At 73.4% G+C, this 55,628-nt stretch carries 53 protein-coding genes, 2 tRNA genes and 1 riboswitch (2 of these 56 cut by a window edge); of the genes, 31 read left to right on the top strand and 24 right to left on the bottom strand.

Annotation, left to right across the window (positions count from 1 at the left end; all coding sequences use genetic code 11):
- Positions 1–1,297: the 5' portion of an MFS transporter gene (locus MQV74_RS16640; RefSeq protein ID WP_242718472.1), read on the bottom strand. It extends 113 nt beyond the left edge of the window; the window shows 1,297 of its 1,410 coding nt (coding positions 1–1,297); it begins with the start codon at positions 1,295–1,297; its stop codon lies beyond the left edge, outside the window.
- Positions 1,298–1,447: 150 nt separating this feature from the next.
- Between MQV74_RS16640 and MQV74_RS16635 the strand changes: the two genes are divergently transcribed.
- The 5 genes from MQV74_RS16635 (at position 1,448) to MQV74_RS16615 (ending at position 6,014) form a co-directional block, all read left to right on the top strand.
- Entirely contained in the window at positions 1,448–1,978 is a 531-nt protein-coding gene (locus MQV74_RS16635) for a winged helix-turn-helix transcriptional regulator (protein WP_242718470.1), read from the top strand.
- 49 nt (positions 1,979–2,027) lie between these two features.
- The gene (locus MQV74_RS16630) at positions 2,028–2,351 is read left to right on the top strand and encodes a DUF6412 domain-containing protein (protein ID WP_242718468.1); all 324 of its coding nucleotides are present in this window, start codon (positions 2,028–2,030) and stop codon (positions 2,349–2,351) included.
- A 111-nt stretch (positions 2,352–2,462) separates the two neighbouring features.
- On the top strand, positions 2,463–3,230 hold the full coding sequence (locus MQV74_RS16625; RefSeq protein WP_242718466.1) for a YidC/Oxa1 family membrane protein insertase: 768 nt from the start codon (positions 2,463–2,465) through the stop codon (positions 3,228–3,230).
- Positions 3,231–3,364: 134 nt separating this feature from the next.
- Complete coding sequence (locus MQV74_RS16620) at positions 3,365–4,222, top strand: fumarylacetoacetate hydrolase family protein (protein WP_242718464.1); 858 nt, start codon at positions 3,365–3,367, stop codon at positions 4,220–4,222.
- A 151-nt stretch (positions 4,223–4,373) separates the two neighbouring features.
- Positions 4,374–6,014, top strand: coding sequence for a choice-of-anchor A family protein (locus tag MQV74_RS16615; RefSeq protein ID WP_242718462.1), 1,641 nt, complete (start codon positions 4,374–4,376; stop codon positions 6,012–6,014).
- An 18-nt stretch (positions 6,015–6,032) separates the two neighbouring features.
- Here MQV74_RS16615 and MQV74_RS16610 read toward each other — a convergent pair whose 3' ends face one another.
- Both MQV74_RS16610 and MQV74_RS16605 read right to left on the bottom strand, forming a co-directional pair.
- The gene (locus MQV74_RS16610; protein WP_242718460.1) at positions 6,033–6,518 is read right to left on the bottom strand and encodes a heme-degrading domain-containing protein; all 486 of its coding nucleotides are present in this window, start codon (positions 6,516–6,518) and stop codon (positions 6,033–6,035) included.
- The gene (locus MQV74_RS16605) at positions 6,515–7,600 is read right to left on the bottom strand and encodes a Gfo/Idh/MocA family oxidoreductase (protein WP_242718458.1); all 1,086 of its coding nucleotides are present in this window, start codon (positions 7,598–7,600) and stop codon (positions 6,515–6,517) included. Before MQV74_RS16605 ends, MQV74_RS16610 begins: the two co-directional genes overlap by 4 nt.
- Positions 7,601–7,656: 56 nt before the next feature.
- On the opposite strand from MQV74_RS16605, the gene MQV74_RS16600 reads away from it, so the two are divergent.
- The 13 genes from MQV74_RS16600 to MQV74_RS16540 all read left to right on the top strand — a co-directional run bounded on the left by MQV74_RS16600 (position 7,657) and on the right by MQV74_RS16540 (position 20,492).
- A complete protein-coding gene (locus MQV74_RS16600) occupies positions 7,657–8,787 on the top strand; it encodes an ROK family transcriptional regulator (protein WP_242718456.1) in 1,131 nt (376 codons plus the stop codon).
- Positions 8,788–8,976: 189 nt separating this feature from the next.
- Positions 8,977–9,684, top strand: coding sequence for a hypothetical protein (locus MQV74_RS16595; protein ID WP_242718454.1), 708 nt, complete (start codon positions 8,977–8,979; stop codon positions 9,682–9,684).
- Positions 9,685–10,043: 359 nt separating this feature from the next.
- On the top strand, positions 10,044–10,832 hold the full coding sequence (locus tag MQV74_RS16590; protein ID WP_242718452.1) for a GntR family transcriptional regulator: 789 nt from the start codon (positions 10,044–10,046) through the stop codon (positions 10,830–10,832).
- 160 nt (positions 10,833–10,992) lie between these two features.
- On the top strand, positions 10,993–12,114 hold the full coding sequence (locus MQV74_RS16585; RefSeq protein ID WP_242718450.1) for a TIGR03364 family FAD-dependent oxidoreductase: 1,122 nt from the start codon (positions 10,993–10,995) through the stop codon (positions 12,112–12,114).
- Positions 12,108–12,812, top strand: coding sequence for a phosphonatase-like hydrolase (locus MQV74_RS16580; protein WP_242718448.1), 705 nt, complete (start codon positions 12,108–12,110; stop codon positions 12,810–12,812). The genes MQV74_RS16585 and MQV74_RS16580 overlap by 7 nt, the downstream gene beginning before the upstream one ends.
- Positions 12,809–13,864: an ABC transporter ATP-binding protein gene (locus tag MQV74_RS16575; protein ID WP_242718445.1), complete on the top strand. Its 1,056-nt coding sequence runs from the start codon at positions 12,809–12,811 to the stop codon at positions 13,862–13,864. The genes MQV74_RS16580 and MQV74_RS16575 overlap by 4 nt, the downstream gene beginning before the upstream one ends.
- On the top strand, positions 13,857–14,819 hold the full coding sequence (locus MQV74_RS16570) for a 2-aminoethylphosphonate ABC transporter permease subunit (protein ID WP_242718443.1): 963 nt from the start codon (positions 13,857–13,859) through the stop codon (positions 14,817–14,819). Before MQV74_RS16575 ends, MQV74_RS16570 begins: the two co-directional genes overlap by 8 nt.
- Positions 14,806–15,603, top strand: a complete 798-nt coding sequence (locus MQV74_RS16565; RefSeq protein ID WP_242718441.1) for an ABC transporter permease — start codon at positions 14,806–14,808, stop codon at positions 15,601–15,603. Before MQV74_RS16570 ends, MQV74_RS16565 begins: the two co-directional genes overlap by 14 nt.
- Before the next feature lie 56 nt (positions 15,604–15,659).
- Positions 15,660–16,730, top strand: a complete 1,071-nt coding sequence (locus MQV74_RS16560; protein WP_242718439.1) for a 2-aminoethylphosphonate ABC transporter substrate-binding protein — start codon at positions 15,660–15,662, stop codon at positions 16,728–16,730.
- Positions 16,731–16,819: 89 nt separating this feature from the next.
- A complete protein-coding gene (locus MQV74_RS16555) occupies positions 16,820–18,316 on the top strand; it encodes an alkaline phosphatase family protein (protein WP_242718437.1) in 1,497 nt (498 codons plus the stop codon).
- A gap of 83 nt (positions 18,317–18,399) precedes the next feature.
- The gene (locus MQV74_RS16550; RefSeq protein WP_242718435.1) at positions 18,400–19,179 is read left to right on the top strand and encodes an HAD-IIA family hydrolase; all 780 of its coding nucleotides are present in this window, start codon (positions 18,400–18,402) and stop codon (positions 19,177–19,179) included.
- A 90-nt stretch (positions 19,180–19,269) separates the two neighbouring features.
- Positions 19,270–19,809, top strand: a complete 540-nt coding sequence (locus MQV74_RS16545; protein WP_242718433.1) for a hypothetical protein — start codon at positions 19,270–19,272, stop codon at positions 19,807–19,809.
- 2 nt (positions 19,810–19,811) lie between these two features.
- On the top strand, positions 19,812–20,492 hold the full coding sequence (locus MQV74_RS16540) for a class F sortase (protein WP_242718431.1): 681 nt from the start codon (positions 19,812–19,814) through the stop codon (positions 20,490–20,492).
- A gap of 119 nt (positions 20,493–20,611) precedes the next feature.
- On the opposite strand, the gene MQV74_RS16535 is transcribed toward MQV74_RS16540, so the two are convergent.
- The 3 genes from MQV74_RS16535 to MQV74_RS16525 form a co-directional block, all read right to left on the bottom strand.
- Complete coding sequence (locus MQV74_RS16535; RefSeq protein ID WP_242718429.1) at positions 20,612–21,442, bottom strand: CbtA family protein; 831 nt, start codon at positions 21,440–21,442, stop codon at positions 20,612–20,614.
- A 17-nt stretch (positions 21,443–21,459) separates the two neighbouring features.
- Positions 21,460–21,687 (bottom strand): CbtB domain-containing protein, encoded by a 228-nt coding sequence (locus MQV74_RS16530; RefSeq protein ID WP_138959905.1) that lies wholly within the window; start codon positions 21,685–21,687, stop codon positions 21,460–21,462.
- A 55-nt stretch (positions 21,688–21,742) separates the two neighbouring features.
- A riboswitch (cobalamin riboswitch) is annotated at positions 21,743–21,815 on the bottom strand.
- Positions 21,816–22,274: 459 nt separating this feature from the next.
- The gene (locus MQV74_RS16525) at positions 22,275–23,096 is read right to left on the bottom strand and encodes an ANTAR domain-containing protein (protein WP_242718427.1); all 822 of its coding nucleotides are present in this window, start codon (positions 23,094–23,096) and stop codon (positions 22,275–22,277) included.
- A gap of 159 nt (positions 23,097–23,255) precedes the next feature.
- Here MQV74_RS16525 and MQV74_RS16520 point away from each other — a divergent pair, with 159 nt between their 5' ends.
- Complete coding sequence (locus MQV74_RS16520; RefSeq protein ID WP_242718425.1) at positions 23,256–24,290, top strand: glycoside hydrolase family 6 protein; 1,035 nt, start codon at positions 23,256–23,258, stop codon at positions 24,288–24,290.
- A 36-nt stretch (positions 24,291–24,326) separates the two neighbouring features.
- Here the strand turns inward: MQV74_RS16520 and MQV74_RS16515 are convergent, their stop codons facing one another.
- From MQV74_RS16515 to MQV74_RS16500, 4 genes are all read right to left on the bottom strand, one after another.
- A complete protein-coding gene (locus MQV74_RS16515) occupies positions 24,327–26,264 on the bottom strand; it encodes a kelch motif-containing protein (protein ID WP_242718423.1) in 1,938 nt (645 codons plus the stop codon).
- Positions 26,261–28,249 carry a glycosyltransferase family 2 protein gene (locus MQV74_RS16510; protein ID WP_242718421.1) on the bottom strand — a complete coding sequence of 663 codons (1,989 nt, stop codon included), beginning with the start codon at positions 28,247–28,249 and terminating at the stop codon, positions 26,261–26,263. The genes MQV74_RS16515 and MQV74_RS16510 overlap by 4 nt, the downstream gene beginning before the upstream one ends.
- Positions 28,250–28,581: 332 nt before the next feature.
- Positions 28,582–29,295, bottom strand: a complete 714-nt coding sequence (locus MQV74_RS16505; protein WP_138959901.1) for a FadR/GntR family transcriptional regulator — start codon at positions 29,293–29,295, stop codon at positions 28,582–28,584.
- A 64-nt stretch (positions 29,296–29,359) separates the two neighbouring features.
- Positions 29,360–29,433: transfer RNA gene (locus MQV74_RS16500), tRNA-Lys, on the bottom strand.
- Between the two features lie 254 nt (positions 29,434–29,687).
- Here MQV74_RS16500 and MQV74_RS16495 point away from each other — a divergent pair.
- The 7 genes from MQV74_RS16495 to MQV74_RS16465 all read left to right on the top strand — a co-directional run bounded on the left by MQV74_RS16495 (position 29,688) and on the right by MQV74_RS16465 (position 36,071).
- Entirely contained in the window at positions 29,688–31,016 is a 1,329-nt protein-coding gene (locus MQV74_RS16495; RefSeq protein WP_242718419.1) for a peptidoglycan-binding protein, read from the top strand.
- A gap of 49 nt (positions 31,017–31,065) precedes the next feature.
- Entirely contained in the window at positions 31,066–32,262 is a 1,197-nt protein-coding gene (locus MQV74_RS16490) for an SPFH domain-containing protein (RefSeq protein ID WP_242718417.1), read from the top strand.
- 356 nt (positions 32,263–32,618) lie between these two features.
- Positions 32,619–33,218 (top strand): lytic polysaccharide monooxygenase auxiliary activity family 9 protein, encoded by a 600-nt coding sequence (locus tag MQV74_RS16485; protein WP_242718415.1) that lies wholly within the window; start codon positions 32,619–32,621, stop codon positions 33,216–33,218.
- Between the two features lie 118 nt (positions 33,219–33,336).
- Positions 33,337–33,861 carry a DUF3592 domain-containing protein gene (locus MQV74_RS16480; RefSeq protein ID WP_242718413.1) on the top strand — a complete coding sequence of 175 codons (525 nt, stop codon included), beginning with the start codon at positions 33,337–33,339 and terminating at the stop codon, positions 33,859–33,861.
- Positions 33,862–33,883: 22 nt separating this feature from the next.
- Entirely contained in the window at positions 33,884–35,134 is a 1,251-nt protein-coding gene (locus tag MQV74_RS16475; protein WP_242718411.1) for a sensor histidine kinase, read from the top strand.
- The gene (locus tag MQV74_RS16470) at positions 35,101–35,766 is read left to right on the top strand and encodes a response regulator transcription factor (RefSeq protein ID WP_242718409.1); all 666 of its coding nucleotides are present in this window, start codon (positions 35,101–35,103) and stop codon (positions 35,764–35,766) included. The genes MQV74_RS16475 and MQV74_RS16470 overlap by 34 nt, the downstream gene beginning before the upstream one ends.
- A 14-nt stretch (positions 35,767–35,780) precedes the next feature.
- A complete protein-coding gene (locus MQV74_RS16465; protein ID WP_242718407.1) occupies positions 35,781–36,071 on the top strand; it encodes a hypothetical protein in 291 nt (96 codons plus the stop codon).
- Here MQV74_RS16465 and MQV74_RS16460 read toward each other — a convergent pair.
- The 11 genes from MQV74_RS16460 to ehuB form a co-directional block, all read right to left on the bottom strand.
- Positions 36,011–38,227: an MMPL family transporter gene (locus tag MQV74_RS16460; RefSeq protein WP_242718405.1), complete on the bottom strand. Its 2,217-nt coding sequence runs from the start codon at positions 38,225–38,227 to the stop codon at positions 36,011–36,013. The two genes, MQV74_RS16465 and MQV74_RS16460, sit on opposite strands and share 61 nt — an antisense overlap.
- A 169-nt stretch (positions 38,228–38,396) precedes the next feature.
- Positions 38,397–39,092, bottom strand: coding sequence for a response regulator (locus tag MQV74_RS16455; protein ID WP_242718403.1), 696 nt, complete (start codon positions 39,090–39,092; stop codon positions 38,397–38,399).
- Positions 39,025–40,290: a sensor histidine kinase gene (locus MQV74_RS16450; protein WP_242718401.1), complete on the bottom strand. Its 1,266-nt coding sequence runs from the start codon at positions 40,288–40,290 to the stop codon at positions 39,025–39,027. Before MQV74_RS16450 ends, MQV74_RS16455 begins: the two co-directional genes overlap by 68 nt.
- A gap of 108 nt (positions 40,291–40,398) precedes the next feature.
- On the bottom strand, positions 40,399–41,229 hold the full coding sequence (locus MQV74_RS16445; RefSeq protein WP_242718399.1) for an endo alpha-1,4 polygalactosaminidase: 831 nt from the start codon (positions 41,227–41,229) through the stop codon (positions 40,399–40,401).
- Between the two features lie 121 nt (positions 41,230–41,350).
- Complete coding sequence (locus MQV74_RS16440; protein WP_242718397.1) at positions 41,351–42,085, bottom strand: thioesterase II family protein; 735 nt, start codon at positions 42,083–42,085, stop codon at positions 41,351–41,353.
- 116 nt (positions 42,086–42,201) lie between these two features.
- Positions 42,202–42,275, bottom strand: a tRNA-Lys gene (locus tag MQV74_RS16435).
- Positions 42,276–42,360: 85 nt separating this feature from the next.
- On the bottom strand, positions 42,361–43,119 hold the full coding sequence (locus MQV74_RS16430; protein ID WP_242718395.1) for an IclR family transcriptional regulator: 759 nt from the start codon (positions 43,117–43,119) through the stop codon (positions 42,361–42,363).
- Between the two features lie 188 nt (positions 43,120–43,307).
- The gene (ehuA, locus tag MQV74_RS16425; protein WP_242718393.1) at positions 43,308–44,123 is read right to left on the bottom strand and encodes an ectoine/hydroxyectoine ABC transporter ATP-binding protein EhuA; all 816 of its coding nucleotides are present in this window, start codon (positions 44,121–44,123) and stop codon (positions 43,308–43,310) included.
- Positions 44,113–44,778: an ectoine/hydroxyectoine ABC transporter permease subunit EhuD gene (gene ehuD, locus MQV74_RS16420; RefSeq protein WP_242718391.1), complete on the bottom strand. Its 666-nt coding sequence runs from the start codon at positions 44,776–44,778 to the stop codon at positions 44,113–44,115. The genes ehuA and ehuD overlap by 11 nt, the downstream gene beginning before the upstream one ends.
- Positions 44,775–45,605, bottom strand: coding sequence for an ectoine/hydroxyectoine ABC transporter permease subunit EhuC (ehuC, locus tag MQV74_RS16415; RefSeq protein ID WP_242718389.1), 831 nt, complete (start codon positions 45,603–45,605; stop codon positions 44,775–44,777). Before ehuC ends, ehuD begins: the two co-directional genes overlap by 4 nt.
- Positions 45,602–46,534, bottom strand: a complete 933-nt coding sequence (ehuB, locus tag MQV74_RS16410) for an ectoine/hydroxyectoine ABC transporter substrate-binding protein EhuB (protein WP_374120628.1) — start codon at positions 46,532–46,534, stop codon at positions 45,602–45,604. Before ehuB ends, ehuC begins: the two co-directional genes overlap by 4 nt.
- A 121-nt stretch (positions 46,535–46,655) precedes the next feature.
- Between ehuB and MQV74_RS16405 the strand changes: the two genes are divergently transcribed.
- A complete protein-coding gene (locus tag MQV74_RS16405) occupies positions 46,656–47,165 on the top strand; it encodes a DUF3830 family protein (protein ID WP_242718387.1) in 510 nt (169 codons plus the stop codon).
- Here the strand turns inward: MQV74_RS16405 and MQV74_RS16400 are convergent.
- Both MQV74_RS16400 and MQV74_RS16395 read right to left on the bottom strand, forming a co-directional pair.
- Positions 47,162–48,568, bottom strand: coding sequence for an amidase (locus MQV74_RS16400; protein ID WP_242718385.1), 1,407 nt, complete (start codon positions 48,566–48,568; stop codon positions 47,162–47,164). The two genes, MQV74_RS16405 and MQV74_RS16400, sit on opposite strands and share 4 nt — an antisense overlap.
- 84 nt (positions 48,569–48,652) lie before the next feature.
- Positions 48,653–49,639 carry a D-2-hydroxyacid dehydrogenase gene (locus MQV74_RS16395; protein WP_242718383.1) on the bottom strand — a complete coding sequence of 329 codons (987 nt, stop codon included), beginning with the start codon at positions 49,637–49,639 and terminating at the stop codon, positions 48,653–48,655.
- Positions 49,640–50,070: 431 nt separating this feature from the next.
- Here MQV74_RS16395 and MQV74_RS16390 point away from each other — a divergent pair, with 431 nt between their 5' ends.
- The 3 genes from MQV74_RS16390 (at position 50,071) to MQV74_RS16380 (ending at position 53,063) form a co-directional block, all read left to right on the top strand.
- Positions 50,071–50,985 (top strand): maleate cis-trans isomerase family protein, encoded by a 915-nt coding sequence (locus MQV74_RS16390; protein WP_242718381.1) that lies wholly within the window; start codon positions 50,071–50,073, stop codon positions 50,983–50,985.
- Complete coding sequence (locus tag MQV74_RS16385) at positions 50,982–51,722, top strand: maleate cis-trans isomerase family protein (protein ID WP_242718379.1); 741 nt, start codon at positions 50,982–50,984, stop codon at positions 51,720–51,722. Before MQV74_RS16390 ends, MQV74_RS16385 begins: the two co-directional genes overlap by 4 nt.
- A gap of 240 nt (positions 51,723–51,962) precedes the next feature.
- Positions 51,963–53,063: an LLM class flavin-dependent oxidoreductase gene (locus MQV74_RS16380; RefSeq protein ID WP_242728750.1), complete on the top strand. Its 1,101-nt coding sequence runs from the start codon at positions 51,963–51,965 to the stop codon at positions 53,061–53,063.
- A gap of 165 nt (positions 53,064–53,228) precedes the next feature.
- Here the strand turns inward: MQV74_RS16380 and MQV74_RS16375 are convergent, their stop codons facing one another.
- The gene (locus MQV74_RS16375; protein WP_242718377.1) at positions 53,229–55,082 is read right to left on the bottom strand and encodes a putative bifunctional diguanylate cyclase/phosphodiesterase; all 1,854 of its coding nucleotides are present in this window, start codon (positions 55,080–55,082) and stop codon (positions 53,229–53,231) included.
- 337 nt (positions 55,083–55,419) lie between these two features.
- On the opposite strand from MQV74_RS16375, the gene MQV74_RS16370 reads away from it, so the two are divergent.
- Positions 55,420–55,628, top strand: partial view of a M6 family metalloprotease domain-containing protein gene (locus MQV74_RS16370; protein WP_242718375.1) — the 5' portion only. Its footprint extends 1,066 nt past the window's final position; only the first 209 of its 1,275 coding nucleotides appear in the window; it begins with the start codon at positions 55,420–55,422; its stop codon lies off the right edge, out of view.

Here is a 55,628-nt window from a genome sequence, read left to right as displayed (position 1 = left end):
CCGAGGCCGTGGCCACGGCGATCATCAGGGCGACGCCCGCGGCGGAGCCGAGGTAGCGGGCGGTGTTGCCCGCGCCCGAGCCCATCGCGGCGCGCCCGGGCGGCACCGACTCGACGGCGAGCAGCGGCAGGGCGGCGTTCAGCAGGCCGCTGCCCGCCCCGGAGAGCAGCAGGCCGGGCAGCAGGCGCGGCCAGGAGCCCGCGGCGGCCGCGCCCAGCATGGTCAGGGCGGCGACGGCGTGCAGCAGGAACCCGGCGGCGAGCTGGGCCCGTGCGGGGACCCGGCCCGCGAGCCGCCTGACCTGGAGGGCGACCAGGAAGCCGGTCCCGGCCCAGAGCATGAACAGCCAGCCCGTGCCCATCGCGGACAGGCCCATGGTGTGCTGGAGGACCGTCGGCAGATAGCTGAACAGGGCGATCACCGAGAGCCCCGTGAAGAGCCCGCCCGCCGACGAGGCGAGGAACAGCGGGCGGCGCAGCAGGCCGAGGTCCAGCATCGGCGTCGCCGCACGGCGTTCCACGTACGTGAACGCGGTGAGCAGCGCGGCGGCGGTGAGCAGCAGGGCGCCGACGGGCAGCCGCAGCCAGCCGTCGCGGCCCAGGGTGAGCGCGGCGAGCAGGGCGACGAGGGCCAGGCCGAAGGTCAGGGCGCCCGCGAGGTCGGGGCGGCCCGCGCGCGGCGCGCGGGACTCGGTCAGGGCGCGCGGGCCGAGGGCGCCGACGGCGAGGGTGGCCACGGCCAGGACGGCGTACGGCAGGCGCCAGTCGGTGAGCGTGGCGAGGGCGCCGGAGACGACCGGCGAGAGGGCGATGCCGCCGCTGACGAACGCGCCCCAGACGCCGGTCGCCCGGATCCGGCCCGGACCGGCCGGGTAGGCCTGCGCGATCAGGCCGAGGCTGGCCGCCAGGACGGCGGCGCTCGCCGCGCCCTGGACCACGCGGGCCAGCGTGAACATCCAGGTGGAGGTGGCGAGGCCGCCGAGGGCCGTGGTGACGCCGAGCGCGTACGTCCCGTACAGGAAGATCCGGCGCCGGCCGTAGTCGTCGGCGAGGCTGCCCGCGACGAGGAGCAGGGCGGCGAGCCCGAGCGGGGTGCCGTTCAGGAGCCAGGCCTGCGCGGACAGGGAGGTGCCGAGGGCCGCGGCGGTGTCGGAGAGCGTGACCATCGGGGCCGTGTACGTCATCAGGGCCATGAAGGTCGCGGCGCTGGTCAGGGCCAGGGTCCGCGCGGGGGACGCCGTGCGGACGGGGGCGGTGGCGGGGGACGCGGTGGGCGCCGCGGTGGCTGTGCGTGGCATGGGTGAGTGCCCTTCGGGAGGTGCGTGGTGGGGCGCACGCGTCGACGGGTCATGCAAGTTCATTCATTGAACCTGTGGTGCGTGACGACCGTAGCAGGAGTAAGTTCAATGAATGAACCTCGGGTCGGTAAAAGGACTACAGTGGGGGCCATGGCTCTCGGCAAGGACTACGCGGCGCAGGAGTGCTCCATCGCCCGCGCCCTGGAGGTCGTCGGCGAGCGCTGGACGCTGCTCGTCGTGCGCGACGCGCTCTACGGCGTCCGCCGCTACAACGACTTCCTCGTCCACCTCGGCATCCCGCGCGCGGTCCTCGCCGCCCGGCTCCAGACGCTCACCGACGCGGGCGTCCTGGAGAAGCGGCCGTGCGCGGGGGCGCCCCGGCGGCACGAGTACGTCGTGACCGAGCGGGGCCGCGCCCTGTGGCCGACGCTGCGCGCGCTGAGCGCATGGGGTCGCGGGGGCCTCGGCGACACCGAGCCGCTGCGTACCTTCCGGCACGCGGCGTGCGGTACGGAACTGGGGCCGTCGGGGGAGTGCCCGGCCTGCGGGCTGCTCGTGCCGGTCGGTGACGTGGAGATGCTGCCCGGCCCCGGACTCGATCCGGAACCAGGTGATCCGGTCAGCCGGGCACTGCTCGCCCCCCGACGTCTGCTTCAGCCCGTCGTCACGGATCCTGTATAAACAGCAGCAGACACATGCGTACGCACAAGGGTTCGGGGAGGAGGCGGCCTTGATCAAGGAACTGGTCAGGAGCTGGGGCGGCGCCCTGCGGCCCGCCGTCCTGCTGTTCGTCCTGCTCGTCGAGACCGTCCTCGCCGACACCGGCAGCCTCGTGGGCGCCGTCGCCTTCGCCGCGACCGCCGCCGCGGGCTCCGCGCTCGCCCTGTGCTCCCTGCTCGCCGCGCGCTCCGCGCCCGCCGTGCCGCGCACCCGCGTGCGCACCGCCATCCGCGACCGCGAGCGGCGCACCGCCTTCCTGCCCCAGCGCGACCCCGACGCCCGGGGCCGCACGCGCCCGCGAGCGCCCGGCCGTCCCCTCCTGACGGCCGCGTAGGGAACCCCGGCTCCCCCTCACGGAACCTCCCGGAACTCCCGGACCCCGCGCGGATCGTCCTGCCGACACGCACCTCACCCCGGCACGACGAGACCCCCGGAGGGCTCACCCATGTCTTTCATCGCCGACCTGGTCGCACGCCTCGCCGACCTGCTCGAACCGCTCTTCCACGGCTCCGCCATGGCCGCGGCCATCGTCCTGGTCACCGCCTGCGTACGCCTCCTGATCCACCCGCTGTCCCGGGCCGCGGCCCGCGGCCAGAAGGCGCGCGCCAAGCTCAACCCGCAGATCGCCGCGCTCCGCGAGAAGCACGGCAAGAACCCGGAGAAGCTCCAGAAGGCGGTCCTCGAACTGCACCGCAAGGAGCAGGTCTCCCCGCTCGCGGGCTGTCTGCCCGGCCTCTTCCAGCTGCCCGCGTTCTTCCTGCTCTACCACCTGTTCTCCAACTCGAAGATCGGCGGCGAGGCCAACGAACTCCTCGGCCACGAGCTGCTCGCGGCCCCGCTCGGCGGGCGCTGGGCCGACGCCCTCGGCGACGGCGGCCCGTTCGGGGCGGCAGGGCTCGTCTACCTCGCCCTGTTCGCGCTCGTCGCGGCCGTCGCGACCTTCAACTTCCGGCGTACGAAGCGGCAGCTGGCCGGGTCGCCGCTGCCGGGCGGTGCCTCCGGCGGCGGGCAGGCGCCCGGCGCGGAGGCCATGGCGGCGATGTCGAAGTTCATGCCGTTCCTGTCCTTCTTCACGCTCGTGACGGTCGCCGTCGTACCGCTGGCCGCCGCGCTGTACGTCGTGACCAGCTCGACGTGGGCCGCCGTGGAGCGCGCGGTCCTGTACCGCGACATGCCGCAGGGCGCCGCCGGGGCCGCTGCCCCGGCGATGTGACCCCCGGACCCCGTGGACGGTCCAGTACGTGAACGGGGTCTTGCGGGCCGGACGGTGAGCTTGGAGGATCGACCGAACCTCCGGTGGTGCCGCACCTCCATCGGCCGGGCCGAGCTCGACCAAGGGAGACAGAGATGAAGCTGCTGCGAGTCGGTACGGCGGGCGCCGAGCGCCCGGCGCTGCTCGACGCCGGGGGCACCCTGCGTGATCTGTCCGGCGTCGTCACCGACATCGACGGCGCGCTGCTCGCCGACGCCGCCGCGCTCGCCCGCGTGCGCGCCGCCGCCGAGGCGGGCGGCCTGCCCGCGCTCGACGCGGCCGGGCTGCGCGTCGGGCCGCCGCTCGCGCGGATCGGCAAGGTCGTCTGCATCGGGCTCAACTACCACGACCACGCCGCCGAGGCGGGCGCCGAGCCGCCCGCCGAGCCCGTCGTCTTCCTGAAGGCGGCGGACACGGTGGTCGGGCCGAACGACACGGTGCTCGTGCCGCGCGGCTCGGTGAAGACGGACTGGGAGGTCGAGCTGGCGATCGTCATCGGACGGACCGCGCGTTACCTGGACTCGTACGAGGAGGCGCTCGCGCACGTCGCGGGCTACGCGGTGGCGCACGACGTGTCCGAGCGCGAGTTCCAGATCGAGCGCGGCGGGACCTGGGACAAGGGCAAGAACTGCGAGACCTTCAACCCGCTCGGGCCGTGGCTCGTGACGGCGGACGAGGTGCCGGACCCGCAGGCCCTGTCCCTGCGGCTGTGGGTCAACGGCGAGCTGATGCAGGACGGCACGACGGCCCAGCAGATCTTCCCGGTGGCGGAGGTGGTCCGCTACGTCAGCCGGTTCATGACGCTGTACCCGGGCGACGTGATCAACACCGGGACGCCCGCCGGGGTCGCCCTCGGCCGCCCCGAGCCCAAGCCCTATCTGCGGGCGGGGGACGTGGTGGAGCTGGAGATCGACGGGCTCGGGCGGCAGCGGCAGGAGCTCAAGGACGCCTGACGCCGGGGCGGCCCCGCCCGCCCCTCGCCCCCCCCACATGGTCCGCCCCTGGTCGGCCTAATGGGGGCTGTGCCGAGCGTGTCTCCCGCCATGAATGTCCGTAATACGCATATTTCCAGGTATGCGAAGAAAAAGCTCAGCATATCTAGCGGTGGCTGTCGCGGTCGCGGCGGCCACGGTCGTCGGCGGCCTGGCCGGGCAGGGCGTCGCCGACCCCCTGCCCGGCGGCCTCGGCCCCTGCCTGGGCGACGCCTGCCCGGGCACGTACCCCGAGGTCAACAACGGACCCGTGGCGGGCCGCGACGAGAACATCAACGTCTTCGTCGGCGAGGACATGCTCGTCCGCGAGGCGGCGGCGGAGGCCGAGGGCAAGGTCGTCGTGCTCGGCGACTTCGACATGAACAAGCGGGCCGGGGCCTCGCAGATCTACAACGTGGGCGTCGCCGGTGTCGGCTCGCGCGTGCCGCCGCCCAACGGCTCGGACTTCCTCACCGCGGGCGGCGACCTGACCGTCGCCACGGGCCAGCGGCTGCTCGCCGAGGAGGGCAGCGTCTCCGGACGCGTCGTGTACGAGGGCACGGCCAGCGGCACGGTCGCCCCGCCCGCGGTGCAGGAGGCCGGGGCGGCCGACAAGTACGCGACGCTGCCCGCCCAGCTCACGGAGGCGAGCCAGTGCTACGCGTACGACCAGGGCTCGCCCCGCACGGCCACGGGCACGGCCGTCAACAACGGCAGCGAGACGACCTTCACCGGTGACGGCACGTCCGCGATCCAGGTCTTCAACGTGGACTTCGACCTGGTCAGCCGCACCGGCGGCGACCAGGGCATCGTGTTCGCGAACATTCCCGCCGGCGCCACGGTGCTCGTGAACCTCACCGGTGACGTGCGCACCATCCGCACCTACATGGGCACCCTCCCCGACGGCCTGCGCGAGCGGCTGCTCTGGAACTTCCCGGACGCGTCCAACGTGCAGTTCGCGGGCAGCGGCCAGTTCCAGGGGAGCGTGCTCGTCGGGTCGCCGGGCAGCATGACGACGGTGACGCTGCCGGGCATGAACGGCCGCTTCTTCACGGTGGGCTCGATGACCCACACCTCGGGGGCGGGCGGCGGGCAGGAGTTCCACAACTACCCGTTCAACGGGGACCTGCCGACGTGCACCACGCCGTCCCCGTCGCCTTCGCCGTCGGAGAGCGAGAGCCCGTCTCCCTCGCCGTCGCCGTCGGACAGTGATGGCCCCTCACCGTCGCCGTCTCCCTCGGACAGTGACGGCCCCTCGCCGTCGCCTTCGCCGTCCGACAGTGACGGTCCGTCCCCGTCGCCGTCCCCGTCCGACAGTGACGGCCCCTCGCCTTCTCCGTCGCCGTCGGACAGTGATGGTCCGTCGCCGTCGCCGTCTCCCTCGGACAGCGACGGTCCGTCGCCGTCGCCATCGCCGTCGGACAGTGACGGTCCTTCCCCGTCCCCGTCGCCGTCCGACAGCGATGGTCCGTCGCCGTCGCCGTCTCCCTCGGACAGTGATGGCCCCTCACCGTCGCCGTCCCCGTCGGACAGTGACGGCCCCTCGCCTTCTCCGTCTCCCTCGGACAGTGACGGCCCGTCCCCGTCGCCGTCCCCGACGGACTCGCCCACGCATCCGACCCCGCATCCGACGAAGAGCCCTGACGAGATGGCGCACACGGGTGCCTCGTCCGGGGAGCTCGCGCTGGTCGGCGGGATCGCCGCGGCGCTGCTCGCGGCGGGTGTCACGGTCGTGGTGACGGTACGCCGCCGCCGCGCCGGAGAGTTCGAGTGACGGACCCTCACCCGGGCGTCAGGACGCGATGAACCGCTCCAGGGCCTCCACCACCAGGGCGTGATCCGCGACCTGGGGGAGGCCTGAGACGGTCACCGCGCCGACGACGCCCACGCCCTCGACCCCGATCGGGAACGCGCCACCATGTGCCGCGTACCGGTCGGGGTCGAGGCGCGAGGAGTCCTCGAACGTCGTGCCTTTGGCCCGGAACCGGCTGCCCACCAGGTACGACGAGCAGCCGTACCGCTCGACGACGCGGCGCTTGCGGTCGATCCAGGCGTCGTTGTCCGGCGAGGAGCCGGGCAGCGCCGCGTGGAAGAGCTGCTGGCCGCCGCGCCGGATGTCGATCGCCACGGGCGCCGCGCGCTCGCGCGCGAGCTCCACCAGGAGGCAGCCGAGCGCCCAGGCGTCCTCGTGGGTGAAGCGGGGCAGCACGAGTCGGCGCTCCTGCTCCTCGATCTCCTCTACGGAGGGGGCCTTCGGCCCGGTCGGCCGCGTCGTCACAGCGTCACCGCCACGCCCTCGTGGGCCGAGCGGCGCGCGGCCTCCAGGACGTCGAGGGCCGCGGCGGCCTCGTGCGCGGTGACCGGGTTGTCGCCCTCGCCGCGCAGGGCCGCGGCCACGGCCGCGTAGTACGCGGGGTAGTCGCCGGGCAGCGTGGGCTCGGGGCGGCCGCCGCCGGTCAGCGGGGACTCGCCGGAGCCGACCCGGCCCCACATGCACTCGGGCTCCGCGCCCCAGGGCCCGTCGGCCGCGTCGTCGCCGGGGCGCCTGCCCTCGCGCAGGGCGGCCTCCTGGGGGTCCAGGCCGTACTTCACATAGCCCGCGGCCGAGCCGAGGACGCGGAAGCGCGGGCCGAGCTGGGCCGCGGTCGCGCTCACGTACAGGTGCGAGCGGACGCCGCCAGTGTGCGTGATCGCGATGAAGGTGTCGTCGTCGGCCCGCGCGCCGGGGCGGCGGACGTCCGCCTCCGCGTACACGCGCACCGCCGGGCCGAAGAGCACCAGGGCCTGGTCGACGACGTGGCTCCCCAGGTCGTACAGGAGCCCGCCGATCTCCTCGGGGTCGCCGGACTCGCGCCAGCCGCCCTTGGGCTGCGGGCGCCAGCGCTCGAAGCGGGACTCGAAGCGCCAGACGTCGCCCAGCTCGCCGGCCGCGAGCAGCTTGCGCAGCGTACGGAAGTCGTTGTCCCAGCGGCGGTTCTGGAAGACGGACAGGAGCAGGCCGCGCTCGTCGGCGAGCGCCGCGAGGTCCCGGGCGTCGGCCGCGGTGCCCGCGAGCGGCTTGTCCACGACGACCGGCAGGCCCGCCTTGAGCGCCGCGGTCGCGAGCGGTACGTGCGTCTTGTTCGGCGACGCGATCACGACGAGGTCGAGCTCGTCGGCGCGATCCAGAAGCTCGTCCGCGTCCGCGGCCGTCCGGCTGCCGTACGCCGTGGTCGCTTCGGCCTGCCGCTCGGGGTTCGACGTGACGACCGTGTCGAGTGCGAGGCCGTCGGTGGCGGCGATCAGCGGGGCGTGGAAGACGGAGCCCGCGAGGCCGTACCCGATGAGGCCGACGCGGAGGTCGTTCTTGCCTTCAGTCATGAGCTCCACTTTGGCAACGCTGTTGCCAAAGTGCAAGCGACGGCGACAATGGAGGGGTGAACAGGGCTGACTCCGGTACGACCGGTCCGACGGGAGCGAATCTGCGGGCGCTGCGCGGGCACAACGCGGCGGTCGTGCTCGAACTGCTGCGGGGCGCCGGCGGCGAGGGCGTCAGCCGCCTTGAGCTCGCGGCGCGGGCGGGGCTCACGCCGCAGGCCGTCAGCAAGATCGTCGCGCGCCTGCGGGGGGAGGGCCTTGTCGCCGACGCGGGGCGGCGGGCCTCCACCGGCGGGAAGCCTGCGACGGCGCTGCGGCTCGTGCCCGGGGCGGGGGGTGCGGTGGGCGTGCATCTGGAGCGGGACGCGCTGGTCGCCGTCCTTGTGGACCTGGCCGGGGCGGTGGTGGCCGAGCGGCGGGCGGGGGTGGACTTCGCGGCGGGGGCCGACGCCGTGGTGGACCTGGTCGCCCGGGAGGTGCGGGCGCTGGTCGCGGGGGCGCCGTCCGGTGTGCTGGGCGTGGGGGTGGCTCTGCCGGGGCCGCTCGACCACGTGCGGGGGGTGTTGCACCGGGTCACCGGGTTCCCCGGGTGGGACGGGTATCCCCTGCGGGAGGTGCTCGCGGAGCGGCTCGGGCTCGCCGTGGTGGTGGACAAGGACACGAACGCCGCCGCGCTGGGGATCGCCCTGGCCGGGGGCGCGGAGTCGTTCGCGTATCTGCACTTGGGGACGGGGCTCGGCGCGGGCCTCGTCCTCGGGGGCGGTCTCTACCGGGGCGCGCGCACCGGGGCGGGGGAGTTCGGGCACCAGGTGGTGCTGCTCGACGGGCCCGTGTGCGAGTGCGGTGACCGGGGGTGCCTGGAGGCGCTGTGCCTCGCGGCCGTGGCGCGGGGCGACCTCGGCGGGGCGGCCCGGCTGCTCGGTGTCGGCGCGGGCAATCTGGTCTCGCTCCTCGACATCGACCTCGTGCTGCTCGGCGGGCGGACCGTGGCGGGGGCCGAGGACCTGTTCGTCCGGGGGGTCGGCGAGGCCGTGGCCGCGCGTTCCCGGCGCGAGGGCGCACGCGCGCGCGTGGGCGTCGCGAGCGCGCCGGGCGGCGAGCGCGGCGTGGCGGAGGGGGCGGCGCAGTTGGTGCTCGCCCCGCTGTTCGGCCGGGCGGAGGTGGCCCTGCCCGCGCGGCGGCCCGGCTGAGGCGCGGTGGGATCGGCTGTTCGAGGGGAATTCCGGGGGCGGTCGGCCGCAAGGAGTGGCGACGGCGGGGCGGCGCGGGGCGGCCGTGGCAGGGTCGGCCACGGCCTGTTGCCTCCCGGCGGGGCAACGGGGCACGTCCCGGCGCGAGTTCGACGCGCCCCGCCCGCCCGCGCTCAGCAAAGGTCCCGCATGCGACTCCGCTGCCGCCTGGCCGCAGGCGTCACCGCCGTGGCCGCCGCCCTGGTGCCCGCCGCGGCCGAGGCCGTCGCCCCGCGCCCCGGGCACCGCGCCGCCTGCTCCGCCCCGGCCTCCGCCGACTTCCCCGTCCGCGCCCGCATGGGGAAGGGGCCGGACGTCTACTACGCGGGCGGTGGCTACGGGCGCTGGTCCCTCAGGCTCGTGAACACCACGGGCGGCAGCTGCGAGCGCATCCACCCCGTCGTCGTACTCGTCGACCGGAAGGGGAAGCTGCGGCCGGGGCAGGCGCAGCTGGAGTTCCGCGCCGGGGGCCGCTGGCGGGCGGTCACGTTCGAGGGGGCGGGGCGGGGGGAGAACGTCGGGGTCCTCGACGACGGGGCCCGAGGGTTCACCGTTCGGCCCGGTGAGCCGGTGAGCGTGCCCTTGCGGCTCGCGTTCACGTCCGACGCCGCGTCGGACCGCGTCGTGGCGAGCGCCGCCGTCGTGCAGCGGCGGGGCGGGGACGGGGACTGGGTGGGGGAGTCCGACGACTATCCGTTCCAGGTGGTGGGCGACGGCGGCGCCCGGCCGTCACCCGCCGAACTCGCGAGGACCGGCCCGAGCGCCCTCCTCGCCCTGAGCGCCACCGCCGCCGCCCTCCTCCTGACCGGCGCAACCCTCATGGCAGCCGCCCGCCGCCTCCCGACCAGACCCCGCTGAACGACCAGCGCCCCGAAGGGGCGCGGGGAACGGCGCGCCCGGCCACGGCGATCTCGCAGGCGGTTGACGGCCTGTGGTGGGGCAGCGCCCCGAAGGGGCGCGGGGAACGGCGCGCCCGGCCACGGCGATCTCGCAGGCGGTTGACGGCCTGTGGTGGGGCAGCGCCCCGAAGGGGCGCGGGGAACGGCGCGCCCAGCCACGGCGATCCCGCAGACGACCAACGCCCCATCGTGGCAACCCCGGGGGGGCCGGGAGCCGGGGGCCGGGGGCCCGGGGGCCAGCCCCAGTACGGGGCCCGGGGCCAACCAGGCCCCGGCCGTCCAGCCTGGCCGCACGGCCGCACGTGCGACGATCGCCCCGTGGACCACCAGGACAACCCCCCAGCCGCCCCGCCCGCCCACCTGCGCGACCAGGTGCCCGGCGGGCCGGTTCGCTCGGGCATTCCCGAGCACGGCCGCATCCCCAAGTACTACGCGGTCAAGGCGCGGATCGCGGAGCTGATCGAGGAGTTGGGCGTGGGGCGGGCGCTGCCCACGGAGCGGGACCTCGCGGAGCGGTACGAGGTGGCGCGCGAGACCGTGCGGCAGGCGCTGCGCGAGCTGCTGCTCGAAGGCAGGCTGCGTCGGCAGGGGCGCGGCACGGTCGTCGCGGGGCCCAAGCTGGAGCAGCCCCTCTCCCTCGCCAGCTACACCGAGGGCGTGCGCAGACAGGGCCGCACCCCGGGCCGCACCCTCATCTCCCTGGACCGCTTCCCCTGCCCGGCCGCCCTCGCCGCCGACATCGGGGCCGCGCCGGACGAACCGGTCTGGCACATGGAGCGCGTACTGCTCGCCGACGACGAGCGGGTCGGCCTGGAGAGCACGTACGTCGCGGTGGCGCGGGTGCCGCGGCTCGACGCGGACTTCGACCCCGACTCGTCCTTCTACGCGTATCTGCGCGACGAACTCGGCATCGCGTTCGGGGACGCCGACGAGCGCATCGAGACGGTGCTCGCGACGCCGCGCGAGGCGCTGCTCGTCGGGACGCCGCCCGCGCTGCCGATGCTGCTCCTGCACCGGCTGTCGCGGGACACGGAGGGCGGCCCGCTGGAGCGGGTGCGGACCCTGTACCGGGGAGACCGCTTCTCGTTCACGACGCACCTCGGCTGAACCCGCGACGCAATCGGGGCCAACTACCCCTTTCCGGGCTGTAGTTGGCCCCGATTGATTACGGAACGATAACGGGTCTAGTCCAAGCTTGCTCGGCAGTTCACCCTTTGGTTGCCGCCCGGCCCTCGCCGGGCCACCCGCCGAAAGGAACGTTGCCGTCGTGAGAGTCATCGTCGTAGGAGCAGGCGTGGTCGGAACCATGCACGCCTGGCACGCAGTGGAGCGCGGCCACGAGGTCGTACAGATCGAGCGCGAGAGCGAGGCCCGGGGCGCTTCCTTGCGCAACTTCGGGCAGATATGGGTGAGCGGCCGCGCGGGCGGCGAGGAGCTGGAGACGGCTCTGCGCGCCCGCGAGCTGTGGGAGGGGATCGGCGCCCGCGTCCCGGGCATCGGCTTCCGCGCCAACGGCTCGCTGACCCTCGTGCGCACCGAGCGGGAGCGCGCCGTCGCCGAGGCCGCGCTCGCCCGCCCCGACGCCGCCGCCCGCGGCTACAAGCTGTTCGCCCCCGACGAGGCCCGCGCGCTCAACCCGGCGCTGCGCGGCGACTTCGCCGCCGCCCTGTGGTGCGAGCGGGACGCCGCCGTCGAGCCGCGCACCGCACAGCTGCGGCTGCGCGAGGAGCTCCTGAAGTCCCCGCGCTACACCTTCCTGCCCGGACGCGAGGTCCGCGACGTCGTCGGCCCCGGCGCGGTGCGCGACGACCACGGCGACGTGCACACCGGAGACGCCGTCGTGCTGTGCACCGGCGCCTGGCTCGGCGGCCTCGTGCGCGAGCTGGCGCCGGACCTGCCGGTGCGCCGCGTACGGCTCCAGATGATGCAGACCGACCCGCTGGGCGAGCCGCTCACCACGTCCGTCGCCGACGCCGACAGCTTCCGCTACTACCCGGCGTACCGCTCCCCGGAGCTCGACGCCCTCAACGCCGGGCAGGAGCAGCCCCCGACGGCCGCCGCGCACAAGATGCAGCTCCTCATGGTGCAGCGCGCCGACGGCGGCCTGACCATCGGCGACACCCACGAGTACGAGCACCCCTTCGCCTTCGACACCGTCGAGGACCCCTACGACCACCTCACCGAGGTCGTCGAGGGCTTCCTCGGGCGCCCCCTCCCCAAGGTCCGGCGGCGCTGGGCGGGGGTGTACGCGCAGTGCGTCGACACCAGCAGGGTCGTGCACCGCGAGCGCGTGGGCGACGGGGTGTGGCTGGTCACCGGGCCCGGCGGGCGCGGCATGACCTGCTCGCCCGCGATCGCCGAGCAGACCGCCGACGAACTGGGATGGTGAGGGAATTGACCACGCACATCAAGCTGGCCGTACTCGACATGGCCGGGACCACCGTCGCCGACGGCGGCCTGGTCGAGCGGGCCTTCGCGGCGGCCGCGGGGGAGCTGGGCGTCGAGCCGGGCTCCGCCGACCACGCGGCGAAGCTCGACTACGTCCGCGCCACCATGGGCGAGTCCAAGATCTCCGTCTTCCGGCACCTGTTCGGCGCCGAGGACCTGGCCCAGCGGGCCAACACGGCCTTCGAGAAGGCGTACGGAGAGCTGGTCGACGACGGTCTCATCGCCCCCGTCGACGGGGCCCGCGAAGCCGTCGAGGAGCTCAAGGCCGACGGTCTCACCGTGGTCTTGACCACGGGCTTCGCCCGCGTCACCCAGGACGCGATCCTGGCCGCCCTCGGCTGGCGCGACCTGGTGGACCTCACCCTGTGCCCCGCCGACGCGGGCGGGCGCGGGCGCCCCTACCCGGACATGGTGCTCGCCGCGTTCCTGCGCACCGGCGCCGCCGACTCGGTGCGCGAGGTGGCCGTCGCCGGGGACACCGCGTACGACATGCGCAGCGGCACCCGCGCCGGGGCCGGGATCGTCGCGGGCGTCCGCACCGGCGCCCACGACGAGGCGGCCCTGCGCGGCGCCGGGGCCACGCACGTGCTGCCCTCGGTCGTGGAACTGCCGGCGCTGATCCGGGACTTCGGGTCATGAGCAGCGGCATACGGTTCGACTCGGTGTCGGTCGCCTACGGCGGCAACGTCGTCCTCGACTCGCTCGACCTGACCGTCGGGCCCGGCGAGGTCATGGCGCTGCTCGGGCCCTCCGGGTCCGGCAAGACCACCGCCCTGCGGGCCGTCGCCGGGTTCGTGACGCCCGCCGCCGGGCGGGTGTTCATCGGCGACCGCGACGTGACGGGCCTGCCGCCGCACCGGCGCGGCATCGGCATGGTCGTCCAGCAGTACGCGCTGTTCCCGCACATGCGGGTCGAGGAGAACGTGGCGTTCGGCCTCCGGGCGCAGAAGGCCACCAAGGCGGAGATCCCGGCGCGCGTCGCCGACGCCCTGGAGCTGGTCGGGATGGCCGCGTACGCCAAGCGGTACCCGCGCGAACTGTCCGGCGGCCAGCAGCAGCGCGTCGCCATCGCCCGCGCCCTCGCCATCCGGCCCGGAGTGCTCCTCCTCGACGAGCCGCTGTCCGCGCTCGACGCGCAGCTGCGCTCCGGCATGCTCGCCGAACTCGCCCGGCTGCACCGGGAACTGCCGGACGTCTCCATCCTGTACGTCACCCACGACCAGGTCGAGGCGCTCACCCTCGCCGACCGGATCGCCGTCATGGACCGGGCCCGGCTGCGGGACGTGGGCACACCGCAGGAGCTGTACCGGCGCCCGCGCACCGAGTTCACGGCCTCCTTCGTGGGCAACGCGAACCTCCTGCCGGTGTCCGTGGGCGAGGGCGCGGTGTCCCTCGGCACGGCCGAGGTGAAGGTCGCCACGGACGGCGTCGCGGCCGGGGCCACGGCCACGCTGTGCGTGCGGCCGCACCTGATGGGCCTCGGGCCCGGGCCCAACGCGCTCACCGGCAGCGTCACGGAGGTGCAGTGGCGGGGGGCCACGCACCGGCTGTACGTCGACGTGGGCGGGCACGCGGTGAAGGCCGACGTGCGCGAGCTGCGGGTGCCCCCCGGGCTGGGGGAGCAGGTCACGCTGCACTTCGCGCCCGAGGACGCGGTGCTGCTTGCCGCAGGGGTGAACGGCGATGGGTGACCTCACGCCGGGCCTCGTCAAAAGCGGGGCGGCACCTCCCGCGGTGCCCACCCCTCCCCAAGCTCTCGGCTCCGCTCAAGCAGGGGATGCCCCACTCGCCCTGCGGAACGACTGCCCACAGGGCAAACAGCGCCGTATCCCGTCGTTCGTCTGGGCGTTGCCGCCCATCGCCCTGCTCGGGGCCGTCTTCCTCTATCCGCTCGCCCTCGTCGTGCAGCAGTCCGTGCGGCCGGATACGGGGGGTACGTCCCTCCAGCCGTATGCCGACGTGTTCGCCTCCGCGTCCTTCCGGGACGCCTTGGGCACCACCGTGTGGCTGGCCGTGGGGGCGACCGTCGGGTGTCTGGTGCTCGGGTTCGTGCTCGCGCTCGTCATCGCGTTCGTACCGTTCCCCGGCGGGAAGGCCGTCGCCAAGTTCATCGACGTCTTCCTGTCCTTCCCGTCCTTCCTCATCACCCTCGCGCTGCTCTTCATCTACGGCACCAAGGGCATGGCCAACGGGCTGTGGACGGACGCGACCGGGAGCGGCGGCGACGGGCCCTTCCAGTTCCTGACCACGCCGTGGGGCGTGCTGCTCGCCGAGATCACGTACTTCACGCCGTTCGTGATGCGGCCGCTGCTCGCCGCCTTCTCGCAGCTCGACACCGCGCAGCTGGAGGTGGCCTCCAGCCTCGGCGCGCGGCCCGCGCGGATCGTGCGGAAGGTGATCCTGCCGGAGGCGCTGCCCGCGCTCGCGGCGGGCGGCAGCCTCGTCCTGGTGATGTGCCTGAACGAGTTCGGGATCGTCCTGTTCACCGGGGCGAAGGGCGTCACGACCCTGCCGACCCTCGTCTACGGCAAGGCGATGCTGGAGTCCGACTACCCGGCCGCCTGCGTCGTCGCCGTCGTCAACATCGCGATCTCCGTGGGCCTCTACGGCCTGTACCGGGTGGTGAGCCGTCGTGCTGGTGCATAGCCGCAAGGGCAAGTGGGCGCTGTGGGCGGTGTTCGCCGTCCTCTTCCTGCCGGTGTTCGCGCTGCCGCTCGCCGTCATCGTCGCGGCCTCGTTCGCGGGCCACTGGTCGGGGGCGTTCCCGTCCGCGTTCACCACCGAGCACTACGCGGCGGCGACCCGGGGCGAGTCCTTGGAGGCCCTCACCACCAGCCTGCTCACCGCGCTCGGCGCGAGCGTCGCCGCGCTCGCCGCGGGCACCTGGGCGGCGCTCGCGGCGGCCCGGCTGCGCAAGCCCGGCAAGAGGGTCGTCGACGCGCTGTTCATGCTGCCCGTCGCCGTGCCGTCCGTCGTCGTCGGGCTCGCCGTGCTCGTCGCCTTCAGCAAGCCGCCGGTGATCCTCAACGGCACGTCCACGATCGTCGTCCTCGCGCACGCGATCCTCGTCACGGCGTTCGCCTACCAGTCGATGTCGGCCGCCGTCGTGCGTCTCGACCCGGCGTACGAGCAGGCCGCGGCGTCCCTGGGCGCCCGGCCCGCGTACGTCCTGTGGCGGGTGCGGCTGCCGCTGCTCCTGCCGTCCCTGACGGCCGCCGCGGGCCTGTGCTTCGCCCTGTCCATGGGCGAGCTCAGCGCCACGATGATGCTCTACCCGCCGGACTGGACGCCCCTGCCCGTACGCGTCTACGCGGCCACCGACCGGGGCGCCGCCTTCACCGGGGCGGCCCTCGCCGTGGTCCTCATGGGCGCCACCCTGCTCGTCCTCTTCGCGGTGTCCCGCGTCCGCACCCGCGCCTCCTACCGCTGACCCGCCCGAACCCTCACCCGAGCCCGAGCCCGCCTCTCCAAGGAGCACGACACGTCATGCGTACCGTCACCCCCGTCCGCGCGATCGCCGCCCTCGGCGGCTGCGCCCTGCTCGCCACCACCCTCACCGCCTGCGGCGGCGACTCCGCCGCCTCCGACGCCAAGGTCGTCACCGTCTACAGCGCCGACGGCCTCAAGGGCGAGAACGGCGACGGCTGGTACGACCAGGTCTTCAAGGACTTCGAGAACAAGACCGGCATCGAGGTCAAGTACGTCGAGGGCGGCTCCGGCGAGATGGTGCAGCGCGCCGTCCGGGAGAAGTCCAACACCCAGGCCGACGTCCTCGTCACCCTGCCCCCGTTCATCCAGCAGGCCGACGACAAGGGCCTGTTGCAGGCGTACTCCCCCGAGGGCGCCGAGCAGGTCGACGGCGCGAACAAGGCGTCCGACGGCAAGTGGACCACCGTCGTGAACAACTACTTCGGCTTCGTCTACAACAAGAAGGAGCTGACGGGCTCCAAGACGCCGAGGACCTGGGACGAGCTGACCGACGGCGCGTACAAGAACAAGATCCAGTACTCCACGCCGGGCGTCGCGGGCGACGGCACCGCCGTGCTCATCAAGGCCATGCACGACTTCGGCGGCAAGGAGCCCGCCATGAAGTACCTGGGCAAGCTCCAGTCCAACAACGTCGGCCCGTCCGCCTCCACCGGCAAGCTCGCGCCGAAGGTCGACAAGGGCGAGCTGCTCGTCGCCAACGGCGACGTCCAGATGAACTACGCCCAGTCCAAGGACATGCCCCACCTCGGCATCTGGTTCCCGGCCAAGAAGGGTGCGAAGCCCACCACCTTCGCGCTGCCGTACGCCGCGGGCCTCGTCACCAAGGCCCCGCACAGCGCCAACGCCAAGAAGTTCCTCGACTACCTCCTCAGCCGCACCGCCCAGCGGCAGGTCAGCGAGATCGGCGGCGGCTTCGCGGCCCGCAAGGACGTCAAGGCCACCGACACCAACGCCATCGCCCTGGAGAAACTCCTGAACGGCGTGGAGGTCTTCGAGCCGGACTGGGCAGACATCTCCGAGAACCTCACGTCGTACGTCGAGGACTGGAAGTCCGCCACCGGCAGCTGACCCCCACCACCTCCCCCTCCTTCCTCCAACGCCCCTGTGCCACCAGGGGCGTTGGTGTGTCCTGCCCTTCCCGCTCCCTTGGAGGAATCGTGTCCCACGGCATCCGCCGCCGCTCGCTCCTCGTCTCCGCCGCCGCCCTCGCCGCCGCCGCGGGGCCCCTGTCGGGCCTCGCCCGCGCGGCCGCAGCCCGCACCCCCAAGGTCCTGGTGATCGGCCTCGACGGCACGCTCCTGGGCCGCGTCAAGGACGCCGAGGCGCCCCGCCTGAAGTCCCTGATGGCCCGCGGCCTCACCGCCCCGAGCAGCATCTACGCCAACCCGCTCGCACCCACCATGTCGGGGCCCGGCTGGTCCACGCTGCTCACCGGCGTCTGGCCCGACAAGCACAAGGTCGTGGGCAACGACTTCGCGGGCCACGACCTCGCCCGCTACCCCGACTTCATGACGCGCGCCGAGGCCGCGAAGCCCGCCCTGCGCACCTACGCCGTGTCCTCCTGGGCGCCCCTCACCGACACGGTCTTCTCGCCGAAGGTCGACACGCGCGTCTCGACGCCGTCCGACGAGTACGACGAGGGCACCACGAAGCGCGCCGTCGCCGCCCTCGCGGACAAGGACCCCGACGCCGTCTTCGTCCAGCTCGACAACATCGACCACGCCGGGCACAGCAGCGGCGCGGCGAGCCGCGCTTACCTCGACGCCATCCACGGCGCCGACGCCCAGGTCGGCCGCATCCTCGACGCCGTGGCCGCCCGCCCGTCGTACGGGGACGAGGACTGGCTGGTCATGGTCACCGCCGACCACGGCCACACCGACGCGGGCGGCCACGGCGGCTCCAGCAGGGCCGAGCGCCAGACCTTCCTCATCGCCGTCGGGGACGGGCTCACCGCCGGTTCCGTACGGCACGACGTGCGCATGCCCGACCTCGCCGTCAGCGCCCTCGCCCACCTCGGCGTGCCCGTCGACCCCGCCTGGGGCCTCGACGGCCGCCCGGTGCAGCAGCCGCGCCCCGACGCCTTCGACACGCTGCGCGACCGTCTGAAGCCGTCGGTGGACGAGACCGGCATCGGCTCCGGCGTCCTCGGCTTCACCCACACCCCGCCCGACGGCTGGAGCGTCGACAACACGAGGATGGGCGGCGGGGGCGTCACCGAGTGGCGCGGCTGGGCCTTCACCACGGACGAGTTCTGGACGCAGACCCAGCGCGACCAGCAGCGCGAACTCAACCTCAGGGCCCGGAACGTGTTCGCCGTGGCCGACGGCGACGAGTGGTCCGACAAGCCCGTCACCGGCACCTTCGACTCCACCCTGATCAGCCCCGCGTACGAGGTCACCGGCGGCGCCCCGGCGACCCTCACGTACACGACGTACTACCGTCACGAGGCCCCGCAGCAGGGCCAGGTGCTCGTCTCCTACGACGGCGGCGCCCCCGCCGTCGTGAAGACGTACGCCGCCGACACCCCGTCCACCGTCGAGACCGTGCGGCTCCAGGTCCCGGCCGGGGCCCGGACGGCGCAGGTCCGCTTCCGCTACACCGGCGGCAACAACTGGTACTGGGTGATCGACGGGGTCGGGATCAAGCCTTCCTGATTAGGCTTGGGGCGTCGGCACAGCGTCGTTCCGACGCCCCACCCGCCACCTTGGTTTCACGCAGACCCGCAGGAGTGCACCCCATGGCAGAGCGCAAGCCCATCGAATCGTGGCTCACCGACATGGACGGGGTGCTCATCCACGAGGGCGTGCCGATCCCCGGCGCCGACTCCTTCATCAAGAAGCTCCGCGACTCCGGCAAGCCGTTCCTCGTGCTCACCAACAACTCCATCTACACCGCCCGCGACCTCCAGGCCCGGCTGACCCGCATGGGCCTGGAAGTGCCCGTCGAGAACATCTGGACCTCGGCCCTCGCCACGGCGAAGTTCCTCGACGACCAGCGGCCCGGCGGCACGGCGTACGTGATCGGCGAGGCGGGCCTGACGACCGCCCTGCACGACATCGGCTACGTCCTGACCGACCACGACCCGGACTACGTGGTCCTCGGCGAGACCCGCACCTACTCCTTCGAGGCCATGACCAAGGCCGTGCGGCTCATCAACGACGGCGCGCGCTTCATCTGCACCAACCCGGACGAGACCGGCCCCTCCACGGAGGGCCCGCTGCCCGCCACCGGCGCCGTGGCCGCGCTGATCACCAAGGCGACCGGCAAGAAGCCGTACTTCGCGGGGAAGCCGAACCCCCTGATGATGCGGACCGGTCTGAACGCCATCGGGGCGCACTCGGAGACGAGCGCGATGATCGGCGACCGCATGGACACGGACGTCCTCGCCGGCCTCGAGGCGGGGATGGAGACCTTCCTGGTGCTCACCGGGCTCACCTCCCGGGCCGACATCGACCAGTACCCGTTCCGGCCCTCCAAGGTCGTGGACTCCATCGCCGATCTCGTCGACCGGGTGTGAGGCACGGCGGCGGCGCCGGGGCACAAACGGGTGTGCTGAACGTGCGGTGACGCCGTGCGCGCGTGAATCTGCTGGTACAGGAGGTTCACGATGCGTATATGTTCGCTCGCCGTGCGTGGCGCGGGAGGGCTCGTCCTCGCGGGCGCCCTGGCGGCCGTGCCGTCACCGGCAGCCGCGCACGCGCAGGACCAGGTCAGGGCCCAGGTCACCCCCGCCGGCGCGGAGCCGGGCGGGCAGGTCGAGGTACGGGTCTCGGGGTGCCGGGGGACGACCGGCGCCGCGGGGTCCGGGGCGTTCGCGAAGGACGCCGCGCTGACCGGGAGCGACGGGAAGTCCCTCACCGGCTCCGCCCGCATCAGGGCCGGGATCTCGGGCACGTACGAGATCACCGTGACCTGTGACGGGCACCCGCACCAGGGCGTCGGCACCGTCCGGGTCGGCGGCGCCCAGGCCACCCCGCAGGCCCCCGTGCGGGCCGGTGGCGGCGGCACCGCCGACCTTCAGCCCGTGGCCGCGGTCGCCGAGGAGGCCGGGCCCGGCACCCGGCACGCCGTCGTCGGCCTGGTGCTCGCGGGGGCCGCCGCCGTCGCCGTGGCCCTGCGCAGCGTCCGCCGGCGCCGCTCCGACTGACCGTGTCCGGGTCCGGGCCCGAAGGCGCCGACGCCCCGCACGGCACGAGCCGTCTCGTCCTGGGCGTGGCGTGGGCCGTGCTGCTCGTGGCCCTGTGGCTGTGGGGCAACGAGATCACCGATGTGCGCGGCGGCCTCTCCGACCCGACCACCGGCGACGTCGCTGCCGTCGGGCGTCCCCCCGGCCTCGAACTGCCCGGCCCGCACGAGCCGCTGGCGGACGCGCGGCCGCAGCGCGTGGACGTGCCCTCGCTCGGCGTCCGGGCCCCGGTGGTGGCGCGCGGCCTGGACGCGGTGGGCGCGATCGACCCGCCGCCGTACGGGCAGCCGGGCGTGGTCGGCTGGTACGGCGGCGGGGTGCGGCCGGGGGCCGCCGGGGCCGCGCTCCTCGTCGGGCACGTGGACACGGAGAGCAGGCCCGCCGTCTTCTACCACCTCAGCGCCGTGCGGCCCGGCGAGAAGGTGCGGGTGGTGCGGGACGACGGGGCGGTCGCCGAGTTCACGGTCGACGACGTCCAGGTCATCGGCCGCGACGACTTCGACGCGAAGACGGCCTACGGCCCCCGCCGTGAGGGCCGGGCCGAGCTGCGCCTGATCACCTGCGGCGGCACCTTCGACCGCGCGAGCCGTACGTACTCGGCGAACGTGGTGGTCTCCGCGTACCTCACGGGGGTGGGCCCCTGAGCGCTTCGCTGGAATCGCCGCGATGGGCCGTCGATCGCCTGCGGGCCCGTCGCGGCTGGTCGCGCGGTTCCCCGCGCCCCTTCGGGGCGCTGCCGAACCGCACCACACTTCCCCAGGGCCTAAGCCGCCTGCGCCCCGGTTCTGGGGCGCAGGGCCCGCAGGCCGATGCCGCCGAACACGGCGGCGAAGACCACCCACATCAGCACGTGCGACGCGAGCGACAGCATGCGGAAGTCCCACAGGAGCGTGGGGCTCACGGGCGTCGGGTCCGGGTTGTCCGGCAGCGCCCAGAGCAGCGCGAGGACGGCGGCCGCCGTGCCCGCCGCCGCGAGCTGCCGCACCGGCAGGGCCCTGGCGGCCAGGCGCACGTACACCTGCCAGACCAGGAACATGCCGAGCACGCTGATCACGACGGCCGCGACCCACATCGCCTGCCGGTCGCCCACCGTGCCGGAGTCGCCGACGCCCGGCGGCATCGCCGGATAGCGCAGGGCGGGGAAGAGGGAGATCGCGCAGAACGCGGCCGCGCAGAAGGCCAGCGCGCGCGGCCAGGGGTGGGAACGCGGATCGCGCCGGTGCACGAGCGCGTACGCGACGGCGAAGAGCACGCCGATCGCGAGGCCCGCCACCACCAGGGCGATGACCAGGCCCGCGTGCTGCGTGGAGCGGGAGAACAGCTCCTCGTGGTGCTGCACGGCCGCGCCGGCGTCGTGCTGCTCGTGCGCCTGCGAGCGGGCCTCCTCCGCGCGGATCGCCCGGTCCATCAGGGGTTCGGCGAGCAGCAGCGAGAAGAGCCCGGCGGCGAGCCCGCCCAGGCTGCCGGCCGCGAGACCGCGGCCGAGCAGCGCGAGGACGGGGGACGAGGCCGCTGGGGAGGCGGTGGAGCGAGCCGGACTGCGGGGAGCGGTGAGGGAGTTCGGGGACGGGGGAGTCTCTGGGGACGCGGTCATGGTGCGAGCGGCCCCGATCAGTGGCAGGGGGCACCGAAGAGGTGCCTGCCGTCGTGCGCGAACTCGTGGAGGTAGTCGCCGGTCGCCGAGATCAGCGAGCCGTTGTCCATGAAGACGGCGTACAGGGTGATGAGCGCGAGGATCACGGCGCCCGCGGCGATCAGCCAGTCGCGGGTCTCGATGGTCGCGGACTGTATCGCGGCGGTGTCGGTCTGTGGTGCGGTGTGTGCAGCGGAAGCGGACATACCGTGGTTCTCCTTACTGGGGTTTCCACGCCCCATGGCAGGAGGACGACGGGTTCAGTTCCTGACTTCCCCACGTGTCGCGCGGGGTCACAGTGGCGGGACCGTCCCGGAGTCGCACCGGGTTCCTGGCAACCGTCGCCTCGATGTATGGACTTGTCGCCGGGAGAGTCGCAGGTGGTCATGGACACTGTCAACCAGTCACCGCGCCCCCGAAGGGGCCGCGCGCGGGCGGCGTGCGCCCCGGAGCGGGCACAACCTGGCCCGGTCAACGACCCGCTCCCCCCGGGAGTCGCCGACCGGGCCGGTCCTCGACCGCGCGCGCTCGAGCTGCGGGAGGAACCCGGCGTCGGCGCGGGAGGCTTCGGATGGTCCAGCGGTCGTGAGGCGTGCGGAACGCCCGGGAGGGCGCGGACGCCGTGCGTCGCGCCGCGCTCGGAACGCTCCACTCCGGCCGGGGGCTTGGGCCGTCACCACGACTCTAGAGCGGAAGTCGGCCCCGGCCTAGGGGAGTTTGACGCCAACTCACCTTTTGCCACGGCTTGACGAACGCCGCAGGTGGCACGGCCCGGAGACCGCGCCGGAACCGGCTACGGGGGCGGCGCGTGGCCGTCCCGCAGGCTCGTGTCGTCGAGGTCCCCCTGGATCACCATCCCGGCGACCGTGTCCATGATGAGGCGCTCCCTGCGCGCGTATCGCCGCATCGCGCCGAAGGCGGCGTCGGTCCCGGTCTGCCAGCGCTCGGCCAGTATCCCCTTGGCCTGCTCGATCCGGATGCGGCTGCTGAGCGCCGCCTGGAGCTGCCGGGAGAGATCGCGGTACTCGGCGTAGGCGCGCTGGTTGTGCAGACCGGCGGCCGCAGCATCGGCGAGCGCCTCCGCGAGCCCCAACGCGCTGCTCCGTCCGCTCTCCTGGGGTGCGGCGACCCGGCCCCCGTCGGCCTCCGGCGCACCCGGCACGCCGTGCGGCCACCACTCCGCCGCGAAGACGTTGAGCACGCCGAAGACGCGCCCCCGGGCCCGCAGCGCCACCGCGAACGCGAGGCCGACGCCCTGGGCGCGGGCCCGTGCCGAGAACTCCGGCCAGCGGGCCACCGCGTCCCGCGACGCGAGCCGGACCGGCCCCACCGGCTTGCCGGTGCCGAAGCAGTCGATGCAGGGGCCGCCCAGGTGCTGGGCCTCAAGGAGTCCGCGGGCGAGTTCCTCGCCGCGGTGGCTCACGGCGATCCGCACCGTGTCCTCGGCGTTCGTGTACATCACGCCTGCGGCGAGCGTGTCCAGGAGCTCCGTGCAGAGCTGGCTGACGCGGCGCAGATGGCGGTCCACGTCGAAGTCGTCGGCGACCGTGCCCACGGTCTCGACGAGGGCGCGCGCCAGTCTGAGCTCCGGGATGCGGTCCGGCATGGCCTGCATGGCCTCTCCTCTTCGCCTCCCCCCAACTCGATCGCCTACCCCGCTTCGAAGGGCTGTAACAGCTCTCCTACAGGTGCCCGGGCGGGCTCTCCCGGCCTCGTGACGGACACGTAGTTATGTCAGGATTGGGCACCGGACCGTGCACCCGAGGGGGACTGGATGTACCGCAAGAACACAGGTCGCGGGCGGGGTCTCGCGGCCAGGGGGGTGCCGGCCGCGGTGGTGCTCACGGGGGCCGCGCTGCTGCTTACGGGGTGCTCATCCGACGGCGACGGGGACGGCGCGGAGGCGACCCGTCCGGTCAAGCAACAGCCCAAGGACACCGACCCGTTCTGGGTCAACCCCGACGGGACCGCCGCGCGGCAGGTCGCCACGTACGAGAAGGACGGCGACAAGGACGAGGCGGGGCTCATCCGGAAGATCGCCGAGCAGCCCGTGGGCGAGTGGATCGGCCCGGAGAAGCCCGAGGACGAGGCGCGCGGCTTCACCGAGGCGGCCGAGAAGGCCGACCGCGACGCGCTCCTGGTCCTCTACAACATCCCGCACCGCGACTGCGGCCAGTTCTCCAAGGGCGGCGCCGCCGACGGCAACGCGTACCGGGCGTGGATCGACGGCGTGGCCAAGGGCATCGGCGACCGCGGCGCCACGGTCGTCCTGGAGCCGGACGCGGTCCTGCACATGGTCGACAAGTGCACGCCCGAGCAGTTCCACGAGGAGCGCTACGACCTCCTCAAGGGCGCCATCGCCAAGCTGAAGTCCCTGAAGAACACCAAGGTCTACCTGGACGCGGGCAACGCGGGCTGGTCGCACCCGGACGGTCTGTACGAGCCGCTGAAGCGCTCCGGCGTCGAGCAGGCCGACGGCTTCGCGGTGAACGTCTCCAACTTCCAGACCACCGAGGCGAGCAAGGCCTACGGCAAGACCCTGTCCGCCAAGGTCGGTGACAAGCCCTTCGTCATCGACACGAGCCGCAATGGGCGCGGGCCCTACACCGGCAAGGGCAAGGACCCCTGGTGCAACCCCCCGGGCCGGGGCCTGGGGGAGGCCCCCACCACCAAGACGGGCGACCCGTCGGTCGACGCGTACCTCTGGGTCAAGCGGCCCGGCGAGTCCGACGGAACCTGCCGTGGTGGCCCCCAGGCAGGCCAGTGGTGGCCCGAGTACGCACTCGGGCTCGCCAAGAACGCCTCTTGAGGGGGCGCGGGGAAGTTCCCCGCGCCCCTTACGGGGCTAGGGAACGTGCACCCACTGGGCCTTGCTGGGGATGCCCTTGGCATTCGTCACGAAGAGCATGTACCAGCCCGACTCCACCAGGCTGCGGTTCTTGGGCACGGTGACCGTGACCTTGCCGTCGGACTTCTTCAGGCCGAGGGCGATCGACGTCTGGTCGATGTCCGTGACGTGGGTGGTGGCCGACGGCCGGATCAGCCGGGCGGACCTGACGGCCGAGGCGTCCCGCACGGGGAACGTGCCGGAGGCGCCCCGCTTCAGGGTCTTGGGGCCCGAACCGAGCGCGGGCTGGTCGCCGTTGTACAGGTACGGCGGGGTGTAGATCTCCACCCGCTGCTCGAACGTGCCCGGCTTCGTGTTGGCCTTGTCGTCGTACAGCGAGTCCGAGCCGAAGAACATCACGCGGCCGTCGGGCAGCAGGATCGAGCCGGAGTGGTAGTTGCGGCCCACGAGCGGGTCGGCGACCTTGTCGAAGGTGTTCTTGCGCGGGTCGTAGAGCCGGGCCTCGTGGATGTTGGAGGCGCCGCGGCCGCGGTAGTCCTCGGAGCCGCCGGAGACCAGGACGGAGTCGTCGGGCAGGATCGACGCCTGCGGGTAGCGGGTGCCCCTGCCCAGCTCGGGGCCGTCCACGAAGCGCGGGTCGCGCTTCTTCAGGTCGACGATGCGGGTCTTCTTGGAGGCCTCGGTGGACTCGCCGACGCCACCGCCGCCGACGACCATGTAGCGCTGGTCCTGCGCGGGCGGCAGCTCGACCGTGTTGGAGGTCTCCAGGAGGTCCGGGTCGCTCATGCCCGGGATCTTCTTGAAGTCGTTGCTCTCCAGGTCCCAGACGCCCGGGACGCGGCCGACGTCCGCGGGGCCGTAGCCCGCGTTCGAACCGGAGTAGAAGAGCTTGCCGTTGGCCAGCTGGAAGATCGCCGGGTAGGTCGGGAACTGGCGGACCTTCTTCGTGTACGTCCACTTCTTGGTCTTCGGGTCGTACACCTCGTTCTTGCCAGGAACGAGCTGGCCGATCTCGTCGAGGCCGGAGAGGGAGAGCACCTTGCCGTCGGTGAGCGTGGTCAGCGTGGGGTACCAGCGGGCCTCGTTCATCGGGTCGACCTTGATGTACTTCTCGGCGACCGGGTCGAACTCGAAGGTGTCCTTGATGCCCTGGAAGTCCTTCTTGTCGAGGGCGAGCTTCTGTGCGATCCCGTACGTGTTGCGGGCGTCGGCGCCGCTGAGGCCCTGCACCCGGTAGTTGTCCTGCGTGCCGGTCTCGTGCTTGGCGCCGCTCGCCTGCGCCTCCACGTAGATGCGGCCGAGGCCCGGGTCGTTGCGCAGGAACGCGCCGGTCTGCTTGTCGAAGACCTTCTTCGCGCGCTCGACGACGACGGGGTCCTTCGACACGAAGGTCTTGCCGTTCTTCTTGCCCGTGAACTTGGTGCCCGCGGGCAGCGTGATCGGCCTGTCCGGGTTCTCGTTGTGCACGATCATCAGGCCGCCGGCCTTGGTGACGTCACCCTTGAGCTTCTCGTACCGCTTGGTGCCGCCCGCGATGAGCAACTTGCCGTCGGCGAGCTGGGTGTGGCCGGTGCAGAACAGATCCGTGGGCGTCGGGATCTTCTTGATGGTGTTCTTCTCGGGGTCCCAGAGCCGGGTGTCGAACTTCTTCTCGTCGAAGTTCTTCTGGTTGTTGCCCGAGCCCGCCACCATCAGGATCTTGCCGGTGTGCAGGAGCGACGCGTGGATCGTGTTCTGCCGGTACTCCTCGGGGAACTCGACGACCTTCCAGTGGCCGTTCGCCGCCTTGTACTCGGGCTTGTTGATCTTGTAGTTGTGGTACTTCTCGGAGCCCACGCGCCACAGCCAGGGGCCGTTCATACCGGCCAGCGCCAGCACCACCGCGGTGCCTATCGCTATCCGGCGGGCGCGCCGGCGGCTGGAGGGGTCTCTCATGTGTCGTGGCTCCCGAGGGCGATGTGCATGGTGTCGTCATTCGGACCGGCCGGGGCGTTCGCGGCCCAGCTGGGCTTCTGCTGCGGCGCGTGCGGGGCCGGGTGCGCGTGCGGGGGCGCGCTGTGCGGCGCGAACTGCCGGGCGGGCAGCGTCTGCTGCTCGGGCCCCTGGGGGCCGCCGTCCGCCGCGGGCGCCGGCGGCTTCTTCCGCTCCTGCCGCATGCCGTGCCGCCAGGCGAAGATCGGCGCGGCGGTGACGAGCAGGGCGAAGGTGGCCCAGATGATCATCGCCGGGTGCGCGTGGTCGTACACGTACGCCGCCGCGATGGAACCGCCGAAGACCAGGATGAAGAACAGGTGGATCCGGAACGTGCCGAACAGCGTGTCCGGGCTCGCCGAGTCGCCCTTGGGCGTGACCACGAAGCTGCTCTTGCGGCGCAGCGCGGCGTCCATGAGGGAGCGCGCGTAGATCGGGGCCGAGAGGGCCGACATCACCATGCCCGCGACGCCGCCGGAGCCCTCGGGCTCGTGCGGCGAGACGTTGTGGCGGCGGTTCCAGATGTACAGGCCGATCTGGAGCGCGGACGCGTTGCCGTACAGCATGAGCCAGATGGTCGGGTCGATGTTGACGCCGGAGGCGCCGAGGCCGAGGAACAGGGCGCAGCTCAGGGCCGCGAGGATCCAGTTCAGGGCGGACATCGGGTAGAAGATGACCATCATCGTGTAGTTGAAGAGACGGCCCGGCGGCAGCGAGAACGGCGCCTTCCAGAACTGCTTGAGGATCGTCTCGTACGTGCCGCGCGACCAGCGGAGCTGCTGGGTGAAGAAGTCCGTCCAGGCGCTCGGGCCCTCGCCGACGGCGAGCACGTCCGGGGTGTAGACGGACTTCCACTTCTTCCCGGTGACCGGGTTCTTGTGGCGGTGGATCTCGAAGCCCGTCGCCATGTCCTCGGTGATCGAGTCGTACAGGCCGCCGATCTGCTTGAGGGCCTTGATCCGCACCGCGTTGGAGGTGCCGACGAACATGGGCGAGCCGTAGGCGTTGCCCGCGCGCTGGATGAGGGCGTGGAAGAGGAACTGCTGGGACTCGGCCGCCTTGGTGACGAACGTGTCGTAATTGCCGTAGACCTGCGGGCCGATGACGAAGCCGACGTCCGGGTCGCGGAAGAAACCGAGCATCCGCTCCAGGTAGTTGGGCATCGGGACGTGGTCGGTGTCCACGGAGGCGAAGTAGTCGTAGGCGTCTCCGTGCGCGTCCAGCCAGGCGTTGTAGTTGCCGTGCTTGGTCTTGGCGCGGTGCGGGCCCTTGGCCTGGTTCCACTTCGCGACGCCCTTGCGGGAGAAGTGGTGCACGCCCAGACGCGCGCAGACCTCCTTCACCTCCGGGTCGTCGCCCTCGTCGAGCAGCCAGATGTGGAGGACGCCGCGGTGGCGCAATCTCACCGCCGCTTCGAGGGTTTTGGTGACCATCTCGATCGGCTCCTTGCCGGGCACGAACGAGGTGAGGAAGGCGACGCGGGTGCCGGTCTCGGGCACGACGGGGATCGGGTCGCGGGCGACCAGCGTGGCGTGCGCGTTGGACAGGACGTTCATGCAGCGGAAGAACTCGATCAGGCCGATCGAGACGAGCATGACGACGTCGAGCACGGGCAGGAAGTCATACGCGGGGTAGTTGCGCTCCGTCCAGTGCTCGGGCTGGAGCAGCCAGGCGAGCAGGACGAGGGAGAGCAGCGGCGCCGCGCCGAGCATGAGGGCCGCGCGTATCCGGTGCGGCTCCTGGGAGAGCAGGGAGCGGTACTGGACCTTGTACGGCTTGGCCGGGTCCGGCTGGGTGAGGGGCCCCGCGAGGCGGCTGTAGTGCTCGTAGTCGTAGCGCGGCAGTGACTTCTTGATGCGTCGCAGGCCGCCCGTCCGGTGCGAGAGCACGCGCAGCTGGGTGGTCTGGGACGGGTCGCCCTGCCGCTCGCCCGGTGGCGTCGACGTCATGAGTCATCCCCCCGCACGCGGCTGTCCGCGTGGTCGTCGGTCCTTTCGCCCGCGGCGGTCCCCCTCGACCTGCGCGAGCGCATCAAGTGGTAGGCCACCCCTCGCCCAAGACAGCGAAACGTGGCCTTCCGGTTGCATGATGCCCCCCTCGGCATCCGTTCATGAACGCGGGGACCCCCTGTCCCGGTGTTCATGAGGACTCTCGTCGCACGGGCGGCGTCCGAGTCCCCAACTGCCCCGCTTCGCGCGCCCCGTGAGAGCCGTGGCTCCGGTGAGCCTTCCGTCAGGGTTCTATGCGCCCTTGCGTGATCGCAAGAGTGAAAGCAAGGAGTTTACCGGTCATATGTGGGGCTGGAGGCCACTGTTGAGGCGGGGGCGCTCAAGCGGGTGCGAATGTTGCCGAAGTGTTCGCGTATGGCCCGTTCCGCGCGCAGGACGTCCGAGGAGCGGACCGCGTCGAGGATCTCGCGGTGCTGGCGGCAGGTGATCTTCGGATCCCTCGGCACGTCGACGAGGTCGGTGCGGACCTTGTGGAAGGCGTCCCAGAACGCCTCCAGGACCTCGCCGAGGAGCCGGTTGCCGAGGCAGCGGTAGAGCGTGGCGTGGAAGGCGCGGTCGGTCTCGGCGCGGACCTCGCCGTCGGGCCCGGCGGCCTCGGCGTCCATGCGGTCCACGAGCGCGTCGAGCTCGGCCAGGTCGGCGGGCGGCAGGGAGCCCGCGAGGCGCGCGATCAGCCCGGTCTCGACGGCCTCGCGCAGCTCCAGGAGCTGGAGCAGGCTGTCCTCGCCGCGGTAGTGCCCGGCGACGGTGCGGAAGGTGAGGCCCTCGATCATCGGGGCCATCGACATCGGCCCGACGTAGGTGCCGAAGCCGTGCCGGATCTCGACGATGCCCATGGCCTGGAGCGCCTTGAGCGCCTCGCGCACGGAGTTCCGGCTGACGCCGAGGCGCTCCATCAGCTCCGGCTCGGTCGGCAGCACGGAGCCGGAGGGCAGCCGCTGGTCGATGATGAGTTTCTTGATCCGCTCCTGGATGTCCCGCGCCATGGCGCAACCGTAGCGGCAGAACGACGAAAGCCCTCCGTCGGAGACGGAGGGCTTTCGCTGTCTGTGCGCCGCCAGGGACTCGAACCCCGGACCCGCTGATTAAGAGTCAGCTGCTCTAACCAACTGAGCTAGCGGCGCCTGCTGACAGAGATAACTCTACCGGACGTCGAGGGGTGCTCTTGACCATCGGGGTGCCGTCGGCATCTCCGGGCGGCGGGGTGGCCGGGGCCGCTCGGTATTCCGGAGGGGCGGCGCCGGGCGGACCCTCCATCATTCGGACCGTCAACATGCGATATCCCCGGACAGTTGGAAAACTGACGGATATGCAGATGCGCGGACAATCCTGGCCGGGGGCCCTCCCCGGACACCCCGGCGGATGTGAGGGGAATCGCATGGAGGCCGCTCCAGCATTCGAGGAATTCAGGCCCGCGAGCGACTGCGCCTGCCCCGGCTGCGTGTACTGGCGGCGCTCCGGAACGCACGCGCTGCCGCCGGGGCGCGGCGGTCACCCGGGTGCGCACGGCGCCCGGCGGGCCCTGGTCCTCGCTGCGGCGGCGGGCTCCGTGCTCGGCCCTGGCCAGGCGCTGCCCGCGGTCGCAGCCCCGGGGCAGGAGTCGTTTCCGCAGGTGGGAGCGGGTGTGGCGGCCCCGAAGGGGGACGACCCCGGGACCCCGCAGGGCAGGCAGAGCCCGCTGCACGGGACGAGCGCGCACGGCGCCCGGCTGCGCACCACCACCCGGGCCGAGATCATCGCCAGGGCCAGGCAGTGGGTGAGCGCGCGGGTCCCGTACAACCTGCGGAGTTTCTGGGCGGACGGCTACCGGCAGGACTGCTCGGGCTTTGTCTCGATGGCCTGGGACCTCGGCGGAAACGAATGGACGGGCACGCTCGACCAGTACGGGACGCGTATCTCCAAGGCGGCCCTCGCGCCGGGGGACATTCTCCTGTTCCACAATCCGGCGAACCCGGAGAGGGGCTCGCACGTGACGATTTTCGGCGGCTGGACGGACTCCACGCGCACCTCCTATCTCGCCTATGAACAGGCGCGGCCGTACACCCGGAAGAAGGCCACGCCCTACGCGTACTGGAAGGACGCGGACCGCTACCGGGCCTACCGGTACAAGGGCCTGCGGGCGCCGGGGCCCGCGGGTGCCGCCCCGGCGGTCTCCACGCGCTACCCCGGCGCGCGCTCCTTCGGCCCCGGCGCGCACAACGCGTACGTCACCCGGCTCGGGCGGCTCCTCGTCGCCCGGGGCGGCGCCCCCTTCTACCGGTCGGGGCCGGGGCCCCGCTGGGGCGACGCCGACCGCAGGGCGACCCGGGCGTTCCAGCTGGCACAGGGCTGGACGGGCCCGGACGCGGACGGCATCCCGGGGCCGCTGACGTGGTCGTACCTGGTCACCGGCAAGGGTCGGGACATTCCGGGCGGCCGTGGCGCCGGGGGCGGGCAGGGCGCCCCCGGGGCTCCTGGCGCTCCCGCCGTCCCCGTCTTCCCCGGCAAGGCCCACTTCCGGCCCGGGCAGAGCAACGCGTACGTCGAGCTGCTCGGGCGGCAGCTCGTGCGCAAGGGCTTCGGCAAGCACTACGCGGTCGGGCCCGGGCCGCGCTGGGGCGAGGCGGACCGCAGGGCGGTCGAGGCCTTCCAGCGGGCGCAGGGCTGGCGGGGCGGCGCGGCCGACGGGATCCCGGGCCCCGAGACCTGGCGGCGGCTGTTCCGGTGAGGGGCCCGCGCGCGGCGGGGAACCCATGGCGGAGGCGACGGAGGCAGAGATGAGCACGACGACAGAGCGGTCCCCGGAGTCGGACGAAGGCCGGGGGCGCGGCGGCGCGGCGGGGGCCGCGGGCCGTCCGTCCCGCCTCATCCACAGCGAGGCCACCACGGAGATCCCCGTCCACCTGCTGTTCCGCGACGATCCGCGGGATCCGGCGGGCGTTGCGCTGCCCTCCGCCGTGGTGCGCGGCGGTGCGGCGCGCCCCCGCGTGGAGCCGGGGGCCCGGGCGGACGCGGCGCGGCCGTCCGTGCCGCTTCCGCCGCCGGTGCCGGTGCCCGGGGCCGACCCGGAGCTCGCCGAGCGGCGCGCCCGGGTGCTGCCCGGCGCGGTCGGGGTGCTCGCCGGTGGTGTGGGCGCGGCCGGATGTGTGCTCGCGCTGTGGTGGGCCGGGGTGCTGCCCCGGGCCCTGCCCGGGGCGCCGGGGCGGGCGGGGGCGCGGGGGATCGGGGCCGCGCAGTGGGCGGTGCTCGCCGGGGCAGGGGCGCTCGCCCTGTTCGGGTTCGGCGGGCTCGCGCGCGGCCGGGTCGGCGGGGCGTGGGTCCTGACCCTGTTCGGCCGGTACCGGGGCAGCGTGCGGCGGACCGGTCTGCTGTGGGTGAACCCGCTGCTGCTGCGGCGCCGCGTCGACGTGCGCCTCCGGCACTGGCGCAGCGAGCCGATGGCCGCCGTGGACCGCTCCGGCGTTGCGCTGCGGGTGGTGGTGCTCGTGGTGTGGCGGGTCAGGGACGCCGCGCGGGCCGCGCTCGCCGTCGCGGACCACCAGGAGTACCTGCGCGAGTGCGTGGAGGCGACCGCCGCGCGCGTCCTGTCGCGGCTGCCCGCCGACGCCTTCCACGACGGGGCGCGGGGCGCGGCCGACGGCGGCCCGACGCTGCGCGACGCGGAGGCCGTCGGGGAGGCCCTGACCCGGGCCCTCGCCGCGCAGGCGGAGCCGGTGGGGATCGAGGTCTTCTCCGTACAGCCGACGCGCATCGAGTACGCGCCGGAGGTGGCCGAGGCGATGCACCGGCGCCGGATCGCCGCGCTCGACGCGCGGCACCGCGACAGCGTGCTCACGTCGGTGGTGGACTCCGTCGAGGACACGGTGACGCGCCTGACCACGCGCGGCCTCCTCGTCGAGCTCGACGACTACGAGCGCAAGGCGCTGGTGAAGGACCTGACGGTGGCGTTCTGCACGGGGCACGGAGAGCGCTGACCCCGGTACGTCGACGTACCTGCCGAAGTATGCCGGAATCGGCTGCCGGAACGGCAGTTGGTGAGTGATCGCGGACCGCTGGCGGCGCGGGCGCAGGGGCAGGCGGCGGCGCCCCTCACCGTGAACTTGTGGAGGAATCGCGGGGGCGGTGCGACCGGATCGTCTCCACGGTTGGTATGGACATGTTCAACTAACCGCAATAATCTGAGACTTGGTCTAGACCGCACATCCCCGTTGGTCCAGACCATGCGAATCGCACCCCGCGTGGCACCGGCACATCCGTCACACGGCAGCTCAGCACGACCGTCAGCGCGCACGGCTCACAGAACTACCCCCACGTTGTTCAGGAGCGCAGCATGCGAAAGAAGATGTCCGCCGCCATGCTCGGGATGGCGACGGTCGGAGCGTTCGTGCTCTCGACCGGCGGCGCCAGCAGCCATGGCTACACCGACCTGCCCGCAAGCCGTCAGATCAACTGCGCCAAGGGCGTGGTGACGGGCTGCGGTTCAATACAGTACGAACCGCAGAGCGTCGAGGGCCCCAAGGGCTTCCCGGCGGGCGGCCCCGCCGACGGAAAGCTCTGTTCCGCCGGGCTCGCCGGCTTCAGCTCGCTCAACAAGGCGACGCAGCCGAACGGCAACGCGTGGCCCGCGACGAAGGTGTCCGGCGGCCAGAGCTACAGCTTCCGCTGGCAGTTCACCGCGCGCCACCGCACCACGGACTTCCGCTACTACATCACCAAGCAGGGCTGGAACGAGAGCCAGCCCCTGACCAGGGCGGCGCTCGACACCCAGCCGTTCCTCACCGTCCCCTACAACAGCCAGCAGCCGCCCGCGACCCTGTCGCACAGCGGCACGATCCCCAGCGGCCGCAGCGGCCACCACGTGATCCTCGCCGTCTGGACGATCGCGGACACGGGCAACGCGTTCTACGCCTGCTCCGACGTCACCTTCTGAGACCGCGAGCGCCTGGTTCAGAGGTTCTCCTGAGGATCTCCGCCACCCCCCACGGGTAGGTTCTGCGCACGCCGTACGTGACCGCGACGGCGTGCGCGGGACTTATCGGGGGACCCTCATGGACCTGCTGTTCTATGCCGTACCGGCACTCATGGCGGGCATGGCCCTCGTCATGGCCGCCGTCGTCGTCAGACGCTCGGCCCAGGTGCGGCGCGCCTGGGGCAGCGGCCTGACCGCCGAGGCGCGCTGTCTGCGCACCTACACCACGACCTCCGGACACGGCGACCACGTGTCCACGACCCTCCACCACGTCTACGAGTACGTCACCCGCGACGGCCGCACGGTCCGCTTCGAGGAGGAGGACGGCCCGGGGACCGTCCTGGAGGGCGACGTCGTGACCGTGTACTACGCCCCGGAGCGGCCCGAGCGGGCGACCGCGCACGCGCCGCGCCCGGTCGCGAACACGGTGGCCACCCTCGCCGTGCTCGGCTTCCTGGGAGCGGTGGTCGCCTTCTGCGCCTTCTTCGTCATGGGCGTGCACGCCTTCTCCGAGGACTTCGGCTGGGGACCCGGCGTGAGCGTCGACGACGACCCGGCCCCCGACGTGCCGTGGGAGTCCGACCCGGACGTCGAAGTGCCCTGAGGCGCCCGGCTAGCGTGACCGCGTGAAGCACACGTTGCGGGGCGCGGCCTATGTGCTGTCGGGGATCGCGCTGGGAGCACCCCTCCTCGTCGCCCTGGCCGGAGGCCTCGCCCTCGGTCTTGCCGCCAGCCTCGTCGTGGTGGGCATCCCCCTGCTCGCGCTCCTCGCGCTCGCGGGCGTGCCCGTGGCGGCCCTGGAGCGCCGCCGCGCCCGGCTCGTGCGGTCCGGGCCCCTGGCCAGCCCGCACCGCACTCCCGACGCCCCGGGCCTCGCGGCCTGGCTGCGGCTGCGGGTGCGGGAGCAGGCGACCTGGCGGGAGTTGGCGTACGCCGTCCTGATGGCGTGCGTGCTGTGGCCCCTCGACCTGGCCGTCGCCGCCTGCACGCTGGGGCTGCCCCTCGCCCTGGCCGCCGCGCCCGCCCACCTCGCGCTCGCGGGCGGCCCCGACGGCGGCGGTGTCCGGCCCGCGAAGCTGTGGTTCGTCGCGTCCTACCCGGCGGCCTGCGGCACCGCCCTGCTCGGCCTGGCGCTGCTCGCCGCCCTGCTGTACCCGCTCGGCGCGTACGCCACCGCCCGCGCCGCCGTCGCCCAACTCCTGCTCGCCCCGCGCGAGGCCGAGACGGAGGCGCGGCTCGCCGAGGTGACCCGGTCCAGGGCCCGGCTCGTCGCCGCCTTCGAGGCCGAGCGCCGCCGGGTGGAGCGGGACCTGCACGACGGGGCGCAGCAGCGGCTCGTCGCCCTGAGCATGGGCCTCGGCCTCGCCCGCCTCGACGCCGAGCCGGGCAGCCCGCTCGCGGTCCGGCTCGCCGCGGCCCACCAGGAGGCCGACCGGGTCCTCGCCGAACTGCGCGAGCTGATCCGGGGCATCCACCCGCGCGTCCTCGCCGACTACGGCCTCGCGGCCGCCGTGGAGGACGCCGCCGACCGCTCGCCCGTGCCCGTCGACACCGACGCGGACCTGCCCCGGCTGCCCGAACCCGTCGAGTCCGCCGCGTACTTCGCGGTCCGCGAGGCCCTCGCCAACGTCGCCCGGCACAGCGGCGCCGCACGGGCCGAGGTGCACGCCCGGCACGCGGGCGGCGCCCTGCGGCTGCGGGTGCGCGACGACGGGCGCGGCGGCGCCGACCCCGCGCGCGGCACCGGCCTGACCGGCCTCGCCGACCGCCTCGCCGTCCTCGATGGCACACTGACCGTCACCAGTCCGCCCGGCGGGCCGACCGTCCTGTCCCTGGAGATACCGTGCGACCCGATGCCGCCCGCGCCCGCCGCGTAGTCCTCGCCGAGGACAGCGTGCTGCTGCGCGAGGGCCTCGTCGGGGTGCTCACCCGCTTCGGGCACGAGGTGGCCGCCGCGGTCGGCGACGCGGACGCGCTGCGCCGGGCCGTCGCCGAGCACGCGCCGGACGTCGTCGTCACCGACGTGCGGATGCCCCCCGGCTTCCAGGACGAGGGGCTGCGCGCCGCGCTCGCCCTGCGCGCCGAGCGGCCCCAGCTGCCGGTCCTCGTGCTCAGCCAGTACGTGCAGCGGTCGTACGCCGCCGAGTTGCTGGACACCGGTGACGGCGGCGGCGTCGGCTATCTGCTCAAGGACCGGGTCGGCCAGGTCGAGCAGTTCGTGGACGCCTTCACCCGGGTCGCCGACGGCGGCACGGTCGTGGACCCCGAAGTCGTACGGCAGTTGCTGCGGCGCAGACGCGATCCGCTTGAGCGGCTCACGCCGCGCGAGCGCGAGGTGCTCGCGCTGGTCGCGGAGGGCCGGTCCAACGCCGCGATCGCCGCCGAACTCGTCGTCACCGAGGCCGCCGTGGGCAAACACATCGGCAACATCCTCGGCAAGCTCGACCTGCCCGTCACCGACGGCACGCACCGGCGTGTGCTCGCCGTCCTCGCGTACCTCCGGGCCTGACTACCATCCCGGGCATGAGCATGTCGGAGCAAGAGCCCGCGGAGCGCGGGGCCCGCACCCCGCGCCAGGCGCGGCGACTGCGCGTCGCCGCCGCCACCGCGGGGATGGCGGTGGCGGCGGTGCTGCTCGGAATGCATCTACTGAATAGAGCGTCCGTTCTAGTCGTCGGTGTGTACGGGCTGCTGCTCGTCCTCTGCGGCCTGGTCGTCGAGTTGAGCCGCCGCGGCCGGACCAGACTCGGCAGTTACCTCCTCGGCTGCGGGCTCGCCGTCGCCGTCGTCATGGACGTCATCGTGCTCTCCTGAGGACCGGGCCCGGCGGCCGGGAGCCCGGGCCCGGCCTCGGTCGGGGCCTCGGAGAGCCCGTACCGCTGGTGCAGCCGCCGCAGGAACGGCGGGGCCCACCACGCCCGGTCGCCGAGCAGCGTCATCGCGGCGGGCACGAGGAGCATCCGTACGATCGTGGCGTCGATCAGGACCGCGAGCGTCAGCCCCAGGCCGATCTGCAGGATCGGCGAGAAGCCGCCCGTCATGAAGCCGCCGAAGACGATGGCGAGCAGCAGCGCGGCACAGGTCACCACGCGGCCCGAGCGGCGCAGCCCCTCGACGACCGCCTCGTGCGCGTCCCCGGTCGCCTCCCAGGACTCCCGCATCCGCGACAGGATGAACAGCTCGTAGTCCATGGCGAGCCCGAACGCGATCGCGATGATCAGCGGCGGCGCGGTCAGGCTGAGCGCGCCGAGCCCCTCGCCGCCGAGCAGCGAGGCCCCGTGCCCGTCCTGGAACACCCAGGTCACCACGCCGAGAGCGGCCCCCAGGCTCAGGAGCGTGGTCAGCAGCGTCCGCAGCGGGCTCAGGAGCGAGCCGGTGAAGGCGAAGAGCAGCGCGAACAGGCCCACGAGCACGGTGAGTACGGCCCAGGGCGCCCGGTCGGCGAGCATCGCCCGGAAGTCCACGAGCCGGGCCGCGGTACCGGTCACCTGGGCCGGCTCGCCGTCGCGCAGGTCGCGCACCCGCTCGACGAGGGCGGTCGCCTCCGGCCCGTCCGCCGAGCCGGTCGGGGTGAGCCGCACCAGCGTCGAACCGTTCGGCAGCCGCTCGCTGTCGGACCGGGTGACGCCGGACAGGGCACGGATCTCCCGCGCGTAGGCCGGGTCGGCGCCGGGCCGGATCATGACGTCGACGGTGTTCACGTCCGTGCCCGCGGGGAAGTGCTCGTGCACGGCGTCGTAGAGCTGCCGGGCCTCGGTGTCGTGCGGCAGCTGGCGGGCGTCGCCGATCTCGATGCGCATGCCGAGGACGGGCATCGCGAGCACGGCGAGCCCGGCGACCACGGTGACCAGGACGGCGTAGGGACGCCGGGCCGAGAAGCGGGCGAGCCGGGCGAAGAGCGCGCCGGGCTCCGCAGCCCGCTTCCGCAGCCGGGCCTTCGAGCGCTTGGGCGTCAGCTTGCCGCCGAACAGGGCGAGCAGCGCGGGCAGCAGCGTCAGGGCCGCCAGCATGTCGACCACGACGACCGCGCCCGCCGCGAGGCCCATGCTCCGCAGGAACGGGCTGGGGAACCACACCAGGCCCGACAGGCACACGGCCACCGTCAGACCGGAGAACAGCACGGTCCGCCCGGCGTGCGCGACCGTCGCGTGCACGGCGCGTACGACATCCGGCTCACGCCCCCGTTCCTCGCGGAACCGCACCACCATGAGGAGCGCGTAGTCCACCGCGAGGCCGAGGCCCAGCATCGACACCACCTGCACCGCGTACACGGAGATGTCCGTGACCTGGCTGAACGCGAACAACGTCAGGAACGCCCCGGCCACCCCGCTCACCGCCACGAGCAGCGGAAGCCCGGCCGCCCGCAGCCCGCCGAAGATCAGCAGCAGGGCGAGCAGCACGGCGGGCAGGGTGATCAACTCGGCGCGCGCCACGTCCTCCTGGGCGCGTCCGCCCATCTGGTCGCCGAGCAGCGGGTCGCCGCTGACCGCCACGCCGACGCGGTCGTCGGCCGCCCCGGCGATCTCCCGCAGCCGGTCGGCGGCGTCGTTCACCGCGTGGATCTCGTCGCGGTCGGAGAGGTCGCCCTTCAGCGTGACGGGGATCAGGAGCACCTTGCCGTCCTCGGCGACGAGGCCTTTGGCGGTGTACGGGTCGAGGACGCGGTCGACGCCCGGCAGGCCGCGCAGGTCCGCGAGCGCCTCGGACACCGCGGTCCGCACCTCCGGGGCGCGCACCGAGCCGTCCGCGCCGCCCGTCACGGACGCCGTGAAGGACTCCCCGCCCGGGGTGAGCGGCCCGAGCACCTCGCTCGTGACCGCGGACTCGCTGCCGGGCACGTCCTCCACGGACGAGTTGAGGTCGCCGAAGACCCGCGTACCGAAGCCGAATCCGACGGCGAGCAGCAGAAACCAGACCAACAGCACCAAGACCGGACGCCGGGTGGCCGTCCGGGACAGCTTGGCGAGCATGACCGCTCCTAACTGGCCCCAGGGGCCGGGGCGAAGACTGTTCTCGGCCATACCTTCGCCCGGCGCACGCACCTGCCGGATCGCCGTGGGGAGCGGTCTTCGGGGAGGCGGTCCCTGGGTCGCGCGGGGGAGGGCGCGGGCCGCCCTCCCCCCGGCGGGGGAGGACCGCTCAGGGGCCCTGGTCCCCGGGCACCACGAGCCCGTGCTCGTACGCGCAGATCACCGCCTGGACGCGGTCCCGCAGCGCCAGCTTCGACAGGACGTTGCTGACGTGGGTCTTCACGGTGTGCTCGCTGACGACGAACTCCGCCGCTATCTCCGCGTTCGACAGGCCGCGGGCGAGCAGCCGCAGCGTCTCCTCCTCACGGGCGGTGAGCACCCCGAGGCGGTGCGAGGGGCCCGCGGGGGACGAGGGGGGCGGTGCCGCCGCCTCACCGGGGCGGCCGCGGCGCACGAAGTCCGCGACCAGACGGCGGGTCACGGACGGGGCGAGCAGCGAGTCCCCGGCGGCGACCACGCGGACCGCGTGCACCAGGTCGTCCCTGCGCACGTCCTTGAGCAGGAATCCGCTCGCGCCCGCGTACAGGGCGTCGTACACGTACTCGTCGATGTCGAAGGTCGTCAGCATCACCACCCGGCAGCCGGACTCCGCGCACACCACGCGGGCGGCCTCGATGCCGTCGACGCCGGGCATGCGGACGTCCAGGAGCAGCACGTCCGGCGCCAGGCGGCGCACGGCGTCGACGGCCTCGGCGCCGTCGCCCGCCTCCGCCACCACCTCGATGCCGGGCTGTGCGTCAAGGATCATCGCGAAGCCGCTGCGCACCAGCTCCTGGTCGTCGGCCACCACCACGCGGATGCTCATGCGCCAAGGATGCCGTGGGCAGCCGCGCCGCGACACGGAATCCGCCTCCCGCGGCGGGTCCCACGTCGACCCGGCCGCCACAGGCGGCGGCGCGCTCGCGGATGCCGACCAGGCCGTAGCCCCCGCCGGTGCCGCGCGCGGCCCCTGTGCCGTCGTCCGTCACCGTCAGCGCCAACTCGCGCGGTGACCAGGCGACTTCCACGGTCACCAGGTTCGCCCCCGCGTGTTTCAGCACGTTCGTCAGCGCCTCCTGGGCCAGGCGGTACGCGGCCACATCGACGTCGGCGGCCAGCGGGCGAATCTCGCCGGACTCCTTCAACCGCACGGTGACGCCCGCCTGTTCGACGCGGGCCAGCAGCGCGGGCAGCGCCGCGAGCGCGGGCTGGGGCCCCCGGCCGCCGTCCGGGGAGCCGTCGCCGTCCGCCTCCCGCAGCACCCCGAGGATCCGCCGCAGCTGCTCCATCGCGTCCCGCCCGGCCGCGCCGATCGCCTCGAACGCCCGCTCCGCGCGCCCCGGATCGGCCCGCACCACCACCGGGCCCGCCTCGGCCTGCACCACCATGACGCTCACGGCGTGCGCCACCACGTCGTGCATGTCCCGGGCGATCCTGGCCCGCTCGCGGGCGACGGCCCGCGCGGTCTCGCCGGCCCGCTCCCGCTCCAGGCGCAGCGCCCGGTCCTCCAAGGCCGCGGTGTAGGCGCGCTGCACCCGGGCCAGCACGCCGAAGCCGTACGCGCTGACGAAGCTCAGCAGGTGGAAGGCGTACTCGAAGGGCTCGGCCCGCTCGCGGAACGTCATCGTGGCCGTCGCGCCGATCAGCCAGGTGGCGAGCACGACGCGCCGCTGCACGGGCTTGCCGACGACGGCGAGGGTGTAGAGCGCGACCAGGCCGCCGTAGGCGACGTCCGGCGGCGGCGCCCGGTAGACGGCCATCGCGGGCGTGAACACGCTCACCAGATAGACGCTGAGCATCGGCGCGCGCCGCCGCCACGCCAGCGGCACCGCGGTGCCCGCGCCCAGCAGGAAGCCGATCGCGGAGAGCCGGTCGTCGCCCTCGTGGGGGAAGAGGAACTGTAAGGACGTGGCGAACAGGACGAGGGCGGCGAGGGCCCCGTCCGTGAGGTACGGGTGGAACGAATGGAACGGGTGGTGACGGCGGCGTGCCGGTCCAGGTCTCGGCACGGACGTTCGCTGCATGCGGCGGCTCCCTCGCACGGGGCTGCCAGTTCAGCACGGGCGGCGGGCCGCGTCCTCGCCGGTGCGGGGGATATCCGGCGGACCGGCGCGCGGCCCGCGCGGGGGAGGTCAGCAGCGCCGGTACACGTACGCGCCCTCTCCGGCGGGGCTCACGTCGCGGTCGCGCAGGACGATGGAGAGCTTGCCGCCCCAGCGGCGGCACGCGGCCTCGAAGCCCTTCTTCTCGTACTCGATGTCGAAGACCTTCCGCCCGTACACCGCCGCGTAGTCGCCGCACTCGCCGTACTGGCCGCACTCCTCGGCGACGGCGAAGTCGAAGCCGAGCTTCGCGTCCAGGAACTCGGTGGTGTTCTTCTGCGCGATGGCCAGGCCCTGCTCATGGGCCCTGCGCACGAGGAGCCGCGCGAAGGCCCGGCCGTCGGCGGCCTTGAGGTGGCCGTCGGAGCGCGCGTACGAGTCGAGGTTGTCGGGCTCCACGGCGTCGAAGCCGGCGCGGGCGCAGCCGTCGATCCACGGGCCGACGACGGTGAGCAGGGCCTCGCGCTTGGCCGCGGTGGAGATGTCGAGGAGCGGCTCCTTCCAGTCCTCGTCGATCACGAGCTCGCCGTCGGCGTCGCGCAGCAGCAGGCCGGGGTGGTTCTCGCGCCACCACGCGGCGGTCCTGCCGCCGGGCTGGGCCTGGAAGGCGTTGACGTAGCAGATGGTGTAGCGGCCGGGGACGGGCTTCGCCGCACGGTCGCGGGAGACGACCCGGACACCTTCGGGCGGCGGGTAGGCGCCGCCGAGCTGGTAGTCGAAGGCGGCACCGGCGCGGGGCGCCCGCGGCGCGCGGTCGGAGGCGCGGGGGGACGGGTCGCCGTCGCCGCTGGAGCAACTCGTGAGGAGGGCGCTCACGAGAGCGAGGGCCCCGAGGGCGCGGGCCGGGCGGCTGAGCGGCATCTGTCCGTCCTGTGGGTGGCGGTGGGTGGCGGTGGGTGGCGGTGGGCGCGCGGGGCATCGGGCGCCTCCAGTGTGCGCCGGGCGCCGCGCGGCCCGGGGGCCGGTTGGCTGGAGCGGACCCCTAGGCCAGGTCCCGGACAGCCCGCTCGATCAGGGCGAAGGGCGGCTCGTCGGCCAGGTAGAAGTGCCCGCCCGGCAGCGTGAACCGCTCGAAGGCGGCCCGGGTGGCCTCCCGCCAGGCCTCGGCCTGCTCGACGCGCACCCGAGGGTCGGCGTCGCCGAGCAGAACGGTGACGGGGCAGTCGAGCGGGGCGGCGTCCGCCGGGGCCGTGTACCCCGCGACCAGGCGGAAGTCCGCGGTCACGTACGGCATGATCAGGTCGAGGAAGAGCGGGTTGTCGAGCAGCTCCGCCTCCGTGCCGCCGAGGCGGCGCAGGATGTCGAGGACCTTCGCGTCGTCGAGGGCCGCGGCCTCCTCGGGCGAGCCCTGCGCGGTGTGCGGGGCCCGTGCCGCCGAGGCGAAGAGGTGCTCGGGGCGGGCTCCCTCGGCCTGCCAGATCCGCGCGACCTCGTACGCGACGGTGGCGCCCATGCTGTGCCCGAAGAAGACCGTGGGCCGCCCGTCGGGGAGCGGGCGCAGCTCCCGCGCGAGGCCGCGGGCCAGCTGCCGCAGGTCGGTGGCGGGCGGCTCGGCGATGCGCTCGCCGCGCGCCGGGTAGCAGACCGCGTGCACCTCGAAGTCGGGGAGGGCCTTGCCCCAGGAGCGGAAGAAGTGCGGCGAGCCGCCCGCGTGCGGGAAGCACACCAGGCGCCGGGCCGCGAAGGGCCGCGGTTCCACGACGGTCGTCCACACCATGCTGTCCCCCCACCACCGGCATCCGATCGCTTCGATGATCGCACGCGAAGAGGGCCCCTCCGGAAACCGGAGGGGCCCTCTCGAAGCCAGCATCGGGCGGGTGACCCGATCGCTAGTGCGCCGCCAGGGACTCGAACCCCGGACCCGCTGATTAAGAGTCAGCTGCTCTAACCAACTGAGCTAGCGGCGCCTGCTGACGAAGAAAATATTACCTGGTCCGTGGGGGTGCTCATGACCACCGGCCGCACACCCCCGCCGGGCCCCCGCCCGGCGGCTCAGATCGCCAGGGAGAGCAGCACCGGGGCCGCCTCGCGGTTCAGGGTCTCGGCGGCCTCCCGCAGCCGGTGCGCGCGCTCGACCGGCAGGGACAGGGCGAGGCAGCCGACGGCCGCGCCCGCCGTGACGGGGACGGCGGCGCAGACCGTGCCGACCGCGTACTCCTGGATGTCGAGGACGGGGACCGTGGGGGCCTGGGCGGCGAGCTTCGTCAGGAGGACCCGCTCGTTCGTGATCGTCCGCGAGGTGAGCCGGGGCATCTTGTGGCGGGCCAGGTGGTCCCGGCGGGCGGCCACGTCGAGCTGGCCGAGCAGGCTCTTGCCGACCGCGCAGGCGTGGCCCGCGACGCGGAAGTCCACCCACTCGTTGACCTTCGGGGTCCGGGGGCCGTCCGCGACGTCCATGACCCGGATCTCGCCGTCCACGTACCGGCTCACGTACACCGCGGCGCCGATCGAGTCGCGCAGGCCGACGAGGGTGCTCTGGAGCTTCTCGCGCAGGGCGCGGCCGCGCTCGTGGGTGGAGCCGAGCCGGTTGAGGGAGGCGCCCGTCACATACGCCCCGTCCGCGAGCTGCTCCACGTACCCCTCACGGAGCAGCATGCGCAGCAGCGGGGCGAGCCGGGCCGGGGGCAGCGCGGCGTGCCGGGCCAGTTCGCCGTCGGTGACGCCGGTGCCGCGGCGCGCGACGAGTTCGAGCACGCGCAGGGCGTGCTGCACCGACCGGTGCGCCGTCGTCGGCTCGTGCTGGAGCGTCACGGCTTCCCCCTCGACCCCTCGTGGCCCCGGTGGCCTGGTGATCCCTGGACACTGCGGTTTCCGGACAGCTGGACCCTGTCCACCATAACCGCCAAATCGCCTGCTGGTAGGGGGCGTTGGAGGTTTCTACGGCGTTCCCGGCGCGCCCCCGGCGGGGCGCGCCGGGAAAACCCCGACGTGGGCGCCGCTCAGAGCACCGCGGACAGGAATTCGCGGGTCCGGTTGTGCTCGGGGTCGGTGAAGATCTTCTCCGGCGGGCCGGACTCGATCACCCGGCCCGCGTCGAACATCAGGACCTGGTCGGAGATGTCCCGGGCGAAGTTCATCTCGTGGGTCACGCAGAGCATGGTGATGTCCGTGGTGTGCGCGATGTCCCGCAGTACGTCGAGGACCCCGGCGACCAGCTCCGGGTCGAGCGCCGACGTCACCTCGTCCAGGAGGAGCACCTGCGGGCGCATCGCCAGGGCCCGGGCGATGGCGACCCGCTGCTGCTGGCCGCCGGAGAGCTGCGTCGGGTAGGCATCGCACTTGTCGCCGAGGCCGACCAGGTCGAGCAGGTCGCGGGCGCGCTGCTCGGCCTCGTCCTTGGGCAGGCCGAGGACGGTGACGGGGGCCTCCGTGATGTTGCGAAGCACCTTCATGTTCGGGAAGAGGTTGAACTGCTGGAAGACCATCCCGATGTTCTTGCGGACCTCGCGGACGTGCTTCTCGCCCGCGGGCACGAGCCTGCCGTTCTTCTCCTCGTGCGTCAGATACGCGCCGCCGACCTTGATCGTGCCCTCGTCCGGCTTGATCAGGGTCATGAGCAGCCGCAGGATCGTCGTCTTGCCGGAGCCCGACGGGCCGATCAGCGTCACGTGCCTGCCGGAGGCCACGGAGAAGTCCAGCTCGTCCAGGACCGTGGTCGAGCCGAAGCGCTTGACGACCTTGTCGAAGCGGATCAGCTCGCTGCCGTCGACGGCCGGGTTCGGCCGGTCTTTGGAGAGGTGGGTGTCAGCGGACAAGACGGCGCTCCAGGGCTCGCAGGAGGAGGGAGGACGGATAGGCGATGAGGATGAAGGCGACGCCGACGACGGTCAGCGCCTCCGTGTACTGGAAGGTCTGCGCCGCTTCGAGCCGCGAGCGCTGGAGCAGCTCCAGGACGCCGATGCCGGCGAGCAGCGGGGTGTCCTTGAGCATCGCGATCACGTAGTTGCCGAGCGCGGGGACCACGCGGCGGATCGCCTGCGGCAGGATCACCGCGGTCCAGGTGCGCGGGTACGACAGGCTCAGCGCCTTGGCCGCCTCCCACTGGCCGACGGGCACGGCCTCGATGCCCGCGCGGTAGACCTGCGCGGTGTACGTCGAGTAGTGCAGGCCGATCGCGAGCGTGCCCGTGGTCTCGGCGGAGAACTGGATGTTCCACTCCGGCAGCACGAAGAACAGGAAGAAGAGCTGCACCAGCAGGGGCGTGTTGCGGATGAACTCGGTGATCAGGCCGACCGGCCAGCGGATGAACCGCGTCGGCGCGCGGAAGGCCAGCGCCCACACGAGCCCCAGCGAGAAGGAGATCAGCGAACCGAGCGCGAGCACCTGGAGGGTGACGAGCACCCCGTCCCAGAAGTGCGGCATGAAGTCGGCGACCGCGCCCCAGTCCCATTTGTCCGTACCGTGGTTCATCGCGCGGCACCTCCGTCCGTGACGCCCGTGACGCCCGTGACACCGGTGGTGCCCGTGACACCGGTGGTGCCCGCGGCGCTCGCGGTGGCCGCGACGCCCGTCGTGCTCAACTCACCGGACTTGGCGCTCGGCTGACGGAACCTCAGCCACGGCCCGAGGCCCTGCCGCGGCTCCGGGAACTGCCCGATCCCGGCCTTGGCCCTGCGTTCGAGGAGCTTCATGCCGCGCGTCAGGAGGAAGGCGAGCACGAAGTAGATGACCAGCGTGATCGAGTAGATCTGCGCGCTCTCGGTGGTCGCGAGCCGCACCAGGTACGCCGCGAAGGACACGTCCCCGATGCCGAGCAGCGACACCAGGGCGGTGCCCTTGAGCAGCTCGACGAGCAGGTTGCAGAACGACGGGATCATCTCCGGGACCGCCTGCGGCAGCAGCACGAGCCGCATCCGCTGCCACGGCGTGAAGCTCAGCGCGACCCCCGCCTCGCGCTGCGCCGGAGCCACCGCGTTCAGGGCGCCGCGCACGATCTCGGCGCCGTACGCGCCGTAGGAGAGCCCGAGGGCGAGCACGGCCGCCCACATCGGCACCAGCGCCCAGCCCACGAGCTGCGGCAGGACGAAGAAGATCCAGAACATCAGGATCAGGGCGGACATGCCCCGGAAGACCTCGGTGTAGAACGCGGCGAAGAACCGCACCACGCGCGAGCGGTGCGTGCGCGCCATGCCGACGCCGAAGGCGACCGCGGTGGCGAGCGCCGCGCTGTACACGGTCAGCTGAATGGTGATCCAGATGCCCGGCAGGACCCAGTGTTCCCAGAGGCCCGCTGTCATCGGCACAGCTCCTTGGCGGTCAGGGTGGTCATCTCGGCCTTCGTGAAGCCGAACGGCTCGAGCACCCGGAAGAGCTCGCCGCTCTTCTTCATCTTGTGGATCTCCACGTTGAAGGCGTCCCGCAGCCCGGTGTCCGAGGGCCGGAACGTGAAGCCGCCGCCGTCGATGTGCTTCTTGCCGTCGATGACGGGCGCGAACGGCTCGGTGGCCTCGGCCCTGCGGCTCTTGCGCACGACCTGGCGCGCGGTCAGGGCGGTGCCGCCGAACACGTCGATGCGCCCGGCCTCGACCGCGTTCAGGCCCGCTACCTGGTCCTGGAGGATGACGATGTCGCTCTCCGCGTATCCCGCGGCGACGGCGTACGCGATCTCGGCGTACCCGGTGCCCGTCCCGAACCTGGCCTTCTTCCGCACCACGTCCTGGTACGTGCGCAGCCCCTTCGGGTTGCCCTTGCGGACGATGAAGGAGTCGAGCATCTGGTACTCGGGATCGGAGAAGATGACCTGCTGGCAGCGCTCTTTGTTGATGTACATCCCGGCGGACACGACGTCGAACTGCTGCGTCTTGAGCCCCGGTATCAGCGAGCTGAAGTCGGTCGCGACCGGCTGTACGCGGCCGACGCCGAGCCGCTTGAAGATGATCTTCGCGAGCTCCACCGCCTCGCCGGTGAAGTCCCCGTCGTCGTTGATGTACCCGTACGGCGCCTCGCCCGCGATGCCGAGCCGCACCGTGCCCTGCGACTTCAGGCGGGCGAGGGTGTCCCCGGTGGGGATGCGGCTGCAGCCCGCCGCGCCAAGGGCGCCGACCGCGCCGAGGGCGGCGGCGGACGCCAGGACCGTGCGCCGGGGCAGGCCCGCCGCGCGCCCGGGTCTGCCCCCGTCCGCCCGTCCGCTCGCTGTCTTGATGGGGTTGCTCAGTGGTGGAGCCATGGGCGCGCGGCTACCCGACCCGACGCGAGATATGCGGATGAATTCAAGCCCCGCCGGGATCCCGGGGCCCGGCGGACGTCCTCTTGACGCGGGCCGCGCCCCCGGGAGGACCATGGGCCGCATGGCAGACCGCTACATCGAAGTCGCCCTCGCCAAGCGCGGTGTCCGGGCCACGGCGCGGCTCCTCGACGACAAGGCGCCGGTGACCTGCGCGGCCGTGTGGAACGCGCTGCCGCTCAGCGGCGAGGTGTACCACGCGAAGTACGCCCGCAACGAGATCTACTCGCTCTTTCCGCCCTTCGCCCCCGAAGAGCCCCCGCTGGAGAACCCCACCATCACGCCTATCCCGGGCGACCTGTGCTATTTCACCTTCAGTAGCACCGAACTGGGCACGTCGTCGCACGGCTACGACACCCGGCCCCCGAGCGGCACGGTCGTCGACCTCGCCCTCTTCTACGAGCGCAACAACCTGCTGGTCAACGGCGATGTCGGCTGGGTCCCCGCCATCGTCTGGGGCGAGGTCGTGGACGGCCTCCCGGCGCTCGCCGAGGCCTGCAACGACCTGTGGCGCACCGGAGCCCAGGGGGAGACCCTGAGCTTCCGGCGACACCCCTCGGAAGCGGGCGGCTAGGACAGCGGCCCGGGGCGGGGGACCGCCGCCGCCCCGGCCTCGTACAGGGCGTGGGCGGCCCGCAGGACCACGTCGTCGGCGAACCGCGCCCCGACCAGCTGCATCCCCACGGGCAGGCCGTCCCCGTCCACCCCGCACGGCACCGTCGCCGCGGGCTGCTGGGTGAGGTTGAAGGGGTAGGTGAACGGGGTCCACCCCGTCCACCGCCGCGCCCCGCTCCGCGGCGGCACCTCGACCCCCGCCGCGAAGGCCGTGACCGGCAGCGTCGGCGTGACGAGCAGGTCGTACGTCTCGTGGAAGCGGCCCATGCGCCGCCCCAGCTCCATGCGGACGTCCACCGCCGCGAGGTAGTCGAGGGCGCTGAACCGCGCGCCCTGCCCCCACACCTCCCGCAGCGCCGGGTCGAGCAACTCCCGGCGCGCGGGCGGCAGCTGCTGCACGACCCGGGCCACCCCGCTGAACCACAGGGTGTGGAAGGCCTCCACGGGGTCGGCGAAGTCGGGGTCGGTCTCCTCCACGTACGCGCCGAGCGAGGCGAGGGCCTCCACCCCCGCGCGCACGGCGGCCGCCACCGCGGGCTGCACCGCCACCTGCCCGCCGAGCGTCGGCGAGTACGCCACCCGCAGCCCCCGCACCCCGCCGCGCAGCGCCTCCTGGAAGGTGCCCCCGCGCGGGCCCAGACAGGACCAGTCCCGGGCGTCGGGAAGCCCGATCACGTCCATGAGCAGCGCCGCGTCCGCCGCGTCCCGCGTCATCGGCCCCACGTGCGAGAGCGTCCCGAACGCGGACGGCGGGAACAGCGGCACCCTCCCGTACGTCGGCTTGAGCGCGAAGATCCCGCAGAACGCGCCGGGGATCCGCACCGAGCCGCCGCCGTCCGTGCCGAGCGACAGCGGCCCCGCGCCGAGGGCCACGGCCGCCGCGCTGCCGCCGCTGGAGCCGCCCGCGGTGCGCGTGGTGTCGTACGGATTGCGGGTGATGCCGTGCCGGGGGCTGTCCGTGACGCCCTTCCAGCCGAACTCGGGCGTGGTCGTCCTGCCGACGAACACCGCGCCCTGCTCGCGCAGCCGGGCCACGGACGGCGCGTCCTCGTCCCACGGCCCCTCCTCGCTGACGCACCGGGAGCCGCGCAGCGTGGGCGTGCCGCGCTGGAGCAGCAGGTCCTTGACCGTGACCGGCACCCCGTCCACCAGGCCGAGCGGCTCGCCCGCGCGCCAGCGCTCCGCGCTCTCCCGCGCCCCCGCGAGCGCCGCCTCCGCGTCGGTCCTGACGAACGCGTTCACCGCGGGCTGGATCTCCTCGGCCCTGCGCAGCACCGCGCGCGTCGCGTCGACGGGGCTGAACTCGCCCTTGCGGTAGCCATCGAGGAGTTGTACGGCGGTCAGTTCGGCGAGCTCAGTCATGCACGCTCCTGGAAGAGGCCCGACGGGGGGACGGCGCCGGGGGAACTCGGGGGACGCGTGATCCCTGCCCACTCGCGCCCGCCGTCAGTGCCCCGGAACGTAACCGCGTTCCTTGTCGACGACGTTCGGCAGCGGCCGCCCCGCCTCCCACCTGCCGTACAACGTCACGAACTGCGCCCCGAGTTCGTCGCGCCAGCCCACGGTGTCGCCGCTCATGTGCGGGGACACCAGCAGCCCGGGGGCCGTCCACAGCGGGCTGTCCGCCGGCAGCGGCTCGCGCTCGAAGACGTCCAGGGCCGCGCCCGCGATCCACCGCTTCGACAGCGCGGCCACCAGGTCGTCCTCCACGACCAACTGGCCCCGGCCCACGTTGATGAACCGCGCCGAGGGCTGCATCACGCCGAAGCGCCGCTCGTCGAACATGCCGCGGGTGTCCTCGGTGAGCGGCGCCGCGCACACCACCCAGTCGGCGCGGGCGAGCAGCCGGTCGAGGTCGGCGGGCCCGTGCACACCGGTGCGCGGGGTGCGGCCGACCAGGACCGTGGTGATGCCGATCGCCTTGAGCGCGCGCACGATCGCCCGGCCGATCGGGCCCGAACCCACCACGCACGCACGCGTGCCCGCCACCCGCTGGCTCTCGCGGTGCAGCCAGGTCCGCTCGCCCTGGAGGGCGAGCGTGCGCGGCAGGTCCTTGGCCAGCGCGAGCACGACCGCCGCGACGTACTCGGCGATCGGCTGGTCGAAGACGCCCCGGGCGTTGGTCACCACGGTGTCGGAGGCGACGAGTTCGGGACACATCAGCCGGTCGACTCCCGCGCTCGCGGTGTGCACCCAGCGCGGTCGCGGCCCCTCGCCCGGCCAGGCGCGGCGCACCGCGTCGGACAGGAAGTCCCATACCAACAGCACGTCGGCGCCCGGGAGTTCCCCGGCGAGGCCGTCCGCGTCGGTGTGCCGGACGCGGGCCCGGCCGGTCAGCGCGCCGAGCCGCGGCGGCGGCGCGGGCGCCGGGGCGTCGAGGACCAGGACGGTGGGGGGCGCCCCGGCGCCCCCGGACCCGGTTCTTTCGGACACGGTGGAGAATCCGTTTCGCAACGAGAGCCCGCTTCCCTGGAAGTGCGTGCTGGACTGGAGGTGTGCGTGGCACGTGTCGCCGGGCGCCCGGGCCACGGCCCGCACGGCGCGCCCGGCACGCTCGGACCGCGCGCGGACGGACGGCTCGGACGACGGGCCGGACGGCGCTCGCGACGCCGCGCGAGCCGGCGTCCACGACTGTCTGAGATGTGCGGATTGACCACGCTGGCACCCGAACCTACCTTCGTCAACAGAGGCACTGCACTCCCGTGACGGCGGCGGCGAGTACGTTCGGCGCACCCGCTCCCGCCACCGTGTGCACGCCGCACACGTCCCCCGTCCCGACGTCCCGGCGCGTCGCCGGCACCGCACCACTCCCGGCCCCCGGCCGGCCCTGTCACCGCACGCACGCACGAACGTAGGGCCTGCTCATGGACGTCACGTCGTTCTCCCTGGCCGGCGGACCGCACCCGCAGCGCGGTGTCGGTGTCGTCGCCCCCTTCGACTTCGCCCTGGACCGCGAGCTGTGGCGCTGGGTCCCCGACGACGTCTCCCTGCACCTCACGCGCACGCCGTACGTGCCCGTCGAGGTCAGCCTCGACCTCGCGCGCCTGGTCAGCGAGCACGAGACGCTCGCCGAGGCGGTCCGGGCGCTGACCGCGGCCGAGCCCGAAGTCCTCGCGTACGCCTGCACGTCCGGCAGCTTCGTCGGCGGCGTGGCGGGCGAGCGGGCGATGTGCGAGGCCATGGCGCGCGAGGGCGAGGTGGCCGCCGTGACCACCTCCGGCGCCCTCCTGGAGGCCCTCGCCGAGCTGGACGCGCGCCGCATCGCCCTCGTCACGCCGTACACCTGGTCGGTGACGCAGGCCCTGGAGGAGTATCTGGGCGAGGCGGGCGTCTCGGTCGTGGGCCGCGCCTACCTCGGACTCACCCGGCACATCTGGAAGGTGCCCTACCGCGATGTCGCGGACATGGCGCGCCGTGCCGTCCTGCGGCCGGTGGACGCGCTGTTCATCAGCTGTACGAACCTGCCCACGTACGACGTCATCCCGCAGCTGGAGGCGGAGCTGCGGGTGCCGGTCCTGTCGGCGAACCAGGTGACGATGTGGTCGGCCCTGCGACGACTGGGTACGCGTGCGGTAGGGCCTTACCAAGCGCTGATCGACGCGGGCGCGCGGCCGGGCGCGGCGACCCTCGCCCCCCTGGACCCGGCGCTCGGGTCCCCGGCGGTGACCGAGCCGCCCGCCCCCGCCCCGCCCGCCCCCGCGGCGCCCCCGGAGGCCCTGCCGGAACCGCCCGCGGGGCCCGGAGCCACGGGCCCCACCCCAGAAGGAGGCTGGACTTGACCGCACTCGGATTCCTCTACCCGGGGCACTCCGCCGAGGACGACTACCCACGCGTCGAGCAGCTCCTCGGCTCCGACATCCGCCTCCAGGTCGTCCACACCGACATCGGCGAGGACGCCCACCGCGTCGACGCGCTCGTGGAGATGGGGTCGCCCGCGCGGCTCGCCGCCGGGGTCGAGGAGCTGCGCCTCACCGGCGCGGAGGCCGTGGTGTGGGCGTGCACCAGCGGGAGCTTCGTCCTCGGCTGGGAGGGCGCGCACGACCAGGTGCGGGGCCTGGCCAGGGCGGCGGGGCTGCCCGCGTCCTCCACGTCCTTCGCGTTCGCGCACGCGGTACGGGAGCTGGGCGCGGGGCGGGTCGCCGTCGCGGCCACGTATCCCGAGGACGTCGCCGGGTACTTCGCCGCGTTCCTCAAGGCGGCGGGGGTGGACGTGGTGTCCCTCCGGTCCAGCGGCATCGTCACAGCGGCCGAGGTCGGCACGTGGGGGCGCGACGAGGTCCTCGCGCTCGCCCGCGCGGGCGACCACCCCGACGCGCAGGCCGTCCTCCTGCCCGACACCGCCCTGCACACCGCCGCGCACCTCCCCGACCTGGAGGCCGCCCTCGGCAAGCCCGTCCTCACCGCCAACCAGGTCACCGTCTGGGAGGCCCTGCGCCTCGCCTCCCGCCGCGTCAACGCCCCGGCACTGGGGGCCCTCTTCACGAAGGAGCCCTTGGTCCAGGCACCGGGGTCGTAGCCCTCGCGGGGCGCCCCTGGCCCGCCCCTTCCCGCTCCGGGGGCTGCCGCCCCCGTGCCTCCGCTCTTTTCGGCGCTTCGCGCCTCGTCCTCAAACGCCGGACGGGCTGGATCTTCCGGTCTCTCCGGCGTGTGAGGAGCCCCCGGCAGGGCCCGGGAATAAGCGGAGCCTCCCTCCCGTTACTGCCCTCCGTAACCGAACGGACCCGGCAGCCCGCAGGAGGCCCCAGTGCGAGTGGACATGGACGCGAACGACGGCGAGGGCATCAGGGCGGAGCCGAGAGGCACGGCCCCCACCCCCCTGTCCGTCCTGGACCTCGTGACCGTCGGCTCCGGCCGCACCGCCACCGACGCCCTCCGCACCAGCGTCGCCCTCGCCAAGCTCGCCGAATCCCGCGGCTACCACCGCCACTGGGTGGCCGAGCACCACTCGATGCCGGGCGTGGCCTCCTCGTCCCCGGCCGTGATCCTCGCCCACCTGGCCGCCCACACGACCCGCATCCGCCTGGGCTCGGGCGGCGTCATGCTGCCCAACCACGCCCCGCTCGTCATCGCGGAGCAGTTCGGCACCCTGGAGGCCCTCGCCCCGGGCCGCGTCGACCTCGGCCTCGGCCGGGCCCCGGGCACGGACGGCGCCACCGCGGCCGCGCTTCGCCGCACGGACCGGCTCGGCGAGGGCGCCGACGACTTCCCGCAGCAGCTCGCGGAGCTGACCCGGTTCCTCGACGACGACTTCCCCGAAGGCCACCCGTACGCCCGGATCCACGCGGTCCCCGGGCCGGTCCAGGCCACGTCCCCCGGCGGCGTCCAGTCCCCGCACCGCCCGCCGATCTGGCTGCTCGGCTCGTCCGGCTTCAGTGCCCGGCTCGCCGGAGGCCTCGGGCTGCCCTTCGCGTTCGCGCACCACTTCTCCGCGCAGAACACGCTCCCGGCGCTGGACCTGTACCGCCAGTCGTTCCGTCCGTCGGCGCTCCTCGACGCCCCGTACGCCCTCATCGGGGTCTCCGCGCTCGCCACGGACGACGAGGAGGAGGCCCGCCGCCAGGTCAGGGCCGCCGCCCTCAACATGATCCGGCTGCGCACCGGCCGCCCCGGGCTCGTGCCCACCCCGGACGAGGCGGCCGCGCACCACTTCACCGAGGTGGAGCGGGACTTCGTGACCAGCTGGAACAGCAACGTCATCCACGGCACGGCCGACCAGGTCCGCGCGGGCCTCGACGACCTGGCCAAGCGCACCGGCGCCGACGAGCTGATGCTCACGGCCAACGCCCACGGCGGCGACGTACGCCTGCGCAGCTACGAACTCGTAGCAAACGCCTACGACCTCCCCGGGGAGGCCTGAGCGGAAGCGCCCCAAAGGGGCGCGGGGAATTGCGCGAGAAGCCCCGACGAACCCGCAGGCGAAAGCGCATCGCAGGGAAGCAGGGGTGCCGCCCCTTCACGGGGGTGGGGGCGGCACCCCGCGCACGGCACCCGCGCACGGCACCCGCACCCGGCGCCCGAGGCGTCACGCCCCGGCGGCAGCGAGCCCCTCCGCCGCAAGGATCTTGGAAATCCGCTCGGCGGCCACGGCCCGGGAGTACAGCCAGCCCTGCCCGGTGTCGCAGCCGATCCTGCGCAGCCGCTCCGCCTGCCCCGAGGTCTCCACGCACTCGGCCGTGACGGTGAGCCCGAGCTGGTGGGCGAGGCGCACCAGGGCCTCGACGATCACCTCGTCGGCCGGATTGACGTGGCCCTCGTCCTCCTCGTACTGGAAGCCCCGGACGAAGGACCCGTCCAGCTTGAGCACGGAGACGGGCAGGCGGCTCAGGTACGCGAGGTTGGAGTAGCCCGTGCCGAAGTCGTCGATGGCGATGCGCACGCCCATGTCGCTGAGCGCCTGGAGGGCCTGGAGCGGGCGCCCGGCGGAGCCCATGACGGCGGACTCGGTCAGCTCCAGCTGGAGCAGCTCGGGCGCGAGCCCGGTCTCGGCGAGGATCTCCGCGACGTCGGCGACGAGGTCGGAGTCCCACACCTGCCGCACGGCGACGTTCACGCTCACGAACACCGGCTCCCGCTCGGGGTGTTCGTGCTGCCAGCGGCGCGCCTGCCGACAGGCCGTGCGCAGCACCCAGCGGCCCAGCTGCACGATGGATCCGTCTTCTTCAGCAAGTCCGATGAACCGATTCGGCGTGAGCAGCCCGAACTGCGGATGATCCCACCGCACCAGCGCCTCCACGCCGCGCAGACCGCCGTCCTCCATGCCCACGAGGGGCTGGTAGTCGAGCACGAACTCGCCGCGCTCGACGGCGGGCCGCAGCGAACTCGCCAGGGCCTGCCGGGTCATGCGGTGCGCGTTGCGCTCGGGGTCGAAGAGCGTCCAGCGGGCCTTGCCGTCGGTCTTCGCCCAGTACAGCGTGGTGTCGGCGGCCTGCATCAGACCGGTGGTGGTCGTCCCGGCGGCGCGCCGCTCGACGACGCCGATGGACGCCGAGAGGGAGAGGCGCTGCCCGGACAGGTCGAAGGGCTCCTGGAGCGCCCGCAGGGTCGCGTCGGCCAGCTCCGCGAGCTGGTCGGTGCCCGTGGAGTCCTCCACGAGGAGCGCGAACTCGTCCCCGCCGAGCCGCGCCACGAGCGGCGCGGACGTCCTGCCGTACGCGGCCCGGTCGGCGCAGCCGGTCAGGCGCTCGGCCACGGCGGCGAGCAGCCGGTCGCCGACGCGGTGGCCGAGGGTGTCGTTGACCGCCTTGAACCCGTCGAGGTCCAGATAGCACAGGCCGACGCGGCCCGTGCTCGTGTCGTCGTACGCGCCGGCCTCCAGGGCGGTCGCGAGCCGCTCGAAGAACAGCGCGCGGTTGGGGAGACGGGTCACCGGGTCGTGCATCTGGAGGTGGCGAAGGCGCGCCTGGAGGTCGCGCCGTGCGCTGATGTCGGCGGCGGCGAGCAGCACGGTGCCCGGCGCGTGCCGCTCGCCCGGCAGCGGCGAGACGGTGATCTGCGTCCACAGGGAGTGCCCGTCGGGATGTTTCAGCCGGCGCGTACAGCGCAGCTTGGCCTGGCGGCCGCGGAGTACCTCGTGGTACGCGTGCCAGGCGCGGGCGTCGGACGCCAGGTCCACGAGGTCGGCGGCGACCCGGCCCGGCAGGTCCGCGTGGTCCGCGCCGAGCAGCCCGGCGAACGCCTCGTTGGCACAGACGACGAGCCCGTCGCGGTCGACGACGGCGAGGGGGAGGGGGGCCGCGGCGAAGGCCGCGCGGTAGTCGGCGATGTGCTGGACGGAGTGCCCGGCCACACCGCATTGATTACGCTCTGTGACGGCAGGCCGGGTGCGGCCCGGTGCTGTGACCGCTGTGGCAGTCGGCCCTTCGGACGTTCCGTTCACCGCTTGCTCCCGCAGTGCGATCGATCGAGCAGGTCGATGGGGCCCCTGTTCCTGGCGGGTCTGGGGAGGCGATCGACCGCTCATGTGCGGCCGACGGGGCCCGGAAAGTGTGCCGATCATAGAGGGTGGCCCGCATCGCCTCCAGCCGCCGCACCTCGCGGAGGCGGCCCCGGAGACCGCGGCAGATCGTTTCTGCTCGGCCCGGCCCCGCTTTCTTTCTGCGACGACCGCTTGTGACGGTGAGTGAGCGCCGGGAGTGTCGCCTTCTCGACCATGTTCACTCGGTCAGGTCAGACAAACTGGGCTAAGTTCAACAAATCACCACAGGGTGGGTGGGGTGTCCCGCATTCCGCACCCGGAGGTCGACGTGGAGCGTCAGCTCCCCCCTTGGCGGCTCACCCGTGGTGGGGAGCGGCTGCGCACCACGGCCACGCTGTTCACCTGCCTGACCGCCGTGGCCGCCACGTCCCTGGTCGCGGGCCCCGCGATCGCCCACGGCGCGGCGGGCCCGTGCGCCCTCCGCCGCACGGCTGCGCACCACTCCGA

Source organism: Streptomyces sp. AN091965, assembly GCF_022698285.1.
Taxonomy (GTDB): Bacteria; Actinomycetota; Actinomycetes; order Streptomycetales; family Streptomycetaceae; genus Streptomyces.
The sequence above is the reverse complement of the archived record's forward strand: the minus strand, read 5'-3'. Positions and strand labels throughout refer to the sequence as shown.

What these genes read in the sequence shown, in the direction of transcription:
- MQV74_RS16635 (WP_242718470.1), top strand. Translation starts at nt 1,448, where the DNA reads ATGGCTCTCGGCAAGGACTACGCGGCGCAGGAGTGCTCCATCGCCCGC.
- MQV74_RS16625 (WP_242718466.1), top strand. Translation starts at nt 2,463, where the DNA reads ATGTCTTTCATCGCCGACCTGGTCGCACGCCTCGCCGACCTGCTCGAA.
- MQV74_RS16620 (WP_242718464.1), top strand. Translation starts at nt 3,365, where the DNA reads ATGAAGCTGCTGCGAGTCGGTACGGCGGGCGCCGAGCGCCCGGCGCTG.
- MQV74_RS16605 (WP_242718458.1), bottom strand. Translation starts at nt 7,600, where the DNA reads ATGACTGAAGGCAAGAACGACCTCCGCGTCGGCCTCATCGGGTACGGC.
- MQV74_RS16595 (WP_242718454.1), top strand. Translation starts at nt 8,977, where the DNA reads ATGCGACTCCGCTGCCGCCTGGCCGCAGGCGTCACCGCCGTGGCCGCC.
- MQV74_RS16580 (WP_242718448.1), top strand. Translation starts at nt 12,108, where the DNA reads ATGGTGAGGGAATTGACCACGCACATCAAGCTGGCCGTACTCGACATG.
- MQV74_RS16575 (WP_242718445.1), top strand. Translation starts at nt 12,809, where the DNA reads ATGAGCAGCGGCATACGGTTCGACTCGGTGTCGGTCGCCTACGGCGGC.
- MQV74_RS16570 (WP_242718443.1), top strand. Translation starts at nt 13,857, where the DNA reads ATGGGTGACCTCACGCCGGGCCTCGTCAAAAGCGGGGCGGCACCTCCC.
- MQV74_RS16560 (WP_242718439.1), top strand. Translation starts at nt 15,660, where the DNA reads ATGCGTACCGTCACCCCCGTCCGCGCGATCGCCGCCCTCGGCGGCTGC.
- MQV74_RS16550 (WP_242718435.1), top strand. Translation starts at nt 18,400, where the DNA reads ATGGCAGAGCGCAAGCCCATCGAATCGTGGCTCACCGACATGGACGGG.
- MQV74_RS16545 (WP_242718433.1), top strand. Translation starts at nt 19,270, where the DNA reads ATGCGTATATGTTCGCTCGCCGTGCGTGGCGCGGGAGGGCTCGTCCTC.
- MQV74_RS16535 (WP_242718429.1), bottom strand. Translation starts at nt 21,442, where the DNA reads ATGACCGCGTCCCCAGAGACTCCCCCGTCCCCGAACTCCCTCACCGCT.
- MQV74_RS16530 (WP_138959905.1), bottom strand. Translation starts at nt 21,687, where the DNA reads ATGTCCGCTTCCGCTGCACACACCGCACCACAGACCGACACCGCCGCG.
- MQV74_RS16525 (WP_242718427.1), bottom strand. Translation starts at nt 23,096, where the DNA reads ATGCAGGCCATGCCGGACCGCATCCCGGAGCTCAGACTGGCGCGCGCC.
- MQV74_RS16520 (WP_242718425.1), top strand. Translation starts at nt 23,256, where the DNA reads ATGTACCGCAAGAACACAGGTCGCGGGCGGGGTCTCGCGGCCAGGGGG.
- MQV74_RS16515 (WP_242718423.1), bottom strand. Translation starts at nt 26,264, where the DNA reads ATGAGAGACCCCTCCAGCCGCCGGCGCGCCCGCCGGATAGCGATAGGC.
- MQV74_RS16510 (WP_242718421.1), bottom strand. Translation starts at nt 28,249, where the DNA reads ATGACGTCGACGCCACCGGGCGAGCGGCAGGGCGACCCGTCCCAGACC.
- MQV74_RS16505 (WP_138959901.1), bottom strand. Translation starts at nt 29,295, where the DNA reads ATGGCGCGGGACATCCAGGAGCGGATCAAGAAACTCATCATCGACCAG.
- MQV74_RS16495 (WP_242718419.1), top strand. Translation starts at nt 29,688, where the DNA reads ATGGAGGCCGCTCCAGCATTCGAGGAATTCAGGCCCGCGAGCGACTGC.
- MQV74_RS16490 (WP_242718417.1), top strand. Translation starts at nt 31,066, where the DNA reads ATGAGCACGACGACAGAGCGGTCCCCGGAGTCGGACGAAGGCCGGGGG.
- MQV74_RS16485 (WP_242718415.1), top strand. Translation starts at nt 32,619, where the DNA reads ATGCGAAAGAAGATGTCCGCCGCCATGCTCGGGATGGCGACGGTCGGA.
- MQV74_RS16480 (WP_242718413.1), top strand. Translation starts at nt 33,337, where the DNA reads ATGGACCTGCTGTTCTATGCCGTACCGGCACTCATGGCGGGCATGGCC.
- MQV74_RS16465 (WP_242718407.1), top strand. Translation starts at nt 35,781, where the DNA reads ATGAGCATGTCGGAGCAAGAGCCCGCGGAGCGCGGGGCCCGCACCCCG.
- MQV74_RS16460 (WP_242718405.1), bottom strand. Translation starts at nt 38,227, where the DNA reads ATGCTCGCCAAGCTGTCCCGGACGGCCACCCGGCGTCCGGTCTTGGTG.
- MQV74_RS16455 (WP_242718403.1), bottom strand. Translation starts at nt 39,092, where the DNA reads ATGAGCATCCGCGTGGTGGTGGCCGACGACCAGGAGCTGGTGCGCAGC.
- MQV74_RS16450 (WP_242718401.1), bottom strand. Translation starts at nt 40,290, where the DNA reads ATGCAGCGAACGTCCGTGCCGAGACCTGGACCGGCACGCCGCCGTCAC.
- MQV74_RS16445 (WP_242718399.1), bottom strand. Translation starts at nt 41,229, where the DNA reads ATGCCGCTCAGCCGCCCGGCCCGCGCCCTCGGGGCCCTCGCTCTCGTG.
- MQV74_RS16440 (WP_242718397.1), bottom strand. Translation starts at nt 42,085, where the DNA reads ATGGTGTGGACGACCGTCGTGGAACCGCGGCCCTTCGCGGCCCGGCGC.
- ehuD (WP_242718391.1), bottom strand. Translation starts at nt 44,778, where the DNA reads ATGAACCACGGTACGGACAAATGGGACTGGGGCGCGGTCGCCGACTTC.
- ehuC (WP_242718389.1), bottom strand. Translation starts at nt 45,605, where the DNA reads ATGACAGCGGGCCTCTGGGAACACTGGGTCCTGCCGGGCATCTGGATC.
- ehuB (WP_374120628.1), bottom strand. Translation starts at nt 46,534, where the DNA reads ATGGCTCCACCACTGAGCAACCCCATCAAGACAGCGAGCGGACGGGCG.
- MQV74_RS16405 (WP_242718387.1), top strand. Translation starts at nt 46,656, where the DNA reads ATGGCAGACCGCTACATCGAAGTCGCCCTCGCCAAGCGCGGTGTCCGG.
- MQV74_RS16400 (WP_242718385.1), bottom strand. Translation starts at nt 48,568, where the DNA reads ATGACTGAGCTCGCCGAACTGACCGCCGTACAACTCCTCGATGGCTAC.
- MQV74_RS16390 (WP_242718381.1), top strand. Translation starts at nt 50,071, where the DNA reads ATGGACGTCACGTCGTTCTCCCTGGCCGGCGGACCGCACCCGCAGCGC.
- MQV74_RS16380 (WP_242728750.1), top strand. Translation starts at nt 51,963, where the DNA reads ATGGACGCGAACGACGGCGAGGGCATCAGGGCGGAGCCGAGAGGCACG.